We start from the raw sequence: 55,226 nt of genomic DNA on the forward strand, positions 1-55,226 counted from the left end.
GCGGTGGGTGGGGGACGCGGAGCAAAACATGGGGGCGTTGCCCCCATGTGGGTACGGTGCCCGCGCTGCCACCGTTGTCCACGTGACCCTCACGACCTCCACACACGACACCGCGACGGGCCTGGCCCCGGGCTGGTGGGCGCCCGCCCTCCACCTGCGGGAGCGGCTCGCGGCACCCGGCGCGCCGGCCGCCGACCCGGCCGGCGCCGCCGCGGCGCGGCTCGCGGACCGGGTGACGGCGCTGGGCCAGGACGACACGTTCCGGGCCCGGCTGGCCGCCCTCGGCACCGACCTGCCGACGGCCGCCGCGCTGGTGGCGGAGCCGGCCGAGCGCCTGGCGGCCCGGGCCGGGCACCCCGCGTGGGCGGAGTTCGTGGAGCGCGCCCTGGCGTCGGCGCCGCCGCGCCCGGAGCCGTACGACGGCACCGGCGCACGGGAGGCCGGCCCGGACCCCGTACGGGAGCCGGAGCCCGATGCGTGGCGGGTGGCGTTCGCCGGGGCGCTCGCTCCCCTGACGCGGGCGGCGGGCCGTGCGCTGGCCGAGCGGTCACGGGCGCTGCCGGGCCTGGCCGGCCTGATCGACGCCGAGTCCGTGCGGCGGCGGTTCGAGCGGCGGCTCGGACTGCGGCTGGTGGGGACCGCGGCGCGCACCCTGGTCCTCGAACTGCACCGCGCCCGTGCCGAAGGCCGGCTGTCCGGTGCCACGCCCGAGCGGCGGTTCGCCCGCTTCGCGGCGGAGCTGGGCACGCGCGACGGCCTGGCCGCGCTCTTCGGCCGGTATCCGGTCCTCGCGCGGCTGCTCGGCACGGAGTGCGGGCACGCCGTCGCCGCCACGGCGGAACTGCTGGCGCGGTTCGCCGCCGACCGGGCCGCGCTCGTGGCGGACCTGCTCGACGGCGTCGACCCCGGCGCGCTCGCCGTTCTCGACCTGGGCCAGGGGGACACCCATGAGCGGGGACGCGCGGTCGCGCTGCTCCGCTTCGCCGACGGCCGCACGGTGGTCTACAAGCCGCGCCCGCTGGACCAGCACGCCTCCTTCGACCGGCTCGTGGCCTGGCTCGGCGCCCGGCTGCCCGGGCTCGGGCCGCGGACGGCGCGGACCGTGCGCCGGGACGGCTACGGCTGGCTGGAGTTCATCGCCGCCCGGCCCTGCCGGTCGGTCGCCGAACTGGACCGGTTCTACCGGCGACAGGGCGCCCTGCTGGCGCTGCTGTACGCGGTGGACGGGGTCGACATGCACCACGAGAACCTGGTGGCGTGCGGGGACCAGCCGGTGCCCGTCGACGTCGAGACGCTCATGCACCCCTCGGTCCCGGTGGCCGCCACGGCGGGCCCCGACCCGGCCGCGGCCGCCCTCGCCTCCTCCGTCCACCGGACGTGTCTGCTCCCGCAGTTGCTGATCGGCGAGCACGGGGCGCTGGACATCTCGGCCGTCGGCGGCGGCCGGGCCGACCTCTCCCCCACCGACGTGGTCGGCTGGGCGGACGCGGGCACCGACACGATGCGCCTGGTGCGCCGGCGGGTCCCGTACGCCGCGAGCCCCAACCGTCCGTCGCTGGACGGCCGCGAGGTGGACCCGGGCGCGTACGAGGCGGCGCTGCTCTCCGGATTCCGCGCCGGATACGACACCCTGGTCGCCCACCGTACGGAACTGCTCGCCCCGGACGGCCCGTTGGCCTCCTTCGGGGCGGCTCCGGCGCGCCTGGTGGGCCGGGCGACCCGGCTGTACGCGACGCTGCTCGACGAGGCGGCCCATCCCGAGGTGCTGGGCGACGCGCTCGACCGGGACGTGCTGTTCTCCCTGCTGTACGCCGAGTCCGCCGGGGACCCGGTGCGGCGGCGGCTGGTGGAGCACGAGATCGAGGACCTGTGGGACGGTGACGTCCCGGTCTTCACGCACCGGCCCGACGGTGCCGACGTCTGGTCGTCGCGCGGGGTACGGCTGCCGGGCCTGCTGGCCGGGCCCGGGCTGGCCGCGGTCGAGCGGAAGGTCTCCGCCCTCGGCGAGGTCGACCGGCACCGGCAGGAGTGGCTGGTCACCGCCACGCTGGCGACCCGCCGGGCACCCCGCGTCACCCACCGCGCCGACGCCCCGCCGCTGCCGCCCGCACCGGCCGCGGTGCCCGAGCCCCGGCGGCTGCTCACGGCGGCCTGCGGCCTCGCCGACGAGATCGTGGGGCACGCGCTCCATGACGGCACCCGGGCCAACTGGATCGGCCTGGAGCTCGTCGACGGCAGCCACTGGGCGGTGTCCCCGATGGGGGCCGGGCTCGCCGACGGTTACACCGGAGTGGCGCTGTTCCTGGCCCAGTTGGGCCGCCTGACCGGGGTCGGCCGCTACACGGAGCTGGCGTCTCGGGCGGTCCGTCCGCTGCCGCGGCTGGTCCGCGCGCTCGCCGACGCCCCCGAGCTGAGCCGGGCGGTCGGCCCCGGCGGCTTCCACGGCCTGGGCGGACTCTGTTACGCGCTCGCCCGGCTGTCCGCCCTGCTCGGCGACGAGCGGCTGGCCGAGTCGCTGCCGCCGGCGCTCCGGGCGCTGGCCGCCTCGGCCCGTACGGACGATCCGGCCGGCCCTCCGGCGGACGTCGCCACGGGACTGGCCGGCGGCCTGGCGGCGCTCCACGCGGTGCGCGCGGAGACCGGCCTGCCGCAGGCGGGCGCGCTGGCGGCCGAGTTCGCGGACCGGCTCCTCCCGGCCACGGCCGCTCTTCCGGAGGGCTTCCTGCGGGGTCGGGCCGGGGCGGGCTGGGCCCTCCTCCGCCACGCGACGGCGACCGGCGACGCGTCGGACGGCCCGTACGCCACCGCCGGGCGGGCGCTGCTCGGCCCGACGCCGGACGGGTCCGGCCGTGAGACGGGGCCGGGTTGGTGTACGGGACTCGCGGGAACGCTCCTCGCCACGCTGGACGGCGTCGGGTCGGCGGGGGTCCCCGCCGGCCTGTGGGCGCGCCTCGCCGAAGAGCGTCCGGTTCCGGGCGACTTCAGCCTCTGCCACGGCGAGCTCGGCACGCTGGAGGCGCTGATCGTGGCCGCCGACCGGGGAGTGCCCGGGGCGGACGGCCGGCTCACCCACCGGGCGGGGCTGCTGCTCGGCGCCCTCGACCGGTACGGACCGCGCTGCGCCACCCCGGACGGGGTGTCCTCGCCCGGACTGCTCACCGGGCTGTCCGGGATCGGTCACACCCTGCTGCGGCTGGGATACCCCGACGCCGTCCCGTCCCTCCTCCTGCTCGATCCCTCACCGGGAGCGCGGTGACCGCCGCCCTCCCCGCACCGGCACGATCCGCACGGACCCGCACGACCCGTGGGAAACGCACGGCACGCACCCCTTCGAACCGCACCCGCGAAAGGATCTTCATGAACCCGCAGACGCCCTCCCGTGAGTCCATCGCCGCGCTCGACGCCACGGCCGCCGACGCCCCGGAGGCCGGCGGTACGGCGGAGCCCGCCGGACGGATCACGCTCTCCGGGCGCGACCGGGCCACGGCCCGCGCCCGGGCCCTGGCGGGCCTCGCCCTCGGGACGGGTCTGGTGGCGATCCTCAGCGACATCGACACCACCGTGAGCATGCCGATCCTCCCCCTCTGAACCCCTGCGCACCCCCGCGGCCGCTCTCCGTCCCGACGGAGCGCGGCCGCCGCCGTGACCGCGGCCCGGCCGGGGTGGCGCGTTCCTTTCGGGGCGTGACGCATACCTGACACAGTGTCGCTTATATGACCGCATGAACAGGTACATTCGCGGGCATGCATCCCCGAGCCCCCCTCCTCGTCGGACGTGACGCGGAAATCGCCCAGTTGGAGCGTGCCCTCGACGTGGTACGCGAGCGGCGCGGCAGCACGGTCTTCCTGGTCGGCGACGGCGGCATCGGCAAATCGCGGCTGGCGGCCGAGGCGACGGGCAGGGCGTTCTCCGCCGGGATGCGGGTGCTGCGCGGCCGGGGCAGCACGATCGGCCCGATGGTCCCCTTCCGGCCGCTCACCGAGGCGCTGATGTCGCTCTTCCGCGGCGGCGAACCGTGGGACGAGGGCGAACTGGGCCCCTTCCGCCCGGTCTTGGGCCGACTGGTCCCCGACTGGGCCGGCGAGGCACAGCACGGCGGCTCGCTCGTCGTGCTGGCGGAGGCCGTCCTGCGCCTGCTGTCGGTGGTCTCCAGGGAGCGCGGCGCGCTGCTCGTCCTGGAGGACCTGCACGACGCCGACACCGAGACGCTGGTGGTCCTGGAGTACCTGGTGGACAACCTGGAGCACCTGCCGGTGGTGCTGCTCGCCACCACCCGCGCCGAGCAGTGCGCCGCCCTGGACCTGGCGCACTCGGTCACCCAGCGGCGCTCCGGCGTCCTGCTCGGCCTGGGGCCCCTCGACCGCTCCGAGGTCGCGCGGATGGTCGCCTCCTGCCTGGACTGCGCGGTGGACCGGGTGCCCGGCGAGCTCGTGACCCGGCTGTGGGACACCAGCGCCGGCAACCCGTTCGTCGTCGAGGAACTGCTCCACGGCATGATCGGCCACGGCACGGTGGTCCACCGGGGCGACACCTGGGAGGTCGTCGGCCCGCTGCGCACCGAGGTGCCGAGCACACTGGTGCGCGGCATCGCGCACCGCACCGACCGGCTCGGCCCGCAGGGCAGGACGCTCCTCTCTGCGGCGGCCGTGCTGGGCCGCCGCTTCCCGCTGTCCGTGCTCCAGCGGATGTCCGGCACCGACGACCACGGCCTGCTCGGCCTGCTGCACGCGGGCGTCGCCGCCCAGCTGGTGGTGCCGGACGAACCGGCGCCCGACTGGTACGCCTTCCGGCATCCGCTCACCGCCGAAGCACTGCTCGCCCAGCTCACCCCCACCGACCGGGCGAAGCTGTCCGGACGGGCGGCCGAGGTCGTCGAGGAGCTCCATCCGGGGCTGCCCGGGGAGTGGTGCCCGCTCGTCGCCGCGCTGCGCCGGGACGCGGGCGACGAGGTCGGGGCGGCCCGGCTCTTCTCGGAGGCGGGCCGGCGCGCGCTCGCGGACGGCGCCGTGGGCTCGGGCGTGTCCCTGCTGCTGGGCGCCGACGAACTGCTGGCGAAGCGCCAGGACTGGGTGGCGCGGGCCGAGGTGCTGGAGTCGCTGCTGCCCGCGCTGGCCGAGAGCGGCGAGTTCGACCGCGCCTTCGAGCGCGCCGAGGGCCTGCACGAGCTGGTCGGCGCGGGCGTCGAGGCCGGGCGGCTCGCCGTGCTGCACACCCGGCTCGCCAAGGTGGCCCATCTGGCGGGCCGCTGGGCCGACGGCAACGCGCAGATCGCCGAGGCCCGCGCGCTCCTGGAGACCGTACGGGATCCGGCGCAGACGGCCGCCGTCGACGTGGTGGCCGCCTATCTGGCGCTGGACACACCGGGCCCGGACCGCACGGAGACGGCGGAGAAGCTGGCCCGGGCCGCGGTGTCGGCGGCCGACGCCGGTGCCCTGCCGGCCGTGGCCTGCCAGGCGTGGGAGCTGCTCGGGGTGCTCGCGCGGGAGCGGGACCTGGAGGAGGCGCGGCTCTGCTTCGAGCGGGCCCGGCGGATCGCCGAACAGCACCGGATGCCCATCCCGCGGACGTACGCGATGGTGCGCATCGGCGGCAACCAGTGGCTGGCGGACGGGGAGACCCGCCCCCTGGAGCTGGCGCGGGACGAGGCGCTGCGGCTGGGCGCGGTCACCATCGCGTACTCGATCGACGCCATCCTCGTCCTCCAGGCGGTGCTGGTCGGCCGGTTCGAGGAGGCCGCGCGCCTCGGCGACGAGGTGCTGACGACCGCGGTCCGGCTCCGGCTGGCGCCGGTGGTCCGGTACGTGCTGATGACCCGGGCGACGCTGGCGGCGCACCAGGGCGACCGGGCGACGATGGAGGAGGCGCTGCGGGAGTTCACCGGCTGGGACGGGGCCGGTTCCCAGGAGGAGCCGCTCTGCATCGGGCTGGCCCGGGCGTTCTGCGCGCTCCTGGAGGAGAACCGGCCGCTGGCGCTCGCCGAACTGGACCGGGCGCGGGCCCAGGAGCGGGACAGTCCGACGACCTTCCACCTCAGCGGCCTGCACGGGCTGCGGCTGCTGCTCGACGTGCTGGCGGGCGAGGCGGGCTGGGACGAGTACCGGCGCGCCGCGGCCACCTCGGCGGGCCGGATGCGGTGGAACCGGCAGTTCCTGCTGCTGGCCCACGCGGTGCTGCTGGGCCGGTCGGACCAGCCGGCGGCGGCCGCGGCGGCCGTCGCCGAGGCGGAGCAGCTGGCCGCCCCCTACCCGACCACGCTCCACCTCGGCCTGCGGCTGACCGCCGAGGCGGCCCTGGAGGACGGCTGGGGCGACCCGGCGGCCTGGCTCCGCCGCGCCGAGGAGCACTTCCACGCCGCGGCCGTCCCGGACGTGGCGGGCGCGTGCCGGGCGCTGCTGCGCCAGTCGGGCGCGCCGGTCCGGCAGCGGCGCAGCGGCGCGGACCGGATCCCGGCACCGCTGCGGACACTGGGCGTGACGGTCCGGGAGTACGAGGTCTTCCAGCTGCTGGCGGAACGCCTGAGCAACAAGGCCATCGCGGGCCGCCTCTACATCTCGCCCCGTACGGTCGAGAAGCACGTGGCGGCCCTGCTGACGAAGACGGCCCGCCCGGACCGCGAGGCCCTGTGCGACCTGTCCGCGTCGGAGACGGTGGCGGGCCACCGCTGACCCGGCTCCGACGCGGCCGGTGGCCGTCCCGCCGGCGGCGTCAGGAGACGAGCCGGGTGTCCACCTCCCGCAGCTTCACCGTGCACAGCCCGCCGCGTTCGGCCTTCACGTCGGTGACCTCCAGCTGGGTGCCGGGGGCCAGGATGTACTCCTCCTCACCGGTGAAGGCGGAGAAGCTGCGGATGCCCACCGCGCGGGCCGGCGTCACCTCGAAGAGGGTCCGCTTGCCGCGGCTGCCGAGGAAGGAGCGGGCGACGCCCAGTTCGGAGGTGCAGGAGGAGACGCCCCACCAGGTGACCGTCTCTCCGACCGGGTACTGCCCGCGCAGGTCCAGGGCGACGCCGCGCCACAGCGGCTCGGTGCGGGACGGGAGCGCCTCCACCGCCGCGAAGAGCAGCCGCAGGTAGGGCAGGTAGGGCACGACGCGGGCGCGGTCCGGGGAGCGGAGGACGGCGTTGATGTTCCGGTAGAAGCCGGACTCGCAGGTGTAGAGGAAGAGCGCGGCGATGGCGTCGGCGGAGAGCCCGGCGCCGGCCGCCTCGTCGGCGCGCCGCTTGCCGAACTCGCGGGAGCGGTCGATGTGCCCGCCGAGCCCGCGCAGCACGCGGGTGACGGGGGCGACGGCCTCCTCGAACGGCATCAGCGGGGTGTCGAAGACGCCGGTGAGCGGGGGCAGGACATGGCCCTCGTCGCGGACGCTGGTGAGCCGCTCCAGGTACAGCTGGTGCAGCTCCATCGTCGAGGCGATGAAGGCGCCCATCCGGGCGGCGACGTCGGCGTCCGGCCCGCCGGCGCCGGTGGGGTCCGCGCCCTTCCCGGCGCCTGCCGGGGGCTGGTTCCAGCCCTTGCTGGGCAGCCAGTCGACGGGGTCGGCGCCGAGCGACAGCAGGGCGTCGTTGACGGTGGCGAGGTGGTCGCCGTCGCAGAAGACGTCGCCCTGAGCGGCCGGGTTGGCGTGGTCGATGTGGCGGACCTCGACGCCCGGGTACTTCTTCTCCAGCCGCTGCACCGTCCGCTTCAGGCTGCGGGCGTGCGCGCCCCACCAGGCGAAGACGACACCCCGGTCCTCGGGGTCCTCGGCGTCCTGCTTGGCGCGGAGGATCTCCTCGGCGATCCGCTCGGCGACGGGCCGCCAGAAGCCGGTGTGCTGGTCGGTGGCCATGGCGCCGTCGGCGCTGGCGGTCAGCGAGGCGTTGAGGAGGAGGACGCCCTGGGTGAGCATGGCCTGGAACCACTCGGGCGGCTGGACCGTGTCCCGCTCCTTCAGCAGGGCGCGGACGTCGGCGATGGGCGTCTTCTTGACGATGCCGTACTTCCACATCGCCGCCGCCTTGATGAGGCAGCGGATGCTGACGACCCGTCCGAACTGGCTGTCCTTCCAGTCGTTGAACGTGTTGTCGAACATGGCGATGCCGGTGGCGCTCTCCGGCCGCGGGTAGGGGTTCTGCCCGAAGACGACGACCTTCCACTTGTGCGGCGGGTGGGGCTTGAGCGCCTGGAAGGTGAGCTCGCGGACCGGGACGACCTGCGGGCTGCGGCCCGGTCCGATGAACCGGTCGGCGTCCGGGCGGGCCTCGATGACGGGCTTCAGCAGCGGCAGCCAGGGCTCGCCGCCGCCGGTGAAGAGGTCCGCGAGGGCGAGGGGGTCGTTCGGGTCGGGCTGGGCGGCGGGCGCGGTCGTGTCGCTCATGGCGGGGGAACTCCCGGTGGTCGTGCCTGCGGGGTCGGAGGAGGGCGTGGGGGCAGCGGCCGACTCGGCCTGCTCAGCCGCGAAAGCCACGCCCTTTGGCAGCGGCTCCTGCGGCGGCGCTCCCTTTGGCAGCGCCCCCTTTGCCAGCGGCTCCTTTGGCAGCGGCTCCTTTGGCCGGTGCTCCTTTGGGCGGCGTGATCCGTACCCGCGTCGTGTGCGGCGCCTGGTCGATGCCGGCCAGCTGGGCGGTGATGGTCGCGCGCAGCTCGTCGTCGTCCTCGAACCAGTGGTCGTGGAAGAGCGTGTAGCCGGTCCACATCAGGTTGGCGCAGACCCGGGCCGGCACCCGGCCGGTCCGGGCGCCCATTCCGACCAGCGCCACGGAGCGGATGCTGCCCGGCGCCTTCCGGTTCTGCCGGTGGACGGCCTGGAAGGCCGCCGCGCAGGCCATGGCGACGTTGAGCGTGTCGCTCACGTTCTGCGACGAGGCGACCATGGTCGGCGTGGAGATCACGAAACGCGGCACGGTCGCCCCCGACGGGACGCAGACGGCGCTGCCGACCGGCATGCCGCCGGCGAACCGGTCGCGGATGGCCTGCTGCACGCGCAGCTGGATCCCGGCACCGAGGTGGCGCTTGATCGCCGCGTCGACGCCGCCGTCCATCCGCCCCGCCGCGTTCGTCGGCGTGACCCACGCGTCCACGTCCTCGTCGAGGATCGAACCCCGCCGGATCTCGATGCCGGGCACGTCGGCGAAGGCGGCGCGCCACGCCGCCACCACCCCCGCGCTGACATCGGTCAGTACCACCCGCAGTGCGGTGCCCGCATAGGCATGCGTCATCGAAGCCCCCTGTCGGAACGTCCTCCTGGAACACCTCCGAACCTACGGGGCACCACTGACAACGGCCCTCGGCCGCCGGCCGCCTGAGGCTCAGTCGGGCTTCCCGGCCATCACCACGACACCGGGCCCGGAGAACCGGTCGGCGGGGAGCCGGAGCTCGGCCACCGTGGTCAGTCCGGCCCGCTCGATCAGCTCCACGAACCCCTCGGGCCGCCACTTGTGCGTCGTCCACCGCACCGGCACGCCGCCGTACGCCTCGGTGCGGACCAGGTCCTCGTCGCCGACGTGCGTGGCGGTGAGGAGGAACCCGCCCGGCTTCAGCGCCCGCGCGAAGTGGGCGAGGACCTGGGGGAGGACGTCACGGGGCAGGTTGAAGAGCGACCACCAGCCGAGGACCCCGCCGAGGGTGGCCTCGCCGAGCGCGAGCTCGGTGGCGGAGGCGACCTCGAAGCGGCAGTCCGGGTACAGCCGGCGCGCGTTCCCGACCATCCGGGGCGAGAGGTCCACCCCGGAGACGTCGAGGCCGCGTTCCGCGAGGTAGCCGGTCACCGTGCCGGGTCCGCAGCCGACGTCGAGGACGGGCCCGAGGCCGCCCACGCTGTCGGCGAAGGCGTCGACCGACGCCTTCAGCCAGGGATGGACGCGGATGTCGCCCATGCCGGTGGTCCGCACCATCTCGGCGTAGGTGTCGGCCACCCGGTCGTAGGAGTCGCGCACGGCGTCGAGGTCGGCCGGGCGGTCGATGGGGTGTGAGCTCATCGGCACACCATAGGACGGCGCACCGCCCCGGGGCCCGGCGGCTCCCGGCCGTGAGGAGTGCACCGCGGTGGCGCGCTGTCCTATGCCCGGGGCATCGTCTTCCGGCGAAAGCCCCTCATTCCCCGCCCACTTGGTGTCTAGTGGAGGACGTCCGCGATCACCGTCCGGACCGGCCGCGGACGCGCAGTCCTGCCCGGCCGTCGAGAACCGAGGGAGCACCGAGAGATGGCGAGTGTGGAGACGTCTCTGAAAGAGGCGATGACCGCGATCGAGGGCAGTGTGGGGGCCGCGCTGGTCGACTACACCAGCGGCATGGCCCTGGGCACGTTGGGCGGGAGCAAGGACCTCGACCTGACGGTCGCGGCGGCCGGCAACACCGACGTGATCCGGGCGAAGATCCGCACGATGGAGATGCTGGGGATCAACGAAGGCATCGAGGACGTGCTGATCACCCTGGACACCCAGTACCACCTGATCCGGCTGATCAAGGGCCGTGGCGGCAACGGCCTGTTCCTGTACATGGTCCTGGACAAGAGCCGGGCCAACCTGGCCATGGCCAGGCACCAGCTCCGGCGCATCGAGGCGGATCTGGAGCTGTAGGTCCGCCTCCCGTCCCCCGGCTCCGCACGCCTTCGAGTTGAAGAACTCTTCAACTCGACACATCCGAAAGTGATCAGTCGGAGGTGGGCGGGGCCGGGAGACGGGAGAATGACCGCCATCCGTGGATCAAGGATCCGGCACGTCGGACCGGAGTCGTCCGGGCAGCTCGATCCGGAGGGAGTGTCGTCGCATGCAGGTGCCGCTGTACCAGGCCAAGGCGGAGTTCTTCCGCATGCTCGGGCACCCCGTCCGGATCCGCGTCCTGGAACTGCTCCAGCACGGCCCGCTCCCCGTCCGCGAACTCCTGAAGGACATCGAGGTGGAGCCGTCCAACCTCTCGCAGCAGCTCGCGGTGCTGCGCAGGTCGGGCATCGTGGTCTCCGTCCGGGAGGGCTCGACCGTCAGCTACGCCCTCGCCGGCGGCGACGTGGCGGACCTCCTGAAGGCCGCCCGCCGGATCCTCACCGAACTGCTGGTGGGCCAGAGCGAGCTCCTGGAGGAGCTGCGCCACGCCGACACCGGCGGCGTGGCGGTGCCGCGCGGGAGATGATGGGGCGGTACGACAGAACGCGAGGTCAGGAGCTTCCATGGCGCGGCGGGTGCACCAGGCCCGTGAGGACGCGGAATTCGACTTCATCCTCCGGATGAGCTCGGTCCCCGTCCTCGCCTACTTCGTCGGCACATGGCCGAAGGCGATCGAGCCGTGCCGGACGATGGACCCCGTCGTGGGTGCCGTCGCCGACGCGTACGCCGACCGCCTGACGGTGGTCCGCGCCGACATCACGCGCTGCCCGGAGGCGACCAGGCGCCACCAGGTCGCCGGAGCCCCGTCCTACGTCCTCCTGAAGGACGGGGAGGCGGTGGCGAGCGGTACGGGGGTCCTGACCGACGCCGGGATGCGGGACCTCCTGGACGACCACCTCTGACCGGACCCGCCGCCGTCCTCGGCGCCCCTTCCGCGTCGTCCTCCACGCGGCGCCCGCCCCGCCCGCGCGGGGACGGTGCACGCGCCTACCGCCGGGGCGCGGCGGGCCGGGGTTCCGGCGGGTAGGGCACCGCCGCCGCGGAGGGGTCGTCGGCCGCGGTCGGCATGCCGACGCCCCGGTAGAAGACGGACTCGTAGGCGATCGCGGGGTCCACGACGAGCGCGGGCCCGTACTCGCCGGAGAGGGGGTGGAGTCGTCGTTCGAGCGCGTAGCGCGCGACGATGACCTCCTCGCTCGGGTCGGCGTACTCGACGGTCCTGAAGCCCTCCCGGCCGGACTCCCCGCCGACCTCCCAGAAGCAGCGGAGCCGCAGCACCCCGGCGGACGGGGTGGACCAGCGGAAGCGCGAGACGGACAGCTGTCCGCTGACGCTGTCCAGCGTGCTCCAGCCCCAGCCGTCGGGCAGGAAGTCGATGTCGGTCGACTCCATCACGTTGACGACGGCGCCGAACCAGCTGCCGGCGAGTCGTCTGTCCAGATACATCACCATCCCATCGTCCCCGACGTCCCCGGGCCACCCGACACCCGGGCCCCGGTCAGCTCCGGTTCCCGCGCCGCGGGGGATTTCGCCGGGCGTACAGCGGGAAGTCACGGGACGGTCGCGGGCCGGTGGCTCTCGGGCGCTCTTCTTGGGGCGCTCGCACGCCGGTTCTCCGGCCGCCGTTCCGTTTCCGTCCGCTCGACTACCGGAGGACTACTCCCCCATGGCCGACCTCGATCGCCGCCGGTTCCTTCAGCTCGCCGGTGGCGCCGTCGCCTTCAGCGCGCTGTCCGAGTCCATCGCCCGCGCCGCCTCCATCCCCGCGCAGGGGTCCACCGGCACGCTCCAGGACGTCGAGCACATCGTCGTCCTCATGCAGGAGAACCGTTCCTTCGACCACTACTTCGGGGCGATGAAGGGCGTCCGCGGCTTCGGCGACCCGCGTCCGGTCACCCTGCCCAGCGGGAAGTCCGTGTGGAACCAGGCCGACGGCTCGAAGGTGACGCTGCCCTTCCGGCCGGAGAGCGCGCAGCTCGGCATGGAGTTCCTCCAGGGGCTCAACCACGACTGGGCGGGCGGCCAGAAGGCGTTCAACCAGGGCCGCTACGACCAGTGGATACCCGCCAAGACCAAGGCGACGATGGCGTACCTGACCCGGGACGACATCCCCTTCCACTACGCGCTCGCCGACGCGTTCACGGTCTGCGACGCCTACCACTGCTCGTTCATCGGCTCGACCGACCCGAACCGCTACTACCTGTGGTCGGGCCACACCGGCAACGACGGCACGGGCGGCGGGCCGGTCCTCAACAACGCCGAGGCCGGCTACGGCTGGAAGACGTACCCCGAGCGCCTGGAGGCGGCCGGGATCTCCTGGCGGGTCTACCAGGACATCGGCGACGGGCTGAACGCGGCCGGTTCGTGGGGCTGGATCAACGACGCCTACCGCGGCAACTACGGCGACAACTCGCTGCTGTACTTCAACACCTACCGCAACGCCCAGCCCGGCGACCCCCTCTACGAGAAGGCCCGCACCGGCACGAACGCCAAGGCGGGCGAGGGGTTCTTCGACCGGCTCCGCGCCGACGTGCAGGGCGGCCGGCTGCCGCAGGTCTCCTGGATCGCGGCGCCCGAGGCGTTCTCCGAGCACTCCAACTGGCCGTCCAACTACGGCGCCTGGTACATCGCGCAGGTCCTGGACGCGCTGACGTCCAACCCCGACGTGTGGGCCCGTACGGCGCTGTTCATCACGTACGACGAGAACGACGGCTTCTTCGACCACGTCGTCCCGCCGTACGTGCCGGCCTCGGCCGCGCAGGGCCTGTCGACGGTCCCGACCGCCCTGGACCACTTCCCGGGGAAGACCGGGTACGTCGCCGGACCGTACGGCCTCGGGCCCCGCGTCCCCATGATCGTCGTGTCCCCGTGGTCCACCGGCGGCTACACCTGCTCCGAGACCTTCGACCACACCTCGGTGATCCGTTTCATCGAGCGCCGCTTCGGCGTCCAGGAGCCGCAGATCTCGCCCTGGCGGCGGGCCGTCTGCGGCGACCTGACCTCGGCCTTCGACTTCACCCGCGCCCAGCCGCAGCCGGTCGCGCTGCCGCCGACGGCCGGCTACTACCCGCCCGACCGCGACCGCCACCCCGACTTCCCGGCCACCGCGCCGGCCGTCGGCTCGATGCCCCGCCAGGAGCCCGGGTCCAAGCCCACCCGCCCGCTGAAGTACGCCCCGTACGTGGACGGCACCGCCGACACCACCGCCGGCACCTTCCGGCTCGCCTTCAGCGGCGGACCGTCCGCCGGCGCCCAGTTCTACGTGACGTCGGCGAACCGCACCGACGCCCCCTGGACGTACACGGCGGCGGCCGGGACGTCGATCGCGGACACCTGGAACACCAAGTACTCCAAGGGCACCACCGACCTCACCGTGCACGGCCCGAACGGCTTCCTGCGCCGCTTCCGCTCCCCCGGCAAGACCGCCGTCCCCGAGGTCACCGCCCGCCACAACGCCACCACCGGGAACCTGGACCTGACCTTCACCAACGCCGGCCCGACGACGACGGTGACCCTCACCCACGCCTACGGAGGCGCCCCCCAGACGCTGACGGTGGCCCGCGGCGCGACCGTCACCCACTCGGTGCCGCTCACGGCGTCCGGCCGGTGGTACGACGTCACCGTCACCTCCGCCGCGCACACCGACTTCGTGCGCCGCCTGGCCGGACACGTGGAGACGGGCGCGGAGGGAGTGACGGACCCCGGGATCCTGACGTACTGACGCACAGGCCCGACGCCGGTCACGGCCGGCGCCATGGCGACGTCACGGCGACGACGTCATGGCGCCGGTGCGGGTGCGGAAGGTGCGGCGGTAGCTGTCCGGCGGGACTCCCAGGGTCCGGTTGAAGTGCCTGCGCAGGGTCGTGGCGGTGCCCATGCCGGTGGCCGTGGCGATGGCGTCGACGCTGTCGTCGGTGCGCTCCAGCAGTTCCTGGGCCCGGCGGATCCGCTGGGCGAGCAGCCACTGCAGCGGGGTGGTGCCGGTGGCCGCGCGGAAGCGGCGGGTCAGGTGGCGTGAGCTCATCCCGGCCCGCCGGGCCAGGTCCTCCACGGTCAGCGGCCGGTCGAGGCGCTCGACGACCCAGGGGAACAGGGCGGTGAGCGGGTGGTCGTCCTGGGCCGGCACCGGGGCGGTGACGAACTGGGCCTGTCCGCCGGACCGGTGCGGGGGCACGACGAGCCTGCGGGCGACGGTGTTGGCGATCGCCGAGCCGTGGTCGAGGCGTACCAGGTGCAGACAGAGGTCGAGCGCCGCGGCCTTGCCGGCGGAGGTGAGGACGCTGCCGCCGTCCACGTAGAGGACGTCCGGGTCGACCTCCACCTCGGGGTGGCGGGCGGCCAGGACGTCGGTGTGGGCCCAGTGGGTGGTGGCGCGGCGGCCGTCGAGGAGTCCGGCGGCGGCGAGCACGAAGGCGCCGGTGCAGAGGGAGACGACGCGGGCGCCCGCCGCGTGGGCCGCGCGCACGGCGTCGACGAGTTCCGCGGGCGGGGCGACGTCGATGTCGGCCCAGCCGGGGACGATGACGGTGTCGGCGTCCCGGAGCCGGTCGAGTCCGTGGTCGGGCTCCAGGCGGAACGGGCCGAAGGGGACGGGCTCGGGTCCGCAGACGGCGAGGTCGTACCAGGGGACGGTCACGGCGTCCGGTGCGGAGGCGAACACCTCGTGGGCGATGGCCAGTTCGAAGTGGAGCATCCCGTCGGTGACGGCCAGCGCGACAGAGGTCATGTCCGGAAGTGTACGGGGCATGTCGTTTCCGACACTCACCGTTGCGCATTCAACCATTCCAGGATGGTCACACGAGCCGCAGTCGACCGGACGCGGCACAGCACGGGGAGTGACCTCATGGCGGCAGGACAGACGGTGACGGTGTACGGCGCGTACGGACACACGGGCCGGTTCGTGGTGGCGCACCTGCGGGAGCGCGGGTTCGTCCCGGTCCTGGCGGGGCGGGACGACCGCAAGCTGCGCGCGCTGGCGGAGCGGTACCCCGGGCTCGACGTCCGCCCCGCGGCGGTCGGCGATCCGGCGGCGCTCGACCGGGCGCTGGCCGGCGCCGACGCCGTCGTCAACTGCGCGGGGCCGTTCGCCACGACGGCCGGCCCGCTGATCGAGGCCGCGCTGCGGGCCGGGATCCCGTACGTCGACGTGGCGGCCGAGATCGAGGCCAACGCCGACACCTTCGCCCGGTACGCCGACCGCGCGCGGGCCGCGGGCACGGTGGTCCTCCCGGCGATGGCGTTCTACGGCGGCCTCGGCGACCTGCTGGCCACCGCCGCGATGGGCGACTGGACGGCGGCGGACGAGGCGCACGTCGCGTACGGGCTGAGCGGCTGGGAGCCCACGGAGGGGACCCGCCTCGCCGGGAAGGTGTCGGCGGAGCGGCGCGGCGGCCGGCGGGTCCGCTTCACGGACGGGCGCCTGGAGTACCACACCGACGAACTGCCCACGCTGACCTGGTCGTTCCCCGCCCCGATGGGACCGCGGCCGGTCGTGGGCGAGTTCACGATGGCCGACGTCGTGACCATCCCGAGCCATCTCTCCGTCCCCACCGTGACCACCTACATGTCGACCGAGGCGGCCGGCGGCGTCACGGGCGCGGACACGCCGACCCCGACGGCGGTCGACGAGCGCGGCCGGTCCGCGCAGACCTTCCTCGTCGACGTCGTCGTACGCTCCGGCGGCGCCGAACGGCGGGCCACGGCCACCGGCCAGGACATCTACGCCGTCACGGCGCCGCTCGCGGTCGAGGCGGTGCACCGCATCCTCACCGGCCGGACCCGTACGACCGGCGTGGCCTCCGCCGGCGAGCTGTTCGACGCGGCCGGCTTCCTCCGCTCCCTCGCCGCCTCCGCCCACCTCACCTGGGAGACGAGCGGGACGACGGGGCCGTCGGCGACGGCGTAGCGGGACGGCGCGGCGTCAGGAGGTGTCGCGGAGTCCGCGGAGGTAGGCCGCGGTGAGGGCCACGGCGGGGTCCTCGTCGGCCGTGAGGTCGGTGAGGGCGCGGGAGGCCACGGGGCCGGGGACGTCGGCGAGGGCCTGGGTGAGGCGGCCCCGGGCCGGGGGGCCGGTGGCGGCGTCGGCGAGGCGGTCGACGAGCCGGGCCGCGATCGCGTCCGCCGCGCCGTCGTCGGTCGCGAGGGCGCCGAGCGCGTCCGCCGCGTCGGTGTCGTTCCTGCCGTCCACCACCATCTGCACCAGCTCCGGGATCGCGCCGGGCTCCCCGCGGCCGCCGAGTGCGAGGGCCGCCTGGCCGCGGACCACCGGGTCGGGGTGGCCGAGGCCGTCGCGGAGCCGGGCGGCCGCCTCGTCGCCGGGGAGCGCGGCGAGGGCCCGGACGGCCCGTTCGCGCACCGCCGCCGACGGGGAGCCGAGGGCCCGGGCCAGGAGGGCGGTGGAGCCGTCGCCGGAGCGGGCCAGCGCCCAGCGCAGGGCGCCGGCGACATTGGGCTCCGTCTCGCTGAGCGCCGCCTCGACCAGCGCCTCCACCGGGACCGGGACCTCGTCGCCCGAGGACAGCGCGGCGCGCTGCCGGGCGTCCTTGCTGCCCGAGCCGAGGGCCTGGAGGAGCGCGACGACCTGGAGGGCGTCGTCCCAGCTGGCGGGGCCGGTGGCGGCGATCCGGCGGAGGCGGGTGAGCAGTTCGGTCTCGGCGGCGACGCGGGCCCGGGTCTGCTCGATGAGGTCGCCGACGAGCTGCGCGGGGGTGAAGCCGGGGTCGTCGAGCGCCCGGCCGATCTCCCGCAGCGACAGCCCCAGCGAGCGGAGGCTCTCGATGTGGAAGATCCGCCGGATGTCCTCGTCGCGGTACTCCCGGTAGCCCGAGCCGGTGCGGCCCGAGGGCCGCACCAGACCGAGCGACTCGTAATGCCTGAGCATGCGGGCACTGACGCCGGAGCGGCGTGCCACCTCACCGATCAACACGCCTGTGTGTCCCTCCCGTCGACAGGCCCTAGTCTCCCTGCCCCGGGGCCCCGTCCAGCGCCACGACGCGCTTCGCCTCCTCGATGGCGTACGCGAAGCCGGTCTCGGGGTCGCGCAGGATCCGCTCGGTGGCGAGGGCGTGCGCGCGGACGCCGGGGTCGGATGCGGTCGAGGCGGCGTTCAGGACCGGCAGGATCACGTCGCCGAGCTCGATCAGCGCGCGGCTGAGGCTGAGCTGGGTGTCCCGGCCGCCGCGCCCGAGCTGCGCGCCCAGCACCTCGGCCAGGGCGGGCTCCTCGCCGTCCGGCACGAGCAGCACCGCCGTGCGCCACGCGGCCCGCGCCACCTCGTCGTCGGCGTCGGTGAGATGCCCGCGCGTGATCGCCGGCCACGCCCGCGGGTCCCCGAGCTTGGAGAGCGTGTGCAGCGCCTGGCTGCGCGCCTGCGGCCGCTCCGAGCCGAGCTCGCGGAGCGTCCTGGGCAGCGTCAGCTCGACGGGGTGCCGGGTCAGGGCCCAGGTCAGCATGTCGCGGACGAAGAACTCGGGCTCGACCCCGCACCGCTCCACCAGCGCGTCCACGAACCGGGGGTCGGGAGCCGAGCCGACCGCCAGCGCGGCCCGCAGCCGCACCGACGGACGCCCGTCCTCCAGCGCCCGCAGAGCCCGTCCTACGACGTCGGCGTCCTGCTGTGTCATGGTCATCGTGACCACCTCCTCGCCCGGCAGTCAAAGGCTTGCCACCGTGTCAAGGTCAAGCGGAACCCGGCGCGTGCCCCGGGTCCCCCGGGTCGGCGCCGCGGATCGCGACAGCGGTCCGGGAAGATCCGCCGGCCGGGGGCTGTTGACCTCGGTGCCGTCGCACGGAGCGACGGAGGAGAGACGGAGGCGGTCATGGCGGGGGCGTTGATCATCGGGGCGGGGCCGGGGATCGGGCAGGCGGTGGCCCGGCGGTTCGCGCGGGAGGGACTGCCCATCGCGCTGGTCGCGCGCACGAAGGAGACCGTGACGGCGGGCGCCGGGTCCCTCGCCTCCCTGGGCGTACGGGCGCTGCCCCTCACCGCCGACGTCACCGACGAGACGGGGCTCCGGGCCGCCCTCGACACGGCCGTCGCCGAACTCGGCGTGCCGAACGCCGTGGTCTACAACGCGGCCGTGATCCGGCCCGACGCCGTCGGCGAACTCCCGCTCCGCGACCACCTGGACACCTACGCGGTCAACGTCCTCGGCGCCCTCACCACCGCCGCGCACCTGCTGCCCGGCATGGCGGCGCGCGGCCGCGGGACCTTCGTCGTCACCGGCGGGATGCCCGAGATGAAGCCGCCGTACGTCAGCCTGTCGCTCGGCAAGGCCGGGGTGCGGGCCCTGGTGGAGCTGCTCGACACGGAGTACGGCCCGTCCGGGGTGCACGTCGCCACGGTGACCGTGGGCGGCGCCGTCGCGCCCGGGACGGCGTACGACCCCGACGACATCGCCGACCACTACTGGCGGCTCCACACCCAGCCCCGCGGGGAGTGGGAGCGCGAGGTGCTCCACTGACCGTGCGAGGATCCTCGGACAGTGGCGTGAGGGAGCACCGCGAGGAGGGCAGGGGCCGGGTCCTTCGGGGCGCCGGGTCCCGGAGGCGTATGACGGAGGAACGGGGGCGCGCCCTGGGCGACGCCGAGGTCGTGCGGCTGGCGGAGGGGCTGCGGGCCCTGGAGTGGGTGCCGGCCGGGGACGGGGTGCCGCGGCGGGGGCTGTTCCGGCGCCGGCTGCTGGTGGTGCGGGCCGAGGGTGACTTCCTGGCGGCCGGGCTCGGGGCGGACGGCGCCGAACTGCACGGCCGCCACGGCACCGTCGAGAGCGTGGGGCTGCGGGTCGCGGAGACCGGCGGCGACTGGGCGGCGGGCGCGGACGTGTTCGCGCGGCTGACCGGTGCGCTGTCGGGGCCGCTCGGCGCCCCCACCGACCGTCGGCCCGGCGCGGACGCCGAGGTCCGGTGGGAGCGGCGGGACACGGCCCTCGTGCTGAGCCGGGTGTCCGGCTCGGTCCGGCTGACGCTGGCCTCCCGGGCCTGGCTGGCCGCCCAGGACGGACGCCACGCGACGGAGGAGGGCCGATGACCGGCTGGGACGGCTTCCAGGAGCGGCTGGCCGCGCAGTTGGCCACCCTGCCGGCCGGGGCGGTCGTCATCGTCTCCGAGACCGGCGCCGCCCCGCCGACGAAGACGGCGAAGGGCTCGCGGTACGCCCAGTTCCGCCAGGACCCCGAGTCGCTGTACGCGGAACTCTCCGGCGACCGGCACCTCGAAGGCGCCGCGCGGGCCGGCGACGAGGGCGGCCGGCTGCTCGTCGCGGCGGGCTGGCGCGCTCCGGACGCCGACGACCGCGTCGGCAACTGGTGCGCCGAACTCCCCTGGCCGTCCCCGTCCGTCGCCTACCGTCGGCTGGCGTCGATGGTGGTGACCGGACTGCACGTGGTCTTCCGCGTCCCCGCACCCTCCTCCCTGGCGTACACCGCCTGGGACGCGGAGGACGGCAACAGGCCGCTGGAGCTTCCCCTGCTGGGCCTGGCGCGGGAGGGCTGAACCCGCCGATCTCCCCAGCTCCCGAGCCCCGCACGGCCGTTGCCGCCCCTGAGCGAGCGGCCGTGCGCCCTTCTGCGCCAGGCGCGCCTCACGGTGGGACGACGACGGCGCGCGCTCGCCGAATCCGGTGAACAAGGGGGTCGGTATGTGGGCTCGGCACGTGCGCCGGGCACGTTCCCGCCAGCGGTTCTCGCCGTTGAGAGGGATGGGCATGACGAGCCACACCACCGAAGCCGTACTGGAAGACCTCCTCCACCGAGCGCTGCACGCCACGGGTACGGGCGGGCGCTGGACGACCGAGTCGGACGACATGTGGTGCCGGGTGGCACCCCGCTCCGGGGAGCAGCGCCCGCAGGGGTGGAAGCTGCACGTGTCCGCGACGGCCGGCTCCGCGCCGGCGGTCCTCGCGCGGTCCCTCGAGGTGCTGCTGCCGGACGCGTCGGGGTTCAAGTTCGCCCGCTCCCTGGAGCAGGTGAGCGCGCTCAACTCCCGTGCCACGCCCCGGGGAAGCTCCGGGAAGTTCGTCACCGTCTATCCGCGGTCGGACGCCGACGCGGCCCGGCTGGCGGCCGAGCTGCACCGGGCGACGGCGGGCCTGGCCGGACCGCGGATCCTGTCCGACCAGCAGTACGCCGTGAACAGCCTCGTGCACTACCGGTACGGCGCCTTCGTCGGCCGGCGCCGGCTGTCCGGCGACGGACTCCTCGTCTGGTACGTCGAGGACCCCGACGGGAATCCGGTCGAGGACCGGCGGACCGGCCGGTACACACCGCCGGAGTGGGCGGTCAGCCCGTTCCCCGCCCCGGCGGCGCCGGCCGCGCCGCGCCCCTCGGGGGCGGAGAGCCGTCCGCTGGTGCTCGGCGGCCGGTTCGCGGTGCGCGAGGCGATCCGGCACACCAACAAGGGCGGGGTCTACCGGGGCAGCGACGTCCGCACGGGCGCGCCGGTGGTCGTCAAGGAGACCCGGCCGCACGTGGAGGCGGACGCCTCCGGTTTCGACGTCCGCGACTGGCTGCGCGCCGAGGCCCGGGCGCTGGAGAAGCTCAGGGGCACGGGCCTCGCGCCGGAACCGCTCGCGCTGTTCGAGCACGGCGGGCACCTGTTCCTGGCCCAGGAGGAGGTGCCGGGCGTCCCGCTGCGCACCTGGGTCGCCGAGCACTTCCGCGACGTCGGCGGCGAGCGGTACCGGGCCGCCGCGACCGCGCAGGTCGGACGGCTGATCGAGCTGGTGGCCGCGGCCCACGCCCACGGGTGCGTGCTGCGGGACTTCACGCCGGGCAACGTAATGGTCCGCCCGGACGGCGAACTCCGCCTCATCGACCTGGAGCTCGCCGTCCTGGCCGAGGACGCCCCGCTCCCGACGCGGGTGGGCACGCCCGGCTTCAGCGCCCCCGAGCGGCTGGTGGACGCGCCGGTCTCCCCGACGGCCGACGCCTACAGCCTCGGCGCCACCGTGTGCTTCGTCCTGACGGGCAAGGTGCCCAACCTGCTGGCCGAGGAGCCGGCGGACCGGCCCGCGGAGGAGCGGCTGGCCGACTGGCTGACCGCCTGCACCGCCGTCGTACCACTTCCGGACGGCATGCGGGAGTTGATCCTCGGGCTCATGCGGGACGACCCGGCGGCACGCTGGGACCCGGCCCGCGCCCGCGAGGCCCTGGCGGCGGCGTGCCCGCCGAAGCCCGTCAGCGCCGCTGCCTCTGCCGCTGCCGACCGCGCTCCTTCCCGTCCCGACGACGCGATCGACGCCGCCGTCGCAGGGATCGTGCGTCACCTCGTCGACACCATGACGCCCGGCGACGACCGGCGGCTCTGGCCCGTCTCCACGCGGGCCGGCGAGACCGACCCCTGCACGGTGCAGCAGGGCGCGGCCGGTGTCCTGGCGGTGCTGACGCGGCACTTCGAGCTCACCGGCGATCCGCGGCTGCCGGCCACACTCGCCGCCGCCGGCCGCTGGATCGCCGACCGCACCGACCTCGGCTCCGCCCGTCCCGGCCTGCACTTCGGCGCGCGGGGCACCGCCTGGGCGCTGTACGAGGCCGGGCGGGTCCTCGGCGACCGGAAGCTGACCGACCACGCGCTGGCCCTGGCGCTGGCGCCGCAGGAGCCGACGCCCAGTCACGACATCACGCACGGCACGGCGGGCGGCGGGCTCGCCGCCGTCCACCTGTGGCGGCGCACCGGCGACCCGCGCCTCGCCGCCCTCGTCGCGGAGGCGGCCGACCGGCTGGCCGCCGCCGCGGACCGCGAGGGGCCGGGGGCGAGCTGGCCGGTCCCGGCGGAGGCCGTGCCGGAGGAGGCGGGCAAGCGGTATCTCGGCTTCGCCCACGGCACGTCCGGCATCGGCTGCTTCCTCCTCGCCGCCGCGTCCGTCACGGGTCGCGCGGACCACCGCGACCTGGCCGTGGCGGCCGGCGAGCACCTGGTGGCGCACGCCGTGGACGTGGGCGGCGCGGCGCAGTGGCCCGCGCAGACCGGGGACGTCCCCACGGCCCCGTACTGGTGCCACGGCTCGGCCGGCATCGGCTCGTTCCTGGTCCGGCTGTGGCGGGCGACCGGCGACGACCGGTACGGCGACCTCGCCCGCCGGTCGGCGCCGGCCGTCGTGGAGCGGGCCTCCCGCGCCGCGCTCACCCAGTGCCACGGCCTGGCCGGCAACGGCGACCTGCTCCTCGACCTGGCCGAGGCGACCGGCGATCCCGCCCACCGGGCGAGCGCCGAGGCCCTGGCCCGCCTCCTCGTCTCCGAAGGGTCCCGCCGCGGAGCCCATGTCGTCTTCCCCAACGAGTACGGGGACGTCTCGACGGGCTGGAGCGACGGGTCCGCCGGAATCCTGGCGTTCCTCATCCGGGTCCGCCACCCCACAGAGCCCCGGCACTGGATGGTCCAGCAGCCGGTCTGAGCGGCAGAAAGCCTGCCGCCGCCGCACAGAGAAGGAGAATGCCATGGAGAACCAGGACCTCGAACTGCTCGCCCGCCTGCACGCCCTTCCGGAGACCGACCCGGTCGGCGTCGACGGAGCGCCGTTCGCGGCGACGTGCGAGTGCGTCGGCCTGCTCACGCTCCTCAACACCGTCTGTATCGGTGTGAGCTGCGCGTAGCCCGTACCGCCTCCCCCGGCCGGCGGCTGTCCCGGGGCAGCCGCCGGCCGGGGGAGGCCCCGCACCGTCCGCACCGCCGGGCGGTGCGGACGGCCGGCCGGGCGCGCCGGAGAGCATCGCTCTCCCCTCCCGGCGCCCGCCGGCGCATCCCGCCGTCCACCGACGGCGACCCCCTCGACGAGGACCGGACCCATGCAGCTGCACGCCCGTGACCACGAGCCCGCCCGCACCGGCGTCCCCGACGCCGCTGCCGACCCGTCCGACCACGCCGAGACCGCGCCCGCCGCCATCAGCACCCGCGGGCTGGTCAAGAGCTACCCCGGCCCGGACGGCTCCCTCACCCACGCGGTGCGCGGCCTGGACCTGGACGTGCGCCGGGGCGAGACCTTCGCCTTCCTCGGCCCCAACGGCGCCGGCAAGTCCACCACCATCGCGATGCTGTGCGCCCTCGCCCGCCCGACCTCGGGCCGCGCCGTCGTGGCGGGTGCCGACGTCGTGACCGAGCCCGAGCGGGTACGGCGCCGGGTCGGCCTGCTGTTCCAGCACAGCGCCCTCGACCCGGACCTGACGGCCGAGCAGAACCTCCGCGTCCACGCCCGCCTGTACGGGCTCCGCCGCGCCGACGTCCGCCGGCGTACCGCCGAGGTGCTCGACCTGGCTGGCCTGGCCGACCGGCGGCGCTCTCCCGTCCGCACCCTGTCGGGGGGCATGCGGCGCCGCCTGGAGATCGCCCGGCAGCTGCTGCACGAGCCCGGCGTGCTGTTCCTGGACGAGCCGACGACGGGGCTCGACCCGCACGCGCGGGCCCAGATCTGGGAGCATCTGCGGGCGCTGCGCGACCGGCAGGGCAGCACGCTCTTCGTCACCACCCACTATCTGGAGGAGGCGGAGCACTGCGACCGTCTCGCGATCATCGACCGGGGGCGGCTGGTGGCGCGGGGGACGCCGTCGGAGGTGAAGGCGGCGATCGGGGACGACCGGGTGGTGCTGCGCACGAGCGACGACGCGGCGGCCCGCCGGGTCGCCCTGCTGCTGGTGCCTCCGGAGCGGACGGTCCACGTGGACGCGGACGGCGTCTGGCTGCGGGTGCCCGACGGGAGCGCCTGGATTCCGCGTCTGTGCGCGGCGCTGGAGGTCCACGGCGTCGCCGTGCACGCCGCCTCCGCGACCCCGCCCACCCTCGACGACGTCTTCTTCCACCACACCGGCCGCAGCATGGCCGGCCCGGCGGGGACGGGAGGCGGCCGATGACGACGCTCACCCTGCCGGGCCGGGGCGACGCCGTGCCGGCCCCGGCGTCCCGCCTCCGGCGCGAGCTGCGCGCGGTGCACGCCCTGGTCCATCGCGATCTGCTGAGGCTCGCCCGGCAGCGCGTCCCCACCGCGCTGATGCTGCTGCACCCGGTGCTGTACCTGTTCATCCTGGGCGGCGGTCTCGCCGCGCTGATCCCGGCCGGGTCGCTGGGGGTCGGCTACCGGACGTACCTCTTCCCCGGCATGCTGATGATGACCGTGCAGACCCCGGCCATCATGGTCGGCATCCGCCTGATCACCGACCGTCAGAGCGGCTACCTCCGCGAGCTCCTGATGGCCCCCGTCGGTCGCACCACCCTGCTGCTCGGCAGCTGCGCCGGCGGCACCCTGGTGGCGACGGTCCAGGGCGCGGTCCTCCTCGCCCTGGCCGGTACGGTCGGCCTGCCGTACGACCCGGTCCTGCTGGCGCTGCTGCTCGGCGGCATGGTCCTCGCCTCGTTCACCCTCACCGCGCTGTCCCTGGCGCTGGCGGTGGGCCTGCGCAGCCCCGAGACGTTCCACACGCTGCTCGGCCTGGTGATGATGCCGCTGCTCTTCCTCTCCGGCGGCTTCTTCCCCCTCGCGTCCCTGCCCGGCTGGGCGCAGACGCTGACCGCCGTGAACCCGCTCGCGTACGCCGTGGACATCCTGCGCCGCTCCATCGCCCTCCGCGTCCCCGGCCAGGCCCCCGGCACCACCGTCGCGTGGGCCGGCCACCAGCCGCCCCTCCTCCTGGAAGCGGCCCTCCTCCTGACCGCCGGAGCGCTCGCCCTCCTCTGGGCGTCGCGGCGCTTCGGCCGCCCGGAGTAGCCGGCTCAGGCGTACCGCCGCGCGAGCGTCCGGACCGTGGCCGCGACGCGGTCGCGCAGCTCCCGGGGGGCGAGGACCTCCACTTCGGTGCCGAGGGCGAGGAGGGTGGCGTGGGCGTGGTCGGGGGTCTCCACGGGGAGGGTGGCGCGGGTCCAGCCGTCGGGTTCGGGGACGCCGGTGTCGGCCACGGCGCGGGCGGCGGCGCCGGTCAGGCGGGCGGCGCCCTCGGGGGAGATACGGACGACGGCCTCGCCCTGGTGGAGGCGGGCGTGAAACTCCCGCTGGCTCTCCCGCCAGTGCGCGGCCAGGTCGAAGCCGGGCGGGGCGGTCGCCTCCTCGTCGGTGACGGTGAGGGAGATGATCTGGTCGACCCGGTACGTGCGCGGGCCGGGCCCGGCGACCAGGTACCAGCGGCCGGCCTTGAGCACCAGGCCGTACGGTGCGAGCCGGCGGTCGACCTCGGCCGGCTCCTGCCAGCGCCGGTAGCGGACGGCGAGCACCCGTCCGGCGCGGACGGCCTCGGCGACCTGCGGCAGGAACGGGGCCTCGGTGGACTCCGCGTACCAGCCGGGCGCGTCGATGTGGAAGCGGGTGCGGAGCCGGTCGACGTGCTCGCGCAGCGGGGCGGGCAGGGCGGCGCGCAGTTTCAGCTGGGCGTCGGCGAAGTGGCCGCCGAGGCCGAGTTCGTCGGCGGCGACGGGCAGTCCGGCGAGGACCAGCGCCTCGGCCTCGCGCGCGTACAGGCCGGTGAGCCGCGAGCGGTGGCCGGCGAGCAGCTGGTAGCCGCCGCGGTGTCCGGCGTCGCCGTAGAGCGGCACTCCGGCGGCGTGCAGCGACTCGACGTCCCGGTAGACGGTGCGGACGGAGACCTCCAGCTCCGCGGCGAGCTCGGCGGCGGTCATCCGCCCGCGGGTCTCCAGGAGCAGCAGGATCGACAGAAGACGGCTGGACTTCACTGACACACCGTGTCAGTGAAGTCCTCGTACGGTCCAGCCATGGCTTTCACGGAGAAGATCCTCACCGTGCCGGAGCCCGTCGGGATCGGCGGCCGGCACGTCAAGCGCTGTCACGTCACGTCCGACCAGGCCGGCATCGAACCGGAGGTGGCGAAGGCGGCGTACGCCCTGCTCCCCGAGCTGCTTCCGGAGCCGGACGGCACGCCGGCCGCGGGTTTCGCCGTCCTGCACCGGGGCACCGACCTGCCGGGCCGTCTCGCGGACTCGCTGCGCACCGGGACGACGGCGACGAGCGCCGGGAGCGGGGGTCCGGCCGCATGACCGTCCACGGCTTCGGTTTCCTCGTCGGCGAGTGGACCGTGCGCAACCGCGCCCTCACCGACTTCCTCGACCCGTCCTCCGGCTGGGAGGAGTTCGACGGCCACACCTCCGGCCGCCTCTTCTGGGACGGCCGCGCCCACGTCGACGAGATCGTCTTCCCGTCGAAGGGCTTCAGCGGCCTGACCCTGCGTCTGTACGAGCCGGACACCGGCGAGTGGACGCTCAACTGGTCGAGCACCCGCACCGGCCGCCTGCTGCCGCCGGTCCGGGGGCGGTTCTCGGCGGACGGGGGCACGGGCGAGTTCCACGGCGACGACCACCACGGCGACACGCCGGTCCGCGTGCGGTTCCGCTGGTCGGGGATCACGGCGGGGACGGCCCGCTGGGAGCAGGCGTTCGCCCCCGCCGGGACGGAGGAGTGGGTGGTGAACTGGGTGATGGACTTCCGCCGCGCGGGCGCCGCCGACGCCGGCCCGACGGCCGGCCGGTAGGGAGGGACGCGGCGCCTCGCCCTCCCTCCGCCAGGGGTGCCCGCGGCGGCCGGCTCCGGTCTACCGGAAGGCCGGGAGGTTGCGTGCCACCCACGCGCCGAAGGGGGCGGCCGGCCGGCCGAGGACCGACTCCACGTCGGGGCTGACCTTCTGCTCCTCCGGGAGGGGGAGGCCGAGGACGTCCAGGGTGCCGGTGACGACGTCCTCCGGCATGAAGGTCGCGAGGTGGGCGTGGGCGTCGGCGCGGGACAGCTCCACGAACGCGACCTCCTCCCCCAGGGCCTCCGCGAGGACCTCGGTCTGCCGGCGCGGGCTGATCGCCTCGGGTCCGGTCAGCTCGTACGTACGGCCCGCGTGCCCGTCCTCGCGCAGCGCGGCCGCCGCGACCGCGGCGATGTCCGCCGGGTCGACGACCGGCAGGGCCACGTCGGCGAAGGGGGCGAGGACCGTACGCCGGGCGCGGACCGTCTCGGCCCAGGCGAAGGCGTTGGAGGCGAAGCCGCCGGGGCGCAGGACGGTGACGTCCCGCCCGGTGGCGCGGACGGCGGCCTCGAACGCGCGCAGGCGGGCGTGCGAGGCGGCCTCCGGGCGGGTGGCGCTGACCTGCGACGAGACCAGGACGATCCGCTCGACGCCGGAGTCCTCGACGCTGTCGAGGAGGACGGCCGGGTCCTCGCCGTGGCTGTTGAGCTCGCCGCCCACGAGGAGGAAGAGGGCGCGGGCCCCGTCGAGGCCGGACCGCAGTCCGTCCGGGGTGCCCATGTCGGCCTGGACCCACCGGACTCCGGCGGCGGGCTCCACGGGCCGCGGCCGGCGCGAGACGGCGACGACCTCCTCGCCCGCGCCGGTCAGCAGCTCCACCAGCGTCCGGCCGATGTTGCCGGTCGCACCCGTGACAGTGATCATCTCGAACCCCCGAAGTAAGTGAGTTAGTTGACTGACTGACTGAACGGGACGACCGTAGCACGCCCCCACCCCGGGCTGTCTATAGTGAGTCGGGTGACCAACTCAGTGAACCGGCGGGAGCTGGCGTCCCAGAAGCGGCGACGGCTGACGGCCGCGGCGGCGAAGGTCCTGCACGAGCAGGGAGTCGAGCGCACCACGCTCGCCGACATCGCGCGCGAGGCGGACGTCCCCGTGGGGAACGTCTACTACTACTTCAAGACCAAGGACGAACTGGTCCGGGCCGCGCTCGCCGAGCACTCGGCCCACCTGGACGAACTCGCCGTACACCTCGACGCGTTGACGGACCCGCGCGAGCGCCTCAAGGCGCTGATCGAGGGGTGGATCGCCCAGCGCGACACGGCCGCGCGCTACGGCTGCCCGACCGGCACGCTCGCCGTCGAGCTCGACAAGCGCGCCGACGGAACCCTCGACGCCGAGGCCGGCGCGGTCATCCGCCGCCTCCTCGACTGGGCCGCGCACCAGTTCCGCGCGCTGGGCCTCCCCGACCCCGACGGCCTGGCCCTCACCCTCGTCTCCGGCTACCAGGGCATGTCCCTCATGGCCAACGCCCTCCGCGACCCGGAGATCATGACCCGCGAGGGCAACCGCCTCCTCGACTGGCTCGACTCCCTCCCGACGACTCCGGACACACAGGAACGGAACCCGTCATGACGGCCGGCCAGAGTCCCGGCACCGCCGACACCCTGCCCCCGGACGGCTCCTTCGCAGCCACCTGGCTCCGGGGCGGGTCACCGGTCCCGGTGCCGGCGACCTGACCGGTCGGCCCTCGCCGGCGCGGGCGTCGCCGCAGAAGAGGTACGCACCTCCGGCGCCGCCGCCGGCGAAGCCTTCCAGCTCCGCCCCGGAGGCCGGCCGGACGTCCTCGACGTGGTCGACCCGGTCCAGATCGACCATTCCCGGCCAGGCCGGGAATCCAGCGGCTTCCTCGCTCTCGCGCACGGCGGTGATCAGCGATCGCGTGCGGGCGCCGCACCCGGGGCCCCGGCGTCGGGTCAGGCCGTGGGCAGGGTGCGGGTGAGGAGGGACAGGAGGCGGGTCCAGTGGAGGTGGAGGCCGGCGGGGTGGAGGGCGTCGGTGTCGGACATGGTGAAGCCGTGGACCGTGCCGGGGTAGGTCTCGACGGTGTGGCGGACGCCCGCCGCGGCGAGGGCCGCTTCGAGGGTGGCGAGTTCCTCGGGGGTCATGTCGTTGCCGGAGAGGCCGAGGTGCACCTCGGCGCTGAGGGTGGCGACGAGGCGGTGCGGGCTGTCGGGCTCGTCGGTGACGAGGAAGCCGGGGTGGAAGCCGGCGACGGCGGCGACCGTGTCGGGGTGGGCCGCCCCGGCCCGCAGGGCCAGCGCGCCGCCGATGCAGTAGCCGATCACGCCCACCGGTCCGGGACGGGTCTCGGGCCGGCCGGTGAGGAACGCGAGGTACGCCTCGGCGTCGGTGAGGATGCGCTCGCCGACCAGCACCTCCTCCAGGAACGGCATCAGTCGCTCGATGACCGCGGGCCGGAGCTCCGCGCTGATGTGCGCGGGCAGTTCGACCACGGGAGCGGGCCCGGTCCGGTAGTACAGGTTCGGGACGAGGACGTGGTAGCCGTGGGCGGCGAGGTCGAGGGCTCGCCGCTCCAGCTCGGGGCGCAGGCCGAAGGCATCGCTGTAGAGCAGCACGCCGGGGTGGCGCTCGCCGTCGTCGGGGCGGGCGGCGAAGGCGTCGGCCTCGCCGTCGGGGGTGGGGATGCGCAGGGTGGTGGATGAGAGGGCGGGAATGACGGGTGTTCCTTCCTGTTCGCGGCCACGGCCGACGTCGGCGTTAGTGGCACTAACGAAACTATGGCGTTAGTGCCACTAACGCAATGGATAGGATCCCGCCATGACCAGGCCAGAAACACACGACAGCTCCCCCGATCGGCTCCGGCGGCGGGCGAGTCGGCTGCTGTCGCAGCTCACCACCCGTTCGGACCGTCTGGTCGGCGAGGGACTGGCCGGGGCCGACGCGCGCAAGTGGCACTACGCCGTGCTCGCCTCCCTGGCGGACGGCGGTCCGGCCAGCCAGGCGACGCTGAGCCGGCGCACCGGCATCTACCGCAGCGACATGGTCCGCGTCCTCGACGAACTGACCGACCGCCGCCTCGTCGACCGGTCGCCCGACCCCGCCGACCAGCGCCGCAACATCGTCACGCTCTCCCCCGAGGGCAGCCGCCGGCTGCGCCGCCTCGACGAGGTCCTCGACGACGTCCACGAGGTCCTTCTCGCCCCGCTGGACCAGGACGAGCGGGACCAGTTCCTCCGGCTCCTCACCCGCCTGGTGGACCACCACACGGAGCCCGGCCCCCTCGCGTGACGCACCCGTCCGGCCGGGCCCGTCGCGTACGCCGGCGGGGGTGCCATCGCCTGGTCGCGGCACACGCGTACGGCCCCCGGTGACCTACGCTGGCGGCGTGATCGCCAAACTGCAGTGTGTGGTGCTGGACTGTCCGGACGCCGGGGAGCTCGCCCGGTTCTACGGGGCCCTGCTCGGTGGCGAGGTGAACCGCCCCGATCCCCGCTGGTCGCTCGACGACGACTGGTCGACGCTGCACACCGACGGCGGGCTGGTGCTGGCCTTCCAGCGGGTGGCCGATCACCGCCCGCCGCGCTGGCCGGACCCGGCCCGCCCCCAGCAGTTCCACCTGGACCTGGGTGTCGAGGACCTCGACAGCGCCCAGGAACAGGCGCTCGCGCTGGGCGCCACCCTGCTCGACGGCGGTGACGGGCAGCGCAGTTGGCGCGTCTTCGCCGACCCGGCGGGCCACCCCTTCTGCCTGGTCCGGGACTGAGACCCGGGGGGCCGCCCGTCTGTTCCGTTCACGGGGCGGCGGCCCGCTCGACCAGCTCGCCCAGCGCGGCGGCGGACCCGGGGGCCAGGCGGTAGAAGCCCTGGAGGCTGATGGACCTCTCCAGGCGACCGTCGACCACGTACTTCGCCTGTCGGGTCCGGCCGCGGCGATTGCGCCACGTCAGCACGGTCAGCAGCTCGCCCGGTATCGGCACGTCGAAGCGGACGGGCGTCGCGTCCACGTGGACCGCCGTCGCCCCGCAGCCGTGGGCACCGAGCATCGCCCAGTCCTCGTGGCCGGGGTGGGACGGGTCGCCCCAGGCCGCCGGCTCCGCGCCACAGCACGCGCTCCGCTCCGTGTCGAGGACCCGCATCCGGGAGACGACGAACACCTCCCGCTGACGCACGTGCAGCGCGTACACGTCGTCCCCGGTCTTCGCCCCCGCCCAGGACGGCAGGGACTGGTGCACTCCGGAGAAGGCGACGGGCGGCCGGCGGCCCACGCGCCCGGCCGTGCGCAGCGCACGGCAGGTGTCGTGGGTCCACAGGACGGTGTAGGCGTCGGTCATGCGGCGATCGTAGGGACCGGCACTGACAACGGGCCTCCGAGGACGGCACGTTCACGGAGGCGACCGCCAGCCCGTGACGAGTTCTCGCCAGGGAGGCGAGGGTTCCGCATGTGCGGGGCGGGACGCGGGGAGCCATGCAGTGCCCCTTGTCGACCACCCGCCCCCGCTCGCCCGTTCGCCGCCTGCACCGTGAGGAGCCGCCATGGCCGTGCCACCCCTCCCCGACGATCCGGTCCTCACCGCCGACTTCGGGTCGCCCGCGCAGTGGGTCGCCGGGCGGTCGTGGGCCTATCCCGACGGCGGTCCCGTCAATCCGCTCGACAACAAGCTCGACCACCTGGTGGAGGATCCCGCGTACAGCCGCTCCGGGGTCTTCCGTGCGACCCGGCGCCCGGACGGGTTGTGGGACAGCGGCCTGCTCACCACGGAGGGGAGCGCCGAGGGCTTCGAGGTGCGGACCGGTGACGTCCTGGAAGCGCGGGTCCGGCTGCCGGAGGAGACGGGCGCCTGGCCGGCGATCTGGACCTGGCGCGACGGCGGCCAGGAGGTCGACGTCTTCGAGTACCACCCGGACAACCCGGACCTGCTCGAACTCTCCAACCGGGTACGGGGCGCCCACCGCTACTACCGCTCCCCCGCCGTGCGTCCCGGCGGCTGGGTGGACCTGCGGACCGAGTTCGGGGCGCGGTCCGTGCGGTGGTGGGTGAACGGCTCCGAGGTGTTCGCCGACGGGCGGGGGGTCGGGCGGTCCTGGCACGCCTGCCTGATCGTCAACCTCTCGGTGTGCGCGGGCCGTTACCACCCGGCGCCCGATCCCGCGACGGACGAGATGTCCTTCGAGGTGTCCGGCCTGCGCGTCTTCCGCCCCGGCTGATCCCAGTCACCGGCGCGGGTCCGCCGGCGCGGGTCCGCCGCTGTGGGTCCGCCGCTGTGGGTCCGCCGGTGCGGTCAGAGGTCGAACTCGATGTGTTCGACGTCGATCATGCGGACCTCCTCCAGGCTCGCCGCGCGGGTCCCGCGCTGCTGGAAGTAGACGTCCTTCAGGGCGTCTTCGACCGCCCTGCGCATCTCCTGCTCGCCACGCTCCTGCGCGGCGAAGATCCGCTCGGCGTGCTGCGGCGGCAGCGCGAGGGTGAGGTGGCGTTCGCGGGCCTCGTCCGTGGTGCCGGCGGGCGCGTCGTAGCCGAGGCTGGCGCGGACGTCGATCATCAGGCCGGCCGTGGTGCCGGCCGTCCTCCGCGCCTGCGCCTTCACCCTCGGCTGCCAGCGCCTGCGCGTCTCCTCCCGCATCCGGGCGGCCAGCTCCGGCCGGGGCCGCTTGATCTCGCCCTTCACATACCGCTCGACCGTGCGCTGGGAGATCCCCAGCAGCCGGGCGACCGCCCCGGTGCCCTTGAGGCGCTTCACCAGGAACCGCATCTGCGCTCCGGCCGACTGCGGCGGCTTACGGGTCATCGCCTTGTCCAGGACCCGGTCCAGACCCTCGCCGACCGACCTCACCGCCATGCTGCCACTCTCCTGTCTTTCCGCCGGTGCCGTCGCCGGTCTCGATGGTGATGCCGTGTCCCCGTCACCACGGGGGTGCCGCCGGCCGCGGCTACGCGATGTAGCGGGCCAGGTTGAGCAGCGGGTCGCCGGTCTCCTCGCGGAGTTGCTCGGCCCAGAGCGGGGTCCTGGTCCCCTGGTGCTTGACCATGCCCGGGGAGACCCCGATGCGGAACGAGCCCGGCACCGTCTTGCCGTCGGGCGTGTACGGCAGGACGTCGAGCGGGGAGGGGCCGTCGGCGGCGTACACCGCGCAGTCGGACAGGACCGCGATGGGGTAGCTGCCGGTGGCGGCGGCGAGCGCGACCATCTTGCGGTGCATGCCGATCCGCGCCCGGGAGATGACGACGGCGCGGATGTCCGGCCGCCAGGTCGGCCGGGCGAGCGCGGTCCACGGCAGTCCGGGCCGCCATCCGCCGCCGCGCGCCTTCTCCTGGAGCTTGCCGATGCCGCCCTTGACGGTGTTCTTGATCGCGTCGAGGACGATCGCCGCCTCGGGGTCGCGCTCCTTGTACCGCTCCATCGCCCTCAGGTAGTCGGCGGCGGGCAGTCCGTCGCCGACACCGAGGTCCGCCATCGTCGCCACGTACGCGTCCCGCAGGCGCTTGTACCAGCCGTCCAGGTAGCGTCCCGCCTCCGGGCGCAGCCAGCCCTCCAGGGGGGCGACGTCGTAGCCGAGTTCGACGGCGTAGGCGACGGTCGGGGTGGCGTACCAGGCCGGTCCGGTGGGGGTCTCGCCGGTCGGCGTGAAGGGGCTGGGCAGCAGGTCACCGCGGAGCCGCGTCCACTCCTTGCCGACCCGGACGCGGGAGAGGTCCACGTGGGACAGGTCGACCAGCCACGCGCCCGGCACCTTCGGGTCGAAGACGGGCGAGGCGGTGTGGACGGGCGGTGCGGCGAGGCCGACGACGGCGCCGTTCGCGGCGGCGCCGAACGCCATGTTGACGTCGATGCCGACCAGGTGCGGCTTCAGGCACTCCTCGTCGGTCAGCTCCCGCGCCCAGTCGTACGCCTCCTCCAGGATCCGCTCCCCCGGCCCCCGTACGTGGAAGCGGGGCAGGTCCGCGAGGACCGGGTGGCCGTCGACCGCCTCGCAGGGCGGCGGGTCCATCGGGTCCTTGCCGAGCGAGCCGGGGCGGTGGACGCTGTGCCGGCGCCCCTCGGCGTCCGGTTCGGAGGCGCGGGTCGGCGGGTGCAGCGCGGTCATCAGCTCCAGTCCGGTGACGGCCGTCGAACCGCGGGGGGTCATCACCCGGGACGCGTACAGCCCGAGGACGCGGGCGAGTTCGGCCGGCGGCAGGTCGGCGGCGGCGCCCCAGGAGCGGGTGTCGAGCGCCCGCCACGACGGGATGCACAACTGCACGCAGACGCGGCGGCCACCCTGGGCGGGCCGGTAGATCCGGGCCCACGGGCCGAAGCCGCGCCGGGTCAGCCGCCAGTCGGCCCGCTCGACCTCCTCGACGGCGGGGTGGCCGGCGGGGAGGCGGCCCGCGACCCGCTCGTCGTCGGTGAGTTCGACCGGCAGGCCGTACCGCTCCAGGGCGGCGGGGGTCAGCACGAGCAGCGGGTCCGCGTCCCAGCCGGAGCCGTCCAGCCGCGGCGCGCCCAGGCGCGCCTCGGTCAGCGCCCACTCGACGAGCTCGGGCAGCGATCGCGCGGGGACGTCGAGGACGAGACCGCCGACGCAGTAGGCGGACATGCCGCCCGCGCCGTCGGGATCGGCGTCGGCGTCGACGACGGCGAGCGGGCCGTTGGCGAAGCGGGAGTCGTCGTCGTACGGAGCGGGCTTGGCGACGCGCCTGACCCTGGCCGCGCCTGCGCGTGCGACGGCCTTCACCGGTTCCGGTGCCGGCGTCGGTTCCGGTTCCGGTTCCGGCGCGGGCTCCGGCGCGGGCTCCGGCTCCGGCTCCGGTTGAAGCTCAAGCTCAAGCTCCGGTGTCGCGTGGGCGTCTCCCTTCGCCGCCGGGTAGCGCTCCGCCCATCCCTCCAGCAGAGCCAGGTACGGCGCGCGGCGGGGCGGGCGGGGCTCGCTGCGCCCGGCCTCCCAGTTCTTGATCGTCTGCGGGGTGGTGTCCAGGGCGCGGGCCAGCGCGGCCTGGGTGACACCCGCCGCCTCGCGCAGCCGGGCGCGCTCGGCGGGCGCGGGGAACCGCGGACCGCCCGCCAGCAGCGCCTCGACGGCCTTGAACAGGTCCTCTTCCTTGGACACGAGCCACCTCCACTCCGACCCTATCGAATCCGAGTGAAGTCGCAGTTCAGAGCGCTGGTGTCATCCCCCGGGCGCCGGCGAGCCGCGACGCCTCCCGCGAGCCGAGGAGGCCGAGGACGGCGAGGGCCCGCTCGGGGTCGGCGGCGGAGCCGAGGACGCCGCCGCCGAAGACCGAGGTGATGGCCGTGTCGCCGGGCAGCGGGCCGAGGACCGTGACGCCCGGAAGGTCCATCAGTTCGCTGTGCTGCTGGAAGGCCAGGTCGGCGGCGCCGGTGGACAGGAGGCTGCCGGCCGGGACCCCGGGCGGGGCCTGGACGAGGCGGCCGGCGAGGGTGCCGGCCAGGCCGAGGCGGTCGAGCAGGTCGAGCAGGGCGGTGCCGCTGGGTCCGGTGGAGTAGGCGACGCCCCGCGCCGAGGTGAGGGCGGCCCGGAGGTCGCCGACGGTGTCGAGGGCGGGGGCCGGGGCGCCGGCCGGTACCGCGGCGACGACCTGGGAGATCCACAGCGGGCGGACGGATCCGGGGCGCACATGGCCCTCCCGCTCCAGGGCGGTCAGGGCTCCGGCGGCGAGGACGAGGAGGTCCGCCTCGGCGCCCTCGCGCACGCGGCGGGCGATCTCCACGCCGCCGGCGGACTCGAAGCGCACCGGCGTGCCATGGGCGAGCCGGAGGTGCTCGGACAGGTCGGCGAGTATCGGGCGGGTCGCCATCGAGGACAGCCCCACGAGTTCACGGTGCACGTCGACTCCTCGGTCGTGATGTCTGCGAAACGCCTGCGGGAGGCGGAAGGCGGAAGGGGGGAGCGGGAAAGTGGGAGACGGAAGGGAGAGGGAAGCGGTAGGCGGAGGGGGTGGTCGGCACGCTCGCCCGGTGGCTCGACACCCGTCTGCGAGACTGGCGACGTGAGCACGACCCGGAGCACGGCGGCAGGAAAGGTACTGGAGGTCCTGGCGGCCTTCGACCGCGAGCACCCCGCCCAGACACTATCCGAGATCGCCCAGCGGACCGGTCTGGCCCTGAGCACCACGCACCGGGTGGTGAGCGAACTGGCGGCCTGGGGGGCGCTGGAGCGGGGCGAGGACGGGTCGTGGCACGTGGGGCTGCGGCTGTGGGAGATCGCCGCGGGCTGCCCCCGGACGCAGATCCTGCGGGACGCCGCGCTGCCGTTCATGCAGGACCTGTACGAGGCGACCCACGAGAACGTGCAGCTGGCGGTGCGGGAGGGCACCGAACTCGTCTTCGTGGAGCGGATCGCCGGGCACCGCTCGGTGGAGCTCCTGACGGGGGTCGGGACCCGGTTCCCGGTGGGGTCCACCGGGATGGGGCGGGTGCTGCTGGCGCACGCGCCGCCGGACATCCAGGAGGAGGTCCTCGGCTCGCCGCAGCGGGCGTGGACCCCGCACACCGTCACCGATCCGAAGACGCTGCGGACGCAGCTGGACCGGATCCGGCGCGAGCAGGTCTTCGTCAGCGACCGGCAGTTGTCGGAGAGCACGGTGGCGGTGGCCGCGCCGGTGCGGATCGGGCGGACGGGGCCGGTGAGCGCGGCACTGGGGATCGTGATCACGGCGCGCGGCGCGAGCAGGGCGCGTGCGCTGCGCGAACCGCTGCTGCGGGCCGCGTACGGCATCTCCGACGAGCTCGGCAGGCGTACCCGGACGACGGACTGAGTTCGGGACCGGCTTCCGCCTGACGGAAACACCGCAGACCGGGGGCTGGGCAGGCTGGCAGCGTTCGGGCCGTTCCGAACTGTTCGGATCGCTCACAGCTGCTTGGGAGATGCCATGGCCGACGCCCCCGTCGACTCCGTCGTCTCGGTTCCGGTCGCGGTGGTCGGTGCGGGGCCGGCGGGCCTCATGCTGGCGCACCTGCTGGGCCGCGCCGGGGTCGGGACGGTCGCCCTCGACACCCGCACGCGTCACGAGATCGAGACGACCCAGCGGGCCGGCATCCTGGAGGCCGACGTCGCCCGCGACCTGGTCGAGACGGGGGTCTCGGACCGGATCCTGCGGGACGGGTACGAACACGAGGGCATCGAGGTGCGCTCGGCCGGGCGGCCGCACCGGATCGACTTCAAGAGGCTCGCCGGTGCCTCCACCTGGCTGTATCCGCAGACGGACGTCTTCGTGGACCTCGCGGACGCCCGCGAACGCGACGGCGGCACCGTCCACTTCGGGATCCGCGACACCGAGGTCCTCGACCTCACGACCGACGCCCCGCGGGTCCGCTACACGGCACCCGACGGGACCCGGCACGAGATCCGGGCGCGGTACGTGGTCGGCGCGGACGGCTCGCGGAGCATGTGCCGCGACCTGGTGCCGGAGGACCGGCGGGTGCGGTACGGCACGGAGTACCCCTTCGCGTGGTTCGGGATCCTCGCCGAGGCGCCGAGGAGCGCGCCCGAACTGGTCTACGCGCACTCCGCGCACGGCTTCGCCCTGATCAGCCAGCGCACCGAGGCGGTGCAGCGGATGTACTTCCAGTGCGCGCCGGACGAGTCCGTCGACGCCTGGTCCGACGACCGGATCTGGGAGACGCTGCAGGCGCGGGTGGCGGGCGAGGACGGCTTCCGGCTCACGGAGGGGCCGATCACCGAGAAGACGGTGCTGCGGTTCCGCTCCTTCGTGCAGGAGCCGATGCGCTGGGGCTCGCTGCTGCTCGCCGGCGACGCCGCGCACACGGTGCCGCCGACCGGTGCCCGCGGGCTCAACCTGGCGCTGCACGACGTGAAGGTGCTCGCCGACGTGCTGCTGAAGGCGCTCGGCGGGGCGGGCGAGGCCGCGCTGGAGGAGTACGAGCCGCGGGCCCTCCAGCGGATCTGGCGGGCGCAGAACTTCTCGTACTGGTTGACCCGGCTGCTCCACACCGCGCCCGGCGCCTCCGCCTTCGACCTGCGTCGTCAGCTCGGCGAGCTCGACAACGTGGTCGGGACGCGCACCGGACGCGCCTACCTGGCCGAGCAGTACACGGGCTGGCCCACCCGCGACCACGCCCACTGACCCGGGACGCCCACGGACCCGGATCCCCCGCACTGCCCCGGACGCCCACGAGGACGATTTCATGATCATCGATTGTCACGGTCACTTCACCACCGCCCCGCCGCAGCTGGCGGCGTGGCGCGACCGGCAGATCGCCGCCGCCGAGGGCCGCGGCCCCGCCCCCGACCCCGCAGACCTGGTCGTCTCCGACGACGACCTGCGCGCTGCGATCGAGTCCAACCAGCTGCGGCTGATGGACGAGCGCGGCAGCGACCTCACGGTCTTCTCGCCGCGGGCCAGCTTCATGGCCCACCACATCGGCGACTTCGCCGTCTCCTCGGCGTGGGCGCGGATCTGCAACGACCTGGTCCACCGGGTGAGCACCCTCTACCCCGGCCGGTTCGCCATGGGCGCCATGCTGCCGCAGTCGCCCGGCGTCGACCCGGCGACCTGCCTGCCCGAGCTGACCCGCGCCGTCGAGGAGCTGGGCGCGGTCACGGTGAACCTCAACCCCGACCCGTCGGGCGGGCGCTGGACCGCGCCGCCGCTGACCGACCGCAGCTGGTACCCGCTGTACGAGGCGATGGTCGCGTACGACATCCCGGCGATGATCCACGTCAGCACCTCGTGCAACCCGGCCTTCCACACGACCGGCGCGCACTACCTCAACGCCGACACGACGGCGTTCATGCAGCTCGTGCAGGGCGATCTGTTCGCCGACTTCCCGACGCTGCGGTTCGTGATCCCGCACGGCGGCGGCGCGGTGCCGTACCACTGGGGCCGCTTCCGCGGCCTGGCGATGGCCCTGGGCAGGCCGGATCCGGAGGCGCTGCTCGACAACGTCTTCTTCGACACCTGCGTCTACCACCAGCCCGGCGTCGACCTGCTCACGCGGGTGATCCCCAGCCGGTCCGTCCTCTTCGCCAGCGAGATGATCGGCGCGGTCCGCGACGTCGACCCGCGCACCGGCCACCACTTCGACGACACCAAGCGGTACGTGGACGCCACCCCGCACCTGTCGGACGAGGAGCGGGCCGCCGTCTACTCCGGCAACGCCCTGCGCGTCTACCCCCGTCTCGCCGCCCGCCTCGCCGCGGCCGGCCGCTGACCCCCGTCTCCAGGAGAACAGCACCCATGGAACACACCGAGATAGGCGTCGTCCACACGAAGGTCGACCGGGCCGACCCGGCGGCCGTCGCCGCGCTGTCGGCGTTCGGCGTCGCGACCGTCCACGAGGCCATGGGCCGGGTCGGGCTGATGCGCCCCTACCTGCGGCCCGTCTACCCGAAGGCGCGGATGTGCGGCACGGCCGTGACCGTGCTGCTCCAGCCCGGCGACAACTGGATGCTGCACGTCGCCGCCGAGCAGATCCAGGACGGGGACGTCGTCGTCGCGGCCTGCACGACGGAGAGCGAGGACGGCTTCTTCGGCGAGCTGCTCGCCACCTCCTTCCGCGCCCGCGGCTGCCGCGGCCTGGTCATCGACGGCGGCGTCCGGGACGTCGCCGACCTGGAGGGGATGGACTTCCCCGTCTTCTCCCGCGCCGTCAACGCCAAGGGCACGGTCAAGGCCACCCTCGGCTCGGTCAACGTGCCCGTGGTCTGCGGGAACGCCCTGGTGCGCCCCGGTGACGTGGTCCTCGCGGACGCCGACGGCGTCGTCGTGGTGCCGCGCGAGCGGGCCGCCGAGGTCGCCGCCGCGTCGGCGGCCCGCGAGGCGAACGAGGAGGGCAAGCGGGCGCAGTTCCGCGCGGGGAGGCTCGGCCTGGACCTGTACGGCATGCGCGGCCCGCTGGCCGAGCTCGGGCTGCGGTACGAGGACTGACGATGACCGGTTTCGAGAAGACCCCCGGCTGGCTGGACTGGTACGCCGGTCCGAGCCGCCCGGAGTTCCGGCTCCCGGAGGGCGCCGTCGACGCGCACTGCCACGTCTTCGGCCCGGGCGCCGTGTTCCCGTACGCCCCCGAGCGCAAGTACACGCCGTGCGACGCCTCCAAGGAGCAGCTCTTCGCGCTCCGCGACCACCTCGGTCTCGCCCGTAACGTCGTGGTGCAGGCGACCTGTCACGGCGCCGACAACCGCGCCATGGTCGACGCGCTGCGGGCCTCCGGCGGGCTGGCCCGGGGCGTGGCGACGCTGCGGCCGGACGTCACCGACGCCGAGGTGCGGGAGCTGCACGAGGCGGGCGTGCGCGGGGTGCGGTTCAACTTCGTCAGGCGGCTCGTCGACGCGGCGCCGCAGCGGGACCTGCTGGACATCGTGCAGAGGATCGCGCCGTACGGCTGGCACGTCGTCGTCTACTTCGAGGCCGCCGACCTCGCCGACCTGCGGGACTTCCTCCTGTCGATCCCGGTGCCGCTGGTCGTCGACCACATGGGTCGGCCGGACACCGCCAAGGACCCGGAAGGGCCCGACTTCGAGGCGTTCCTGGACTTCCTGCGGGCCCGCACCGACATCTGGTGCAAGGTGACGTGTCCGGAGCGGCTCTCGGTGAGCGGCCCGCCGGCCCTCGACGGGGAGCGGGCGGCCTACCGCGACGTGGTGCCGTTCGCCCGGCGGGTGGTCGAGGAGTTCCCCGACCGGGTGCTGTGGGGCACCGACTGGCCTCACCCCAACCTCACCGACCACATGCCCGACGACGGGCTGCTCGTCGACTTCGTCCCGCACATCGCGCCGACGCCCGAGCTGCGGCGCAGGCTCCTCGTGGACAACCCGACCCGCCTGTACTGGCCCGACACCGACTGACCTGCCCCGATTGGAGTGCCGGCATGGCGCTGGACAAGACCTACAAGCTGGTTCCGGGGACGACCATCTTCGACTCCGAGCAGTCGGCGAAGGGGTACCACCTCAACCAGTTCTGCATGTCGCTGATGACGGCGGAGAACCGGGCGGCGTACCTGGCCGACGAGCGCGCCTACCTGGACGCGTGGCCGCTGCGGGAGGAGCAGAAGCAGGCGCTCCTCGCTCGTGACCTCAACGCCGCCATGCGCGAGGGCGGCAACATCTACTTCCTCGCCAAGTGGGGTGCCACGCTGGGCTTCTCGTTCCAGCAGATGGCGGGATCGATGACCGGCATGACCGAGGAGGAGTACCGCGCCATGATGGTCGGCGGCGGCCGCTCCGTCGAGGGCAACCGCATCGACCACGCCGTCCTGGAGGCCGCGCACGCGCCGGCGGCGCCGGCCGAGCACGCCACGGTCACCGGCGCCGTCTTCACCTCGCACGTCCCGGCGATCGGCGCGGCGCTCGACCACGGCAAGACCGACGAGCCGTACTGGCGGCCGGTCTTCGAGGGGTACGCGTACTCCAGGGCGTGGCAGCGGGAGAACGTCCCCGACGTGGTCTTCCTGGTCTACAACGACCACGCCAGCGCCTTCGACCAGTCGCTGGTGCCGACCTTCGTCCTCGGCACCGGCGCCTCCTACCCCGTCGCCGACGAGGGGTACGGGCCCCGCCCCGTCCCCGCCGTCGAGGGCGACCCGGACCTGGCCGCGCACATCGCGCACGCGCTGATCCGGGAGGACTTCGACCTCACCCTCGCCCACGAGATGGCCGTCGACCACGGGCTGACGGTGCCGCTGTCGCTGATGTTCGGCGACGTCGAGCGGTGGCCGTGCAAGGTCATCCCGTTCCACGTCAACGTGGTGCAGTACCCGGTGCCCTCCGGCGCCCGCTGCTTCCGACTCGGCCAGGCCCTGCGCAGGGCCATCGAGTCGTACGAGCGGCCGCTGAACGTGCAGGTCTGGGGCACCGGCGGCATGAGCCACCAGCTCCAGGGCCCGCGGGCCGGTCTGATCAACCGGGAGTGGGACAACGCCTTCCTGGACCGGCTGGTCGAGGACCCGGCCGGGCTGGCCGAGGTGCCCCACCTGGAGTACGTCGAGGAGGCCGGCTCCGAGGGCATCGAGCTGGTCATGTGGCTGATCGCCCGCGGCGCGATGAGTGACGTGGACGGCGGCGGCGAGGTCGAGGTCAGGCACCGCTTCTACCACGTGCCCGCGTCCAACACCGCCGTCGGACACCTGATCCTGGAAAACCGCCCCCGGGCCGCAGCGCCCGCCGAGAAGGAGTGACATGACTGACGACCGGACCCTGCGGATCGCCCTGGCCGGCGGCGGCGCCTTCGGCGCCAAGCACGCGGCCGCGCTCCGCCGCATCGAGGGCGTCGAGGTCGCCGCCGTCGTGAGCAGCAGCCTCGAACGCGCCCGGAAGTTCGCCGCCGACCAGGGCGTGGGGCGTGCCGTCGCCTCCCTGGACGAGGTGCTCGCGATGGACGACGTCGACGCCGTCGTCCTCGCCACCCCCACCCAGCTGCACGCCGCGCAGACCCTGGCCTGCCTGGAGGCCGGCAAGCACGTGCAGGTCGAGATCCCGCTCGCCGACTCGCTCGGCGACGCCGAGGCGTGCCGGGCGGCGCAGGAGCGCACCGGGCTCGTCGCGATGGTGGGGCACACCCGCCGCTTCAACCCCAGCCACCAGTGGGTGCGGCGGCGGATCGACGCGGGCGAGTTCTCGATCCAGCAGATGGACGTGCAGACGTACTTCTTCCGCCGGCAGAACCTCAACGCGCTCGGGCAGCCCCGCTCCTGGACCGACCACCTGCTGTGGCACCACGCCGCGCACACCGTCGACCTGTTCGCCTACCAGACCGGGTCGCCGATCGTGCAGGCGAACGCGGTCCAGGGTCCGATCCACCCCGAGCTGGGCATCGCGATGGACATGTCGATCCAGCTGCGGGCGGCGAACGGCGCGATCTGCACGCTGTCGCTGTCGTTCAACAACGACGGTCCGCTGGGCACGTTCTTCCGCTACATCGGCGACACGGGCACGTACATCGCCCGCTACGACGACCTGTTCACCGGCAGGGACGAGCCGATCGACGTGAGCGGTGTCGACGTGTCGATGGACGGCATCGAGCTCCAGGACCGCGAGTTCGTCGCCGCGATCCGCGAGGGCCGCGAGCCGAACTCCTCGATCGCCCAGGTCCTGGCCTGCTACCGGACGCTGGCGGGCCTGGAGGAGCAGGTGAACGCAGTCGCGGGTCCGTGAGCGCGCCCGGGTCCCTCAGAAGACGCTCAAGTCGCTTGCCGGGGACGTCCGGTGAGGTGCAGGGTCGGTAGTGCCATCGACCCATGGCGTTACGGGGGATCATCACCATGAAGACCAGGAAGAGCGTGAGCCGCTGGACGGCGGCGGGCGCCGTGGCCGCCCTACTCGGCGGCACGGCCGCCTGCTCGTCCGACGGCGGCACCGAGGCCGCCGTGTCCCAGCGGCCCGCCGCGGCGGCGAGGGGCGCGGCGACCACGGCGTGCGCGTCCGGCACGTACGTGTGGTTCAACGTCGTTCAGCGGGACGTCCTCACCGGCGTCGCCGAGAAGCAGGTCCTGGGCAAGGGCGGCGGCGACCTGACGCGGCCGCTCACCCGGCTGCACACCCCACGGACCGGGGTGACGACGGAGACGGGCCCGAAGGTCGACGCGGCGGCCGCCCTGCGCTCGCTGGGCAGCCACATCGGGGGCGCGGGCGAGGACTCCGTGTTCTCCGAGACCGGCCGGCCCGCGCCGGACCTCGACGGGAACCCGACCCACGTCGACGGCCCGGGCGCGATCGTGGAGTACACGTACGTACGGGAGGTCGTCGGCGACTTCCGCCTCACCTGCCCCGGCGGCGAGCCGTCCACCGGTCGTGCCGTCGGCTGGTCCGTCGACGGCATGGGCATCCTCGACTGCGCCGAGCCGCCGCGGGCCCTCAAGGACGGCGAGGCGGCCCAGGCGGCGGCCCGCCTGTCCTGCGGAGCCGCGAAGGTCTGACCGGCCGGCCGCCGGGCTAGCCGTTCGGGCGGGGGCAGGCGAGCGGCCGGACGTGCCGCTTCGCGGCCCAGCCCGCCGTGTCGGCGCGCAGTCCCGAGCGGGAGCGCCGGTCGAGGCTCACCCGGTACCAGTCGCCGGACTCGCGGAGGACCGTGAGCTCGTCGCCGGCCCGGAGCAGGCCCAGGGACGGGCGGGAGGCGCCGGGTCCGGTGTGGAGCCGGGCCGTGCCGGTGGCCTCGTGGCCGCACGGCTGGAACCGCTCGGGGGCGGCGGGGGCGGGGGCGACCGCCGCCAGGAACACGGCGGTGAGTGCCACCCCGAGCATCGACGTCATGCGCATGCCGAAGCAACGGCCCGCCCCTGGGCGGGTGTTACGGGTGGGGCGCCACTGTCACCCGTCTGGCGGACACTCCCGGGCCGGCTGTCCGAGCAGGAGCCGGATCTGCCTGGCCGCCGCCGGGATCGGTCCGACGACCGGGACCGGGAGACGGTGGCGGAGGGCCTCGGCGGCTTCGCCGAGCGGGCCGCCTCCGATGATCACGGCTTCGGCGCCGTCCTCGCGTACGCAGAGGTCGACCGCCGACGCCAGACGGTCCGTCATATCGCCTGTCCTTGCCGCCAGTTCACGGGGATCGCCGGTGGTGAGGCGGATGCCGGTGTACTGGGGAGACCAGCCCAGGGCGGTGACGCGTGCGTCGATCGCGGCGGCCAGATCCGGCGTGGTGGTGGCGATGCCGAAGCGGCGGGCGCCCGCGCCGGCCTCCCGCATGGCGGCCTCGGCGAGGCCGACGACCGGGAGGGGGGTGCGGGCACGGAGCTCCTCGACGCCCGGGTCGCCGAAGGCGCCGACGACGAGCGCGGCCACGCGGGCGCCGTCCGGGCCGGCGAGGAGGCGGGCGGCCGCGTCGAGGACGTGGCCGGCCGAGGCGCGCAGGGCCTCCTCGTCGACGAGCATCGGCGGGCCCGCCGCGACGGTGACGCCGCGGACCTCGTAGCCGTGCTCCGCGCGCAGGGTGCGGCGGGCGATGGCCGCCATCATCGCCGTGGTGGCCCGGTCGGTGTTGGGGTTGACGAGCGCCACGAGGGTCACGCGTCGGCCCCCTTCCCGGAGGGTGACACCGCTCGCCCGGGGGCGCGGTCGCCGTCCTCAGCCACGGGTGCGGCCGGGGAGGCGCGCGCCGTCCAGGAAGGCGCGGTACGCGTCGGCGGCGGCCGGTTCGACCTGCGTCACCGCGGGGCCGTAACGGGTGTCGGTGCGGTCTCGCTTGGGGCCCGAGACCCAGAACTCCTCGCCGGAGTCGACGTCGTAGAAGTTGGCGTCGAACATCCCGCCCGCCCGGCGGAGGGTGCGGCCCTGGAAGTACGCGGTGCTCCAGGTCTTGGAGAAGTCGACCCAGCCGATCCAGGACGGCCCCCGGTCGGTGTCGTGACCGGTCTTGAGCTGGACGAACATGATGCGTCGGGACATGGGGTCAGGGTGCCGGACTCGTGGTGGCGCCGCGAGCGGTTTTCGCCGGGGCGCTCCGGGCGACGAGGGTGAGGGCGGCGGCCGCGGCGGCGAGGGCGGCGCACAGGAGCCAGACCGTGACGTACGCGGACTCGCCCGGGGTGGCGCCGGCGTGCGGGGCCGAGGCGGTGAGGACGGCCGCCATCACGCCGCCGGCCACCGCGCCGCCGAGCGTCTTGACGTTGTTGTAGAGGGCGGTGGTCACGCCCGTCCGGGAGGGGTCGCTGGCCTCCGCGATCACCGTGGGCATGGCGCCGAGGGCGACGCCCAGGCCGAGCCCGGCGAGGATCTTCGCGGCGACGAGCTGCCAGATCGCGGTGTGCAGGGCGGCGGTGGTCAGGAAGCTGGCCGCGACGAGCGCGAAGGAGACGGCGAGGGCGGGGACGTAGCCGGTCCGGCCGGCGATGCGGGCGGTGAGGGAGGAGGTGACGACGGCGGTCGCCGCCGCCGGGAGCGCGACGAGGGAGATCGACAGGGCGGAGAGCCCGAAGCCGTAGCCGGTGGCGGCGGGGTCGGCGGCGAGGAAGGTGGCGTCGGGCGCCTGGCCGCCGAAGTAGACGACGCCGAAGGCGAAGGCGCAGAGGAAGAAGGGGGCGACCCGGCGGTCGGCGAGGGCGCGGACGTCCACGAGGGGTTCCGCGGTGCGCAGTTCGACGCGGGTCCAGACGGCGCCGAGGACGGCGGCGAGGGCGGGCAGGCCGGGTCCGTCGTCCTTGGCGGCGGCGACGCCGGAGAGGAGCAGCAGCATCGTGGCGCTGAGGAGGACGGCGCCGGGCAGGTCGAGGCGGCCGCGGGCGAGGCGCCGGGTCTCGGGGATGGCGAGGAAGGAGACGGGGACGCAGGCGGCGGCGAGGGCGGCGGGGACGAGGAGGGTGAGGCGTATGTCGTCGGTGAGTTCGTGGACGGCGCCGGTGAGGACGCCGCCGAGGAGGGTGCCGAGGGCGAGGGCGCCGACCAGGCGGGCGATGGCCGAGCGGGCGAGGGCGAGCGGCAGCCGGTCGCGTACGAGGGCGATCTCCAGGGGCAGCAGGGCGGCGAGCGGGCCGGTGAGCACGCGGCCGGCGAGCAGCACCGGCAGGTTGGGGGCGAGGGCGACGAGGAGGGTGCCGAGGGCGACGGCGGCGAGCGCCCATCGCAGGACCTTGCGGTGGCCGTGGAGGTCGCCGAGACGGCCGAGGACGGGGACGCTCACGGCGGCGGCGAGGAGCTGGGCGGAGATCACCCAGGTGAGGTCGGCGTCGGGGACGGAGAGCTCGCGGCCGATCTCCGGCAGCAGGGGCGCGATGCCGCCCTGGAGGAAGCCGCTGGTCAGCTCGAAGAGGACGAGGAGTCCGACGGCGGCGCGGACGGATCCGGCCCCGGTCTCCCGGGAGGCGGCGTCGGGGGCGTCGGGGCGTTCGGTGGTGGTCATGCGGGCTCCTCGGCGGATTCCTGGAGGCGGCGGGCGGCGAGTTCGGCGAGCAGGACGGCGGCGTCGAGGACGGCGCGGTCGTCGAAGACGGCCTGGGGCGAGTGGTTCATGGGGGATGTGGCCGGGTCGCGGTCGGGCGGGCAGGCGCCGATGCCGAGGTACGCGCCGGGGACCTCGCGCAGGACGAGGGAGAAGTCCTCGGAGCCGGTGAGCGGGCGCGGTGCCTCGAAGGCGCGGTCGGCGCCGAGGAGTCCGCGGGCGGTGCGGAGTGCGAACGCGGCTTCGGCGGGGTCGTTCTCGGTGACCGGGTAGTTCTCCCGGTAGTCGAGGTCGGCGTCGACGCCGTGGGCGGCGGCGATGCCGTGGACGACGCGCTCGACGCCGGCGCGGACGGCGGCCTGGGTGGCGGTGGAGAAGGAGCGGACGGTCGCCTCCAGGACGGCCTGCTCCGGGATGACGTTGCCGGCGGAGCCGGCGTGCAGGGAGCCGACGGTCAGGACGGCCGGGTCGAAGACGTCGACGGTGCGGGTGACCATCGTCTGGAGGGCGGTGACCATCTCGCAGACGGCGGGCACGGGGTCCTTCGCGGCGTGCGGCGAGGAGCCGTGGCCGCCGGCGCCGCGGACGGTGACGGTGACCGCGTCGGAGGCGGCGAGCATCGGGCCGGGGCGGACGGCCGCGTAGCCGGTGGGCAGCAGGGTCGAGGTGACGTGGAGGGCGTAGGCGGCGACGACCCGGCGGCCCGCCGCGTCGAGGACGCCCTCCTCGATCATCAGTCCGGCGCCGCCCATGCCCTCCTCGCCGGGCTGGAACATGAACACCACGTCGCCGGGGAGTTCGTCGCGGCGGGCGGCGAGCAGCCGGGCGGCGCCGACCAGTCCGGCGGTGTGCAGGTCGTGGCCGCAGGCGTGCATCCGGCCGGGGGTGCCGGAGGCGTACGGGACGCCGGTGTCCTCCTGGACGGGGAGGGCGTCCATGTCGCCGCGGAGCAGGACGGCGGGCCCGGGGCGGCCGCCGCGCAGGACGGCGGTGACGGAGGTGAGCCGCTTGCCGAGGGTCAGCTCCAGGGGGAGGCCGGCGAGGGCGTCGAGGACCTTGCGCTGGGTGTGCGGCAGGTCGAGGCCGAGTTCGGGCTCGTGGTGGAGGTCGTGGCGCAGGGCGATGAGGGTGTCGGCGTGAGCCAGGGCGTCGCTGTGCGTGAACATGCCGGGTATAGTGCCGATCCGGCGGATGAACGGCGTCCGCTTGCAGGGATCCGCCGCTTGTGAGTGATCGTTTGCGCGAATGAGCCGTTTCGGGAGCAGGGTGGTCGGCGTGCTCGACGAACTGGACTATCTGCTGGTGACGGCCCTCCAGGTCGCTCCGCGCGCCGACTGGCAGACCGTCGGCGAGGCCCTGGGACTCGACGCCTCGACCGTGGCCCGCCGGTGGGCGCGGCTGACCCGGGCGGGGAACGCCTGGATCAGCGTCCATCCGGCGGTCCGGGCGCAGGCGCCGGCCGTGATCGCCTACATCGAGGTGGACTGCGCGGCCGGCCGGCTGCACGAGGTCGCGGCGGAGATCGCCGAGGATCCGCACGTGTTCAACCTGGAGCACGTCAGCGGCGGCCGGGACCTCCTGGTCACCGCCGTCTTCGCCGACCAGGCCGAACTGGCCCGGTACGTGGGCTTCCGGCTGGGCGCGCTGGACGGGGTGGCCGCGTCCCGGACCCAGGTGGCGACCACCCTGCACACGGAGGGGAGCCGCTGGCGGCTCGACCGGCTGACCGAGGAGCAGCGGCGCAGGCTCGCGGGCCCCGGCCGGCCGGCTGCGGCCCGGCCCGCGGGCGGGCGGCTCCTGGAGGAGCGCGATCTGGAGCTCGTACGGGTGCTGAGCGAGGATCCGCGGCAGTCGGCGGCGCGGCTGGCGGAGCGGACCGGGCTCAGCCCGACTACCGTGCGGCGGCGGCTGGACCGGCTGGAGGCCGAGCAGGCGCTGGTGTACCGCTGCGAGGTGGCGCGGGCGCTGTCCGGGTGGCCGGTGTCGGTGTCGCTGTGGGCGACGGTGCCGCAGAGCCGGGCGCCACGCCTCGCGGAGCGGATCAGCGCGTTGCGGGAGATCCGGATGTGCGCCTCGCTGTCGGGGCCGTACAACCTGCTGCTCGCGGCGTGGCTGCGGTCGGTCGACGACATCGCGCCGTTCGAGTCGCGGCTCACCGAGCGGTTCCCCGAACTGGTGGTCGCGGACCGGGCGCTGACGCTCTGGCCGATGAAGCTGGGCGGCCATCTCCTCGACCCCCGGGGCCGTCACCTGCGGGCGGTCCCGCTCGGCCGGTGGAGCGACGACCACTCGGAGGCGGCCGAGGCGGCCCTCCTGGACCGGCTCCGTACGCCGCGCCGGCCGGCGCCGGGGTCACCGGGCCGCGGCTGAGGCGGCGAGGGCTGCGACGATCTCCCGGAAGACGTCGACCTGCTCCGGGTGCTGCCGGGCGCCCCAGTACACGGCGCGAGCCCGGGCCTTCAGGGTCGGGACGGCACCGCGGGCGAGGAGGTGGCGGACCATCTCGGGGCGGGGCAGGCCGCAGGCCCATTCGAGCGGGGTCAGGCCCCGCTGCCGTTCCTCGAGGTCCGCGCCGTACTCCAGGAGCAGGTCCACGAGGGCGAGGGGGTCGCCGTGGGTGCCGGTGGCGGCGTGGACGAGGGGCAGCCAGCCGAAGCGGGTCTGGGGGCCGGTGGGGGCTCCGGCGGCGAGCAGCAGCCGGACCACGTCGGCGTGTCCCCATCCCACGGCCGCGGTGAGCGGGGTCTGGTCGCCGCCGTACTCGCCGATGGGCTGCCCGGGGTCCGCGCCGGCCCGCAGCAGCAGGTCGACGACCTCGGCGTGCCCCGCGCACGCGGCACGGTCGAGGGCGGTGCGCCGCTCGCCGTCCGGGGCGTCGGCCGCGACGCCCTCGACCAGCAGCCGTCCCACCTCCGCCGTGTCGCCGCTCGACGCCGCCCCGACCAGTCGCTCCGCCGGCCCGTTCCGCTCTCCCATGCGGATGATCATGCCCGAGGGGCGGCTCCCGGGACAGTGCCCGGTCGTGAGGTGCGGACGGACTTCTGTCGCCCGCGAGCTACCCGGCGGTAATGTGCGGGCCCGTCCACAGCTTTGGGGGAGAACGCATGGGTGCAGTCACGGCCTACGATCCGGCGGCCGAGCACGAGCGGACGCGTGTCGCGCTGGCGGCCGCGCTCGCACGGCTGGTGGAACTGGTGGGCGGGATCGACGACTTGGAGGCGCCGTCCGGGGTTCCGGTGTGGTCCGTCGGGGACGTCGGCGCGCACCTCGCGGCGGCATACCTGGCCTTCGGCGCCGCGGTCCCCGGCGGGCCGGCCGGGGAGGCCATCGACTGGGAGGCCGTACTGGCCGGGCAGGAGGGGACGTTCGGCGAGCGGATCGCCGCCGTGAACGCCCTGTCCGTCGGGCTGATCACCGGGGCGGAGCGGAAGCGGCTGGGCGCCGTCCTGGCCGAGCGCGGCGCGGCCTTCCTGCGCGGTTCGGCGGGGCTCGCGCCCGACACCCCGGTCCCCGCGCCCTGGTACGGGCCGGGCCGGACCGTACCGCTGGCGGCGGCCACGGGACTGATGCTCAACGAGACCCTGCTCCACGGCCTCGACATGGCACGGGGCGCGCGCCGGCCCTGGCCCCTCGGGCCCGAAGAGGCGTCGCTGGTGATCCGCCAGGCGATGGTCACGATGATGCCGCTCGCCCTCGACACCGAGAAGGCGCAGGGCGTGCGCCTCGCCTTCGACCTGGTCCTCAGGGGCGGCCCACGGCTCGCCGTCGTGATCGAGGACGGCGCCGCCACCGTGACCAGGGACGCGCCGCCGCGCCCGTACGACTGCCGGATCACGGCGGCGCCGACGGCGTTCCTGCTCGTCTCCTTCGGCCGCATGCCGATCTGGAAGGCGATCGCCCTGGGCCGCATGCGCGCCGGCGGCCGCAAGCCGTGGCTCGCGCCCCGCCTGAGCGAGCTGATCACGGCGCCCTGAACCACCGCCCGGGATCAGGCCCCGGTGAACGGCCAGGAGACGATGTCCTGGTAGCGGACCGGGGCCGGGCCGCGGGCGTCGTCGCTGCCGACGAGGTGGAGGCGGGCGGTCGGCCAGGCGCGGCCGTCGAAGCCGTCGAGGACGGCGGCGGCTTCCGGGACGCTGGTGAGGTCGCCGCGGCGGGCGCGGGCCAGGGTCAGGTGGGGGCGCAGCGGGCGGCCCTCGTAGGGGATGCCCGCCTCCTTCACCACGGTCCGGACGTCGTCGGCGAGGCGGTGCAGGCCGGGCAGGTCGCCGGTGATGCCGCTCCACAGGACCCGGGAGTCGAAGTGGCCGCCGCCCCGGAGGGCGAGTCCGAGGGGGCGGCGGGCGGCCGCCAGCTCCGCCAGGGGGGCGTGGAGGCCGGGGACGGCGGAGACGGGCAGTTCGCCGAGGAAGGCGAGGGTGATGTGCCAGTCCTCGATGCGGTTCCAGCGCATGCCGGGGTGGGCCGCGTAGGCGGGGGCCAGGGCGCGGGCGAGTTCGTCCTTGGCGTCGTCGGGCGGTGCCAGGGCGATGAAGACGCGGATGGTGGCGGGCTGGATCGAGTCGTTCACGATGTCTTCGTACCGTGCCGGGGACGCGGCCGTGCGGGCGGGGTCCCGGTAGGACGTGCCTACCGGGACCGGGTCACCAGTCGCCGTCCGCGATCGGGGCGCCGGGCGGGGCCGGCGGCGGGCCGAGCGGCGTGATCTGGTGCGGGGCCGGCGGGGTCCACGGGTCGAGGTCGTCGCCCAGCCACTCCCCCACGGGCTTGACGTCGGCCAGGGTGCCGGAGGGGTCGAGGTCGGTGCCGTCGGCGTCGAAGTAGTCGTACCAGGGCAGGCCCGCCCGCGTGTACGCGGCGCGGTCGACGGGGGACGGCGGGGGCGCCTCACCCGTGATGCGGCGCCACTCGGGCGGGGTCACCAGGTGGACGAAGACCCGCGCGTCGGCGGTGTCCGACCAGTCGCGGGACGGCCGGTCGTCCTGGTACACCTCCTGGCGCATGGTGCCGCCGGCGCCGATGCCCATCGCCGCGGCGGCCGGCGGCGGGCCCGCCGGGGCGGCCATCGGCATCGGCGGCGGGCCGCCGTAGCCGCCGAGCTGGAGGCCGCCGACGGTCTCCTCGCCGGTGACCTGGCCCTCGACGGTGGCGCCCATGCCGAGCGGGACGGCGACGAACTGGCGCACGGTGCCCTTGCCGGAGTTGATGCCGTCGAGCCACGGCTGGCGGGGCAGTACGACGTAGTTCTGCGGGCGGCGGGAGAGCTTTCCGGTCCACTTCCTGCCGGAGATCGCGCAGACCTTGCCGACGCCGACCTGGAGCGCCGTGGGTTCGGGGCTGCCGGCGAAGCTGAGCCACATCGCCTCGCGGAGATAGACCGGCATCATCACGCCGCCCTTGGCACGCCACGCGTCGGGCACGGTGTCGGGGTAGTCCTCGACCCGGCGGAGCGGGAAGGTGCCGAGCCCCGGGGGCAGCCGGTGGGTGCCGGTCTCGGGCAGCCGGAGCGTGCGCATGAATCGCACCCGCACCCCGTCGCCCAACAGCAGGGTGTCCCCCTCGATCCTCGCCTCGTTGCCGCCCACCACGTCTCCCCTCGCCTCGGCGTGTCCGTCCCCCCGTAACACGACCGAGCGGAGCGGCCGGTTCCCGCCGGCCGCCGCGAGGGGCCGACGGGTGTCGGCTACTCCTCGCGCTGGAACTCGACTTCGGCGCGCTCCTCGTCGAGCGCGGCCTGCGCGTGGGTGTAGAGGTCGTGGACGAACGCCCTGGCGTCCTCCGGCGAGATGCCGGTCCCGAGGGCGAGCAGTCGTTCGGTCCAGGCGGCGAGCGGGTCGCCCTGCTCTTCGGCCATGACGTCTCCTCCGGTCCTTCTCGGCCCGCCCTTCTCCCATCGTCCGCCGGGCCGGGGCCGCCCGCAATCGCCGGGTTCAGGCCCCGCCGCGCACCCGGGCGGCCGTGTCGCGGAGCCACCGGGCGCTGCGCTTGGGGACGCGCGCCTGGGTCGCGTAGTCGACGCGGACGAGGCCGAAGCGCTGGGCGTAGCCGTACGCCCACTCGAAGTTGTCGAGGAGCGACCAGGCGAGGTAGCCGCGGACGTCGGCGCCGGCCTCGCGGGCGCGGGCGACGGCGGCGAGGTGGGCGGAGAGGTAGGCGGTGCGGTCCCGGTCGTCGACGTACCCGTCGGCGTCCGGGACGTCGTCGTAGGCGGCGCCGTTCTCGGTGACGACCATGGGGGTGCCGGGGTAGTCGCGGGCGATGCGGACCAGCAGGTCGGTGAGGTCGTGGGGCATGACCTCCCAGCCGAGGCCGGTGACGGGCAGCCCGCCGTGCGGGAGGGCGCGGGTGACCGGGCGGCCCTGGGCGTCCGAGTCCGCGCCGCTCTCGTCCCGGCCCGAACTCCGCATCGAGCGGTAGTAGTTGACGCCGAGCGTGTCGATCGGGGTGGCGATGGCCGCGAGGTCGCCGTCGTGGACCGGGATCTCGACGCCGTGTGCGGCGAGGTCGGCGACGAGGTCGTCCGGGTAGCCGCCGCGCAGGATCGGGTCGAGGTAGAAGCGGAAGCCGAAGGCGTCGGCGCGGCGGGCGGCCTCGCGGTCGGCGGGGCTGTCGGTGGCCGGGGCGCTGGTGCCGAGGAGGTGGGTGACGGCGAGGTCGAGGGGGCGGCGGGCGGCGGCGCGCAGCGTGCGGGCGGCGAGGCCGTGGGCGAGGTGGAGGTGGTGCACGGCGGCGACGCCGTCGGCGAGGGACCGCCCGCCGGGCGCGTGGACGCCTTCGACGTGCCCGAGGACCGCCGAGCAGAACGGCTCGTTGAGCGTGGTCCAGTGGGTGACGCGGTCGCCGAGCCGGTCGTGGACGAGGGCGGCGTAGTCGGCGAAGCGGTGGGCGGTGTCCCGCGCGGGCCAGCCGCCGGCGTCCTGGAGCTCCTGGGGCAGGTCCCAGTGGTAGAGGGTGAGCCACGGGGTGATGTTCCGGCCGAGGAGTTCGTCGACGAGCCGGTCGTAGAAGGCGAGCCCCTTCGGGTGGGCGGGCCCGCGGCCGCCGGGCTGGACGCGCGGCCAGGAGACGGAGAAGCGGTACGTGTCGAGGCCGAGGTCCGCCATCAGCGCGACGTCCTCGGGCATCCGGTGGTAGTGGTCGCAGGCGGTGTCCCCGGTGTCGCCGTTGTCGACGGCTCCGGGCACGCGGCAGAAGGTGTCCCAGATGGAGGCGGTCCTGCCGTCCTCGGCCGCCGCGCCCTCGATCTGGTAGGCGGAGGTGGCGGCGCCGATGCGGAAGCTCGGCGGGAGGCGGGCGATCAGGGCGTCGTCGGCGGGGAAACGGGCGTCGGCGGACATGGCCGGGTGGTCTCCGGTGGCAGCGGTACGGGGGCGGCCCGGGTGCCGCGACGGGCGTCCGGGCCGCCCCGTACGGAGGGGGACGGGTCAGGGCAGGACGTGGTCGGCGTTCAGCACCGCGCCGCGCTCGGGGCGGTACAGGTCGAAGCCCCGGGTGTCGCACTGGAGGCCGCCGTTGATGCAGTGGTCGACGAGGGCCTTGAGGGTGCGCTCCTCCCACGCGTTGAAGAAGTCGTAGTGGAAGGAGTAGCCGCGGCCGCTGGCCAGGCGGACCCGGCTCATGTCGCCGTTGACCGGCCACGCCATCTTGAACTCGATCATCGGCAGGGCGACCGGGTGGGAGGCCGGGCACATGTTGTCGTTGGTGCCGGGCTTGACGACCGGGTACGCCATGTGGCTCTGGTGGTCGGGGGTGTCGAGGTGCAGCCCGTTCCAGCAACTGGGTGCCTGCATGCGGATGTTGAGCTGGACGTCGGGCCGGCTCGGACAGCTCGCCGGGAAGTCGGTGTTGAAGAAGCTGTCACCGCACTCCCAGCCCTCGACGAAGCCCTTGTGGCTGCGGAACTCCTGCTCGGTCTGCGTCGGTCTGCCGACGACGAAGCGCAGTCCCCTGGGGAAGGGCCGCACGCTCCGGTAGTCGGTCACGCCCGCCTTGTAGTAGATGACCTGCGGGCCCACCGGAAGGATCTTCTGGTCCCCGTCGTAGAGCGAGGGCATCCAGTAGGCGGAGGCGTCCGCGGGCGCCTTGCAGGTGGTGCGGCCTCCGTAGAGCGTGCCGGTGGTGCTGGAGGCGTCGGTGGAGGTGTTGCCCATGAACGTGTGGTCGTGGGACTTGCCGTACTGGCCGGGGTAGACGATCGGGTCGTCCGGCGCGGTGTGGGAGACGGCGCAGCCGGCCTGGAACTCGTGGTGGTAGGCCGGCGGCGGGGTGGCCGTGGACGGGGTGACGCCGGTGACCGGCGGGTTCGCGGGGATGTACCCGTCCCCGTCGGGGTCGTCGCCGGACGCCTGGGTGG

56 protein-coding genes (1 of these 56 running past the window's edge) are annotated in these 55,226 nt (G+C 74.8%); 31 read left to right on the forward strand and 25 right to left on the reverse strand.

Features of this window, described 5'->3' with window-relative positions:
• Positions 1-82: 82 nt before the first annotated feature.
• The 3 genes from IF73_RS0115585 to IF73_RS42580 all read left to right on the forward strand — a co-directional run bounded on the left by IF73_RS0115585 (position 83) and on the right by IF73_RS42580 (position 6,665).
• Positions 83-3,256, forward strand: coding sequence for a type 2 lanthipeptide synthetase LanM family protein (locus tag IF73_RS0115585; RefSeq protein ID WP_031008025.1), 3,174 nt, complete (start codon positions 83-85; stop codon positions 3,254-3,256).
• Between the two features lie 101 nt (positions 3,257-3,357).
• Positions 3,358-3,588 (forward strand): hypothetical protein, encoded by a 231-nt coding sequence (locus IF73_RS0115590; RefSeq protein WP_051716821.1) that lies wholly within the window; start codon positions 3,358-3,360, stop codon positions 3,586-3,588.
• 155 nt (positions 3,589-3,743) lie between these two features.
• Complete coding sequence (locus tag IF73_RS42580; RefSeq protein WP_031008029.1) at positions 3,744-6,665, forward strand: helix-turn-helix transcriptional regulator; 2,922 nt, start codon at positions 3,744-3,746, stop codon at positions 6,663-6,665.
• Positions 6,666-6,705: 40 nt separating this feature from the next.
• Here IF73_RS42580 and IF73_RS0115600 read toward each other — a convergent pair whose 3' ends face one another.
• The 3 genes from IF73_RS0115600 to IF73_RS0115610 all read right to left on the reverse strand — a co-directional run bounded on the left by IF73_RS0115600 (position 6,706) and on the right by IF73_RS0115610 (position 9,955).
• The gene (locus tag IF73_RS0115600; RefSeq protein ID WP_031008031.1) at positions 6,706-8,355 is read right to left on the reverse strand and encodes an ADP-ribosyltransferase domain-containing protein; all 1,650 of its coding nucleotides are present in this window, start codon (positions 8,353-8,355) and stop codon (positions 6,706-6,708) included.
• Between the two features lie 73 nt (positions 8,356-8,428).
• Positions 8,429-9,196: a macro domain-containing protein gene (locus IF73_RS0115605; protein ID WP_078868078.1), complete on the reverse strand. Its 768-nt coding sequence runs from the start codon at positions 9,194-9,196 to the stop codon at positions 8,429-8,431.
• Between the two features lie 90 nt (positions 9,197-9,286).
• Positions 9,287-9,955: a class I SAM-dependent methyltransferase gene (locus tag IF73_RS0115610; protein ID WP_031008035.1), complete on the reverse strand. Its 669-nt coding sequence runs from the start codon at positions 9,953-9,955 to the stop codon at positions 9,287-9,289.
• Between the two features lie 225 nt (positions 9,956-10,180).
• Here IF73_RS0115610 and IF73_RS0115615 point away from each other — a divergent pair, with 225 nt between their 5' ends.
• The 3 genes from IF73_RS0115615 to IF73_RS0115625 all read left to right on the forward strand — a co-directional run bounded on the left by IF73_RS0115615 (position 10,181) and on the right by IF73_RS0115625 (position 11,481).
• Positions 10,181-10,555: a hypothetical protein gene (locus IF73_RS0115615; RefSeq protein ID WP_031008037.1), complete on the forward strand. Its 375-nt coding sequence runs from the start codon at positions 10,181-10,183 to the stop codon at positions 10,553-10,555.
• A 190-nt stretch (positions 10,556-10,745) separates the two neighbouring features.
• Positions 10,746-11,105: an ArsR/SmtB family transcription factor gene (locus IF73_RS0115620; RefSeq protein ID WP_031008039.1), complete on the forward strand. Its 360-nt coding sequence runs from the start codon at positions 10,746-10,748 to the stop codon at positions 11,103-11,105.
• A 37-nt stretch (positions 11,106-11,142) separates the two neighbouring features.
• Positions 11,143-11,481, forward strand: coding sequence for a thioredoxin family protein (locus IF73_RS0115625; protein WP_031008042.1), 339 nt, complete (start codon positions 11,143-11,145; stop codon positions 11,479-11,481).
• An 85-nt stretch (positions 11,482-11,566) separates the two neighbouring features.
• On the opposite strand, the gene IF73_RS0115630 is transcribed toward IF73_RS0115625, so the two are convergent.
• A complete protein-coding gene (locus IF73_RS0115630) occupies positions 11,567-12,031 on the reverse strand; it encodes a hypothetical protein (protein ID WP_031008043.1) in 465 nt (154 codons plus the stop codon).
• A 214-nt stretch (positions 12,032-12,245) separates the two neighbouring features.
• On the opposite strand from IF73_RS0115630, the gene IF73_RS0115635 reads away from it, so the two are divergent.
• On the forward strand, positions 12,246-14,300 hold the full coding sequence (locus IF73_RS0115635; protein ID WP_031008045.1) for a phosphocholine-specific phospholipase C: 2,055 nt from the start codon (positions 12,246-12,248) through the stop codon (positions 14,298-14,300).
• Between the two features lie 42 nt (positions 14,301-14,342).
• On the opposite strand, the gene IF73_RS0115640 is transcribed toward IF73_RS0115635, so the two are convergent.
• On the reverse strand, positions 14,343-15,305 hold the full coding sequence (locus IF73_RS0115640; protein ID WP_031008047.1) for a helix-turn-helix domain-containing protein: 963 nt from the start codon (positions 15,303-15,305) through the stop codon (positions 14,343-14,345).
• Positions 15,306-15,422: 117 nt separating this feature from the next.
• Here IF73_RS0115640 and IF73_RS0115645 point away from each other — a divergent pair, with 117 nt between their 5' ends.
• Positions 15,423-16,484 (forward strand): saccharopine dehydrogenase family protein, encoded by a 1,062-nt coding sequence (locus tag IF73_RS0115645; protein WP_031008049.1) that lies wholly within the window; start codon positions 15,423-15,425, stop codon positions 16,482-16,484.
• Positions 16,485-16,499: 15 nt separating this feature from the next.
• Here the strand turns inward: IF73_RS0115645 and IF73_RS0115650 are convergent, their stop codons facing one another.
• Positions 16,500-17,504 carry a HEAT repeat domain-containing protein gene (locus IF73_RS0115650; RefSeq protein ID WP_031008051.1) on the reverse strand — a complete coding sequence of 335 codons (1,005 nt, stop codon included), beginning with the start codon at positions 17,502-17,504 and terminating at the stop codon, positions 16,500-16,502.
• Positions 17,505-17,532: 28 nt separating this feature from the next.
• Positions 17,533-18,207: a HEAT repeat domain-containing protein gene (locus IF73_RS0115655; protein ID WP_031008053.1), complete on the reverse strand. Its 675-nt coding sequence runs from the start codon at positions 18,205-18,207 to the stop codon at positions 17,533-17,535.
• 189 nt (positions 18,208-18,396) lie between these two features.
• Between IF73_RS0115655 and IF73_RS0115660 the strand changes: the two genes are divergently transcribed.
• The 7 genes from IF73_RS0115660 (at position 18,397) to IF73_RS0115690 (ending at position 25,271) form a co-directional block, all read left to right on the forward strand.
• On the forward strand, positions 18,397-19,041 hold the full coding sequence (locus IF73_RS0115660; RefSeq protein WP_031008055.1) for an SDR family NAD(P)-dependent oxidoreductase: 645 nt from the start codon (positions 18,397-18,399) through the stop codon (positions 19,039-19,041).
• An 89-nt stretch (positions 19,042-19,130) separates the two neighbouring features.
• Positions 19,131-19,607, forward strand: a complete 477-nt coding sequence (locus IF73_RS38650) for a DUF6301 family protein (protein WP_051716823.1) — start codon at positions 19,131-19,133, stop codon at positions 19,605-19,607.
• The gene (locus IF73_RS0115670) at positions 19,604-20,071 is read left to right on the forward strand and encodes a TY-Chap domain-containing protein (protein ID WP_031008058.1); all 468 of its coding nucleotides are present in this window, start codon (positions 19,604-19,606) and stop codon (positions 20,069-20,071) included. The genes IF73_RS38650 and IF73_RS0115670 overlap by 4 nt, the downstream gene beginning before the upstream one ends.
• Positions 20,072-20,282: 211 nt before the next feature.
• Positions 20,283-22,970 (forward strand): class IV lanthionine synthetase LanL, encoded by a 2,688-nt coding sequence (lanL, locus tag IF73_RS0115675; protein ID WP_031008060.1) that lies wholly within the window; start codon positions 20,283-20,285, stop codon positions 22,968-22,970.
• A gap of 43 nt (positions 22,971-23,013) precedes the next feature.
• Positions 23,014-23,169, forward strand: a complete 156-nt coding sequence (locus IF73_RS41440) for a VenA family class IV lanthipeptide (protein ID WP_167352188.1) — start codon at positions 23,014-23,016, stop codon at positions 23,167-23,169.
• 192 nt (positions 23,170-23,361) lie between these two features.
• The gene (locus tag IF73_RS0115685; RefSeq protein ID WP_031008062.1) at positions 23,362-24,420 is read left to right on the forward strand and encodes a daunorubicin resistance protein DrrA family ABC transporter ATP-binding protein; all 1,059 of its coding nucleotides are present in this window, start codon (positions 23,362-23,364) and stop codon (positions 24,418-24,420) included.
• Positions 24,417-25,271: an ABC transporter permease gene (locus IF73_RS0115690; RefSeq protein WP_031008065.1), complete on the forward strand. Its 855-nt coding sequence runs from the start codon at positions 24,417-24,419 to the stop codon at positions 25,269-25,271. The genes IF73_RS0115685 and IF73_RS0115690 overlap by 4 nt, the downstream gene beginning before the upstream one ends.
• 5 nt (positions 25,272-25,276) lie before the next feature.
• Here IF73_RS0115690 and IF73_RS0115695 read toward each other — a convergent pair whose 3' ends face one another.
• Entirely contained in the window at positions 25,277-26,227 is a 951-nt protein-coding gene (locus IF73_RS0115695) for a helix-turn-helix transcriptional regulator (protein ID WP_031008067.1), read from the reverse strand.
• 39 nt (positions 26,228-26,266) lie between these two features.
• Between IF73_RS0115695 and IF73_RS0115700 the strand changes: the two genes are divergently transcribed.
• Both IF73_RS0115700 and IF73_RS0115705 read left to right on the forward strand, forming a co-directional pair.
• A complete protein-coding gene (locus tag IF73_RS0115700) occupies positions 26,267-26,548 on the forward strand; it encodes a hypothetical protein (RefSeq protein WP_234338244.1) in 282 nt (93 codons plus the stop codon).
• A complete protein-coding gene (locus IF73_RS0115705) occupies positions 26,545-27,039 on the forward strand; it encodes a hypothetical protein (RefSeq protein WP_031008070.1) in 495 nt (164 codons plus the stop codon). Before IF73_RS0115700 ends, IF73_RS0115705 begins: the two co-directional genes overlap by 4 nt.
• A gap of 60 nt (positions 27,040-27,099) precedes the next feature.
• On the opposite strand, the gene IF73_RS0115710 is transcribed toward IF73_RS0115705, so the two are convergent.
• A complete protein-coding gene (locus tag IF73_RS0115710) occupies positions 27,100-27,945 on the reverse strand; it encodes an SDR family oxidoreductase (protein WP_031008073.1) in 846 nt (281 codons plus the stop codon).
• Between the two features lie 93 nt (positions 27,946-28,038).
• Between IF73_RS0115710 and IF73_RS0115715 the strand changes: the two genes are divergently transcribed.
• The gene (locus IF73_RS0115715) at positions 28,039-28,656 is read left to right on the forward strand and encodes a TetR/AcrR family transcriptional regulator (protein WP_031008075.1); all 618 of its coding nucleotides are present in this window, start codon (positions 28,039-28,041) and stop codon (positions 28,654-28,656) included.
• Positions 28,657-28,997: 341 nt separating this feature from the next.
• Here the strand turns inward: IF73_RS0115715 and IF73_RS0115725 are convergent, their stop codons facing one another.
• Positions 28,998-29,735 (reverse strand): dienelactone hydrolase family protein, encoded by a 738-nt coding sequence (locus IF73_RS0115725; RefSeq protein ID WP_199806660.1) that lies wholly within the window; start codon positions 29,733-29,735, stop codon positions 28,998-29,000.
• 127 nt (positions 29,736-29,862) lie between these two features.
• Between IF73_RS0115725 and IF73_RS0115730 the strand changes: the two genes are divergently transcribed.
• Both IF73_RS0115730 and IF73_RS0115735 read left to right on the forward strand, forming a co-directional pair.
• Positions 29,863-30,333 (forward strand): MarR family winged helix-turn-helix transcriptional regulator, encoded by a 471-nt coding sequence (locus IF73_RS0115730; RefSeq protein WP_031008080.1) that lies wholly within the window; start codon positions 29,863-29,865, stop codon positions 30,331-30,333.
• A 97-nt stretch (positions 30,334-30,430) separates the two neighbouring features.
• Positions 30,431-30,808 carry a VOC family protein gene (locus IF73_RS0115735; protein ID WP_031008082.1) on the forward strand — a complete coding sequence of 126 codons (378 nt, stop codon included), beginning with the start codon at positions 30,431-30,433 and terminating at the stop codon, positions 30,806-30,808.
• 28 nt (positions 30,809-30,836) lie between these two features.
• On the opposite strand, the gene IF73_RS0115740 is transcribed toward IF73_RS0115735, so the two are convergent.
• A complete protein-coding gene (locus IF73_RS0115740) occupies positions 30,837-31,376 on the reverse strand; it encodes a hypothetical protein (RefSeq protein ID WP_031008084.1) in 540 nt (179 codons plus the stop codon).
• A 202-nt stretch (positions 31,377-31,578) separates the two neighbouring features.
• Here IF73_RS0115740 and IF73_RS0115745 point away from each other — a divergent pair, with 202 nt between their 5' ends.
• A complete protein-coding gene (locus IF73_RS0115745; protein ID WP_031008085.1) occupies positions 31,579-32,250 on the forward strand; it encodes a beta-glucanase in 672 nt (223 codons plus the stop codon).
• Between the two features lie 74 nt (positions 32,251-32,324).
• Here IF73_RS0115745 and tpg read toward each other — a convergent pair whose 3' ends face one another.
• The 3 genes from tpg to IF73_RS0115760 all read right to left on the reverse strand — a co-directional run bounded on the left by tpg (position 32,325) and on the right by IF73_RS0115760 (position 35,869).
• Positions 32,325-32,876: a telomere-protecting terminal protein Tpg gene (gene tpg, locus IF73_RS0115750; RefSeq protein WP_107049261.1), complete on the reverse strand. Its 552-nt coding sequence runs from the start codon at positions 32,874-32,876 to the stop codon at positions 32,325-32,327.
• A 97-nt stretch (positions 32,877-32,973) separates the two neighbouring features.
• Positions 32,974-35,130 (reverse strand): telomere-associated protein Tap, encoded by a 2,157-nt coding sequence (gene tap / locus IF73_RS0115755; RefSeq protein WP_031008089.1) that lies wholly within the window; start codon positions 35,128-35,130, stop codon positions 32,974-32,976.
• Between the two features lie 46 nt (positions 35,131-35,176).
• On the reverse strand, positions 35,177-35,869 hold the full coding sequence (locus tag IF73_RS0115760; RefSeq protein ID WP_078868079.1) for a substrate-binding domain-containing protein: 693 nt from the start codon (positions 35,867-35,869) through the stop codon (positions 35,177-35,179).
• Between the two features lie 162 nt (positions 35,870-36,031).
• On the opposite strand from IF73_RS0115760, the gene IF73_RS0115765 reads away from it, so the two are divergent.
• The 8 genes from IF73_RS0115765 (at position 36,032) to IF73_RS40995 (ending at position 43,916) form a co-directional block, all read left to right on the forward strand.
• Entirely contained in the window at positions 36,032-36,799 is a 768-nt protein-coding gene (locus tag IF73_RS0115765; protein WP_031008093.1) for an IclR family transcriptional regulator, read from the forward strand.
• A 114-nt stretch (positions 36,800-36,913) separates the two neighbouring features.
• Positions 36,914-38,128, forward strand: coding sequence for a 4-hydroxybenzoate 3-monooxygenase (locus IF73_RS0115770; RefSeq protein ID WP_037879327.1), 1,215 nt, complete (start codon positions 36,914-36,916; stop codon positions 38,126-38,128).
• 61 nt (positions 38,129-38,189) lie between these two features.
• Complete coding sequence (locus tag IF73_RS0115775) at positions 38,190-39,215, forward strand: amidohydrolase family protein (RefSeq protein ID WP_031008097.1); 1,026 nt, start codon at positions 38,190-38,192, stop codon at positions 39,213-39,215.
• Between the two features lie 26 nt (positions 39,216-39,241).
• A complete protein-coding gene (gene ligK / locus IF73_RS0115780) occupies positions 39,242-39,931 on the forward strand; it encodes a 4-carboxy-4-hydroxy-2-oxoadipate aldolase/oxaloacetate decarboxylase (protein WP_031008099.1) in 690 nt (229 codons plus the stop codon).
• A 2-nt stretch (positions 39,932-39,933) separates the two neighbouring features.
• On the forward strand, positions 39,934-40,851 hold the full coding sequence (locus tag IF73_RS0115785; RefSeq protein WP_031008102.1) for an amidohydrolase family protein: 918 nt from the start codon (positions 39,934-39,936) through the stop codon (positions 40,849-40,851).
• A 23-nt stretch (positions 40,852-40,874) separates the two neighbouring features.
• The gene (ligA, locus tag IF73_RS0115790) at positions 40,875-42,179 is read left to right on the forward strand and encodes a protocatechuate 4,5-dioxygenase subunit alpha (protein ID WP_037879329.1); all 1,305 of its coding nucleotides are present in this window, start codon (positions 40,875-40,877) and stop codon (positions 42,177-42,179) included.
• Between the two features lies 1 nt (position 42,180).
• Positions 42,181-43,155 (forward strand): Gfo/Idh/MocA family oxidoreductase, encoded by a 975-nt coding sequence (locus IF73_RS0115795; RefSeq protein ID WP_031008107.1) that lies wholly within the window; start codon positions 42,181-42,183, stop codon positions 43,153-43,155.
• A gap of 107 nt (positions 43,156-43,262) precedes the next feature.
• Positions 43,263-43,916 (forward strand): hypothetical protein, encoded by a 654-nt coding sequence (locus tag IF73_RS40995; protein ID WP_037879332.1) that lies wholly within the window; start codon positions 43,263-43,265, stop codon positions 43,914-43,916.
• A 16-nt stretch (positions 43,917-43,932) separates the two neighbouring features.
• Here IF73_RS40995 and IF73_RS0115805 read toward each other — a convergent pair whose 3' ends face one another.
• The 5 genes from IF73_RS0115805 to IF73_RS0115825 are packed head-to-tail and all read right to left on the reverse strand — an operon-like array spanning position 43,933 to position 48,039.
• Positions 43,933-44,250 carry an SH3 domain-containing protein gene (locus tag IF73_RS0115805; protein WP_158822012.1) on the reverse strand — a complete coding sequence of 106 codons (318 nt, stop codon included), beginning with the start codon at positions 44,248-44,250 and terminating at the stop codon, positions 43,933-43,935.
• Between the two features lie 57 nt (positions 44,251-44,307).
• Entirely contained in the window at positions 44,308-45,006 is a 699-nt protein-coding gene (locus tag IF73_RS0115810; RefSeq protein ID WP_031008113.1) for an aspartate/glutamate racemase family protein, read from the reverse strand.
• A 57-nt stretch (positions 45,007-45,063) separates the two neighbouring features.
• Positions 45,064-45,384, reverse strand: a complete 321-nt coding sequence (locus IF73_RS0115815) for a hypothetical protein (protein ID WP_031008114.1) — start codon at positions 45,382-45,384, stop codon at positions 45,064-45,066.
• A gap of 4 nt (positions 45,385-45,388) precedes the next feature.
• Positions 45,389-46,834 (reverse strand): MFS transporter, encoded by a 1,446-nt coding sequence (locus tag IF73_RS0115820; protein WP_051716826.1) that lies wholly within the window; start codon positions 46,832-46,834, stop codon positions 45,389-45,391.
• A complete protein-coding gene (locus IF73_RS0115825) occupies positions 46,831-48,039 on the reverse strand; it encodes a M20 metallopeptidase family protein (RefSeq protein WP_031008118.1) in 1,209 nt (402 codons plus the stop codon). Before IF73_RS0115825 ends, IF73_RS0115820 begins: the two co-directional genes overlap by 4 nt.
• A 109-nt stretch (positions 48,040-48,148) precedes the next feature.
• Here IF73_RS0115825 and IF73_RS0115830 point away from each other — a divergent pair, with 109 nt between their 5' ends.
• A complete protein-coding gene (locus IF73_RS0115830; protein WP_051716851.1) occupies positions 48,149-49,243 on the forward strand; it encodes an Lrp/AsnC family transcriptional regulator in 1,095 nt (364 codons plus the stop codon).
• On the opposite strand, the gene IF73_RS0115835 is transcribed toward IF73_RS0115830, so the two are convergent.
• On the reverse strand, positions 49,226-49,849 hold the full coding sequence (locus IF73_RS0115835; RefSeq protein ID WP_031008123.1) for an ankyrin repeat domain-containing protein: 624 nt from the start codon (positions 49,847-49,849) through the stop codon (positions 49,226-49,228). The genes IF73_RS0115830 and IF73_RS0115835 overlap by 18 nt on opposite strands.
• A 128-nt stretch (positions 49,850-49,977) precedes the next feature.
• Between IF73_RS0115835 and IF73_RS0115840 the strand changes: the two genes are divergently transcribed.
• Positions 49,978-50,847, forward strand: coding sequence for a maleylpyruvate isomerase N-terminal domain-containing protein (locus tag IF73_RS0115840; protein ID WP_031008125.1), 870 nt, complete (start codon positions 49,978-49,980; stop codon positions 50,845-50,847).
• Positions 50,848-50,861: 14 nt separating this feature from the next.
• Here IF73_RS0115840 and thpR read toward each other — a convergent pair whose 3' ends face one another.
• The 5 genes from thpR to IF73_RS0115865 form a co-directional block, all read right to left on the reverse strand.
• Positions 50,862-51,443, reverse strand: a complete 582-nt coding sequence (gene thpR, locus IF73_RS0115845) for an RNA 2',3'-cyclic phosphodiesterase (RefSeq protein WP_031008127.1) — start codon at positions 51,441-51,443, stop codon at positions 50,862-50,864.
• A 73-nt stretch (positions 51,444-51,516) separates the two neighbouring features.
• Positions 51,517-52,458, reverse strand: a complete 942-nt coding sequence (locus IF73_RS0115850; RefSeq protein ID WP_031008128.1) for a hypothetical protein — start codon at positions 52,456-52,458, stop codon at positions 51,517-51,519.
• 98 nt (positions 52,459-52,556) lie between these two features.
• A complete protein-coding gene (locus IF73_RS41000; protein ID WP_158822014.1) occupies positions 52,557-52,727 on the reverse strand; it encodes a hypothetical protein in 171 nt (56 codons plus the stop codon).
• A gap of 76 nt (positions 52,728-52,803) precedes the next feature.
• Entirely contained in the window at positions 52,804-54,210 is a 1,407-nt protein-coding gene (locus IF73_RS0115860) for a GH1 family beta-glucosidase (protein WP_031008129.1), read from the reverse strand.
• Positions 54,211-54,297: 87 nt separating this feature from the next.
• Positions 54,298-55,226, reverse strand: partial view of a DUF1996 domain-containing protein gene (locus tag IF73_RS0115865; RefSeq protein ID WP_031008131.1) — the 3' portion only. The gene runs 163 nt beyond the window's last position; 929 of the gene's 1,092 nt are visible here — the last part of the coding sequence; the start codon falls outside the window, past its right edge; its stop codon occupies positions 54,298-54,300.

The organism is Streptomyces sp. NRRL F-5727 (assembly GCF_000719555.1).
Lineage (GTDB): Bacteria > Actinomycetota > Actinomycetes > Streptomycetales > Streptomycetaceae > Streptomyces.

Coding starts and splice junctions, on each gene's coding strand:
- IF73_RS0115770 (WP_037879327.1), top strand. CDS start 36,914: ATGGCCGACGCCCCCGTCGACTCCGTCGTCTCGGTTCCGGTCGCGGTG.
- lanL (WP_031008060.1), top strand. CDS start 20,283: ATGACGAGCCACACCACCGAAGCCGTACTGGAAGACCTCCTCCACCGA.
- IF73_RS0115635 (WP_031008045.1), top strand. CDS start 12,246: ATGGCCGACCTCGATCGCCGCCGGTTCCTTCAGCTCGCCGGTGGCGCC.
- IF73_RS0115705 (WP_031008070.1), top strand. CDS start 26,545: ATGACCGTCCACGGCTTCGGTTTCCTCGTCGGCGAGTGGACCGTGCGC.
- IF73_RS0115805 (WP_158822012.1), bottom strand. CDS start 44,250: ATGACGTCGATGCTCGGGGTGGCACTCACCGCCGTGTTCCTGGCGGCG.
- IF73_RS0115645 (WP_031008049.1), top strand. CDS start 15,423: ATGGCGGCAGGACAGACGGTGACGGTGTACGGCGCGTACGGACACACG.
- IF73_RS0115670 (WP_031008058.1), top strand. CDS start 19,604: ATGACCGGCTGGGACGGCTTCCAGGAGCGGCTGGCCGCGCAGTTGGCC.
- IF73_RS0115615 (WP_031008037.1), top strand. CDS start 10,181: ATGGCGAGTGTGGAGACGTCTCTGAAAGAGGCGATGACCGCGATCGAG.
- IF73_RS0115740 (WP_031008084.1), bottom strand. CDS start 31,376: ATGACCGACGCCTACACCGTCCTGTGGACCCACGACACCTGCCGTGCG.
- IF73_RS41440 (WP_167352188.1), top strand. CDS start 23,014: ATGGAGAACCAGGACCTCGAACTGCTCGCCCGCCTGCACGCCCTTCCG.
- IF73_RS0115700 (WP_234338244.1), top strand. CDS start 26,267: ATGGCTTTCACGGAGAAGATCCTCACCGTGCCGGAGCCCGTCGGGATC.
- IF73_RS0115620 (WP_031008039.1), top strand. CDS start 10,746: ATGCAGGTGCCGCTGTACCAGGCCAAGGCGGAGTTCTTCCGCATGCTC.
- IF73_RS42580 (WP_031008029.1), top strand. CDS start 3,744: ATGCATCCCCGAGCCCCCCTCCTCGTCGGACGTGACGCGGAAATCGCC.
- IF73_RS0115745 (WP_031008085.1), top strand. CDS start 31,579: ATGGCCGTGCCACCCCTCCCCGACGATCCGGTCCTCACCGCCGACTTC.
- IF73_RS0115640 (WP_031008047.1), bottom strand. CDS start 15,305: ATGACCTCTGTCGCGCTGGCCGTCACCGACGGGATGCTCCACTTCGAA.
- IF73_RS0115795 (WP_031008107.1), top strand. CDS start 42,181: ATGACTGACGACCGGACCCTGCGGATCGCCCTGGCCGGCGGCGGCGCC.
- IF73_RS0115610 (WP_031008035.1), bottom strand. CDS start 9,955: ATGAGCTCACACCCCATCGACCGCCCGGCCGACCTCGACGCCGTGCGC.
- IF73_RS0115785 (WP_031008102.1), top strand. CDS start 39,934: ATGACCGGTTTCGAGAAGACCCCCGGCTGGCTGGACTGGTACGCCGGT.
- IF73_RS0115655 (WP_031008053.1), bottom strand. CDS start 18,207: ATGACCATGACACAGCAGGACGCCGACGTCGTAGGACGGGCTCTGCGG.
- ligA (WP_037879329.1), top strand. CDS start 40,875: ATGGCGCTGGACAAGACCTACAAGCTGGTTCCGGGGACGACCATCTTC.
- IF73_RS0115660 (WP_031008055.1), top strand. CDS start 18,397: ATGGCGGGGGCGTTGATCATCGGGGCGGGGCCGGGGATCGGGCAGGCG.
- IF73_RS0115690 (WP_031008065.1), top strand. CDS start 24,417: ATGACGACGCTCACCCTGCCGGGCCGGGGCGACGCCGTGCCGGCCCCG.
- IF73_RS0115625 (WP_031008042.1), top strand. CDS start 11,143: ATGGCGCGGCGGGTGCACCAGGCCCGTGAGGACGCGGAATTCGACTTC.
- IF73_RS0115685 (WP_031008062.1), top strand. CDS start 23,362: ATGCAGCTGCACGCCCGTGACCACGAGCCCGCCCGCACCGGCGTCCCC.
- IF73_RS0115630 (WP_031008043.1), bottom strand. CDS start 12,031: ATGGTGATGTATCTGGACAGACGACTCGCCGGCAGCTGGTTCGGCGCC.
- IF73_RS0115820 (WP_051716826.1), bottom strand. CDS start 46,834: ATGACCACCACCGAACGCCCCGACGCCCCCGACGCCGCCTCCCGGGAG.
- IF73_RS0115730 (WP_031008080.1), top strand. CDS start 29,863: ATGACCAGGCCAGAAACACACGACAGCTCCCCCGATCGGCTCCGGCGG.
- IF73_RS40995 (WP_037879332.1), top strand. CDS start 43,263: ATGAAGACCAGGAAGAGCGTGAGCCGCTGGACGGCGGCGGGCGCCGTG.
- IF73_RS0115835 (WP_031008123.1), bottom strand. CDS start 49,849: ATGGGAGAGCGGAACGGGCCGGCGGAGCGACTGGTCGGGGCGGCGTCG.
- IF73_RS0115710 (WP_031008073.1), bottom strand. CDS start 27,945: ATGATCACTGTCACGGGTGCGACCGGCAACATCGGCCGGACGCTGGTG.
- IF73_RS0115605 (WP_078868078.1), bottom strand. CDS start 9,196: ATGACGCATGCCTATGCGGGCACCGCACTGCGGGTGGTACTGACCGAT.
- IF73_RS38650 (WP_051716823.1), top strand. CDS start 19,131: ATGACGGAGGAACGGGGGCGCGCCCTGGGCGACGCCGAGGTCGTGCGG.
- IF73_RS0115775 (WP_031008097.1), top strand. CDS start 38,190: ATGATCATCGATTGTCACGGTCACTTCACCACCGCCCCGCCGCAGCTG.
- IF73_RS0115860 (WP_031008129.1), bottom strand. CDS start 54,210: ATGTCCGCCGACGCCCGTTTCCCCGCCGACGACGCCCTGATCGCCCGC.
- IF73_RS0115840 (WP_031008125.1), top strand. CDS start 49,978: ATGGGTGCAGTCACGGCCTACGATCCGGCGGCCGAGCACGAGCGGACG.
- IF73_RS0115815 (WP_031008114.1), bottom strand. CDS start 45,384: ATGTCCCGACGCATCATGTTCGTCCAGCTCAAGACCGGTCACGACACC.
- ligK (WP_031008099.1), top strand. CDS start 39,242: ATGGAACACACCGAGATAGGCGTCGTCCACACGAAGGTCGACCGGGCC.
- IF73_RS0115590 (WP_051716821.1), top strand. CDS start 3,358: ATGAACCCGCAGACGCCCTCCCGTGAGTCCATCGCCGCGCTCGACGCC.
- IF73_RS41000 (WP_158822014.1), bottom strand. CDS start 52,727: ATGGCCGAAGAGCAGGGCGACCCGCTCGCCGCCTGGACCGAACGACTG.
- IF73_RS0115825 (WP_031008118.1), bottom strand. CDS start 48,039: ATGTTCACGCACAGCGACGCCCTGGCTCACGCCGACACCCTCATCGCC.
- IF73_RS0115600 (WP_031008031.1), bottom strand. CDS start 8,355: ATGAGCGACACGACCGCGCCCGCCGCCCAGCCCGACCCGAACGACCCC.